The sequence below is a fragment of the Rhodococcus sp. 14-2483-1-1 genome, from assembly GCF_002259335.1.
GTDB lineage: Bacteria > Actinomycetota > Actinomycetes > Mycobacteriales > Mycobacteriaceae > Rhodococcoides.
Map to the genome: position 1 here is coordinate 229685 of NZ_NPFX01000007.1, position 57671 is coordinate 287355.

Annotated in this window: 48 protein-coding genes (2 of these 48 running past the window's edge); 23 read left to right on the top strand and 25 right to left on the bottom strand. The window is 63.3% G+C overall.

All coding sequences use genetic code 11. From position 1 onward, the window contains the following. From CH294_RS07455 to CH294_RS07465, 3 genes are all read right to left on the bottom strand, one after another. On the bottom strand, positions 1–164 hold the start of the coding sequence (locus CH294_RS07455) for a sulfite exporter TauE/SafE family protein (RefSeq protein ID WP_032405248.1). Its footprint begins 583 nt before the window's first position; 164 of the gene's 747 nt are visible here — the first part of the coding sequence; its start codon is at positions 162–164; its stop codon lies beyond the left edge, outside the window. A 31-nt stretch (positions 165–195) separates the two neighbouring features. Continuing rightward, a complete protein-coding gene (locus CH294_RS07460; protein WP_170944631.1) occupies positions 196–1857 on the bottom strand; it encodes an NTF2-like N-terminal transpeptidase domain-containing protein in 1662 nt (553 codons plus the stop codon). A 94-nt stretch (positions 1858–1951) separates the two neighbouring features. After that, positions 1952–3781 (bottom strand): penicillin-binding transpeptidase domain-containing protein, encoded by a 1830-nt coding sequence (locus tag CH294_RS07465; protein ID WP_094737501.1) that lies wholly within the window; start codon positions 3779–3781, stop codon positions 1952–1954. Between the two features lie 89 nt (positions 3782–3870). Between CH294_RS07465 and CH294_RS07470 the strand changes: the two genes are divergently transcribed. The 3 genes from CH294_RS07470 (at position 3871) to CH294_RS07480 (ending at position 7010) form a co-directional block, all read left to right on the top strand. Then, on the top strand, positions 3871–4416 hold the full coding sequence (locus CH294_RS07470) for a hypothetical protein (protein WP_037147341.1): 546 nt from the start codon (positions 3871–3873) through the stop codon (positions 4414–4416). Positions 4417–4549: 133 nt separating this feature from the next. After that, the gene (locus tag CH294_RS07475) at positions 4550–6160 is read left to right on the top strand and encodes an ABC-F family ATP-binding cassette domain-containing protein (RefSeq protein WP_094737502.1); all 1611 of its coding nucleotides are present in this window, start codon (positions 4550–4552) and stop codon (positions 6158–6160) included. Between the two features lie 64 nt (positions 6161–6224). Beyond that, positions 6225–7010 (top strand): alpha/beta hydrolase, encoded by a 786-nt coding sequence (locus tag CH294_RS07480; RefSeq protein ID WP_094737503.1) that lies wholly within the window; start codon positions 6225–6227, stop codon positions 7008–7010. Positions 7011–7078: 68 nt separating this feature from the next. On the opposite strand, the gene CH294_RS07485 is transcribed toward CH294_RS07480, so the two are convergent. Further along, positions 7079–8767, bottom strand: coding sequence for an AMP-binding protein (locus CH294_RS07485; RefSeq protein WP_094737564.1), 1689 nt, complete (start codon positions 8765–8767; stop codon positions 7079–7081). A 104-nt stretch (positions 8768–8871) separates the two neighbouring features. On the opposite strand from CH294_RS07485, the gene CH294_RS07490 reads away from it, so the two are divergent. Further along, on the top strand, positions 8872–9345 hold the full coding sequence (locus CH294_RS07490; protein ID WP_212709773.1) for a DUF3995 domain-containing protein: 474 nt from the start codon (positions 8872–8874) through the stop codon (positions 9343–9345). Here the strand turns inward: CH294_RS07490 and CH294_RS07495 are convergent. Genes CH294_RS07495 through CH294_RS07515 form a run of 5 tightly spaced genes read right to left on the bottom strand, consistent with a single transcriptional unit; the run spans position 9342 to position 14650 of the window. Next, positions 9342–10448: an ATP-binding cassette domain-containing protein gene (locus CH294_RS07495; RefSeq protein ID WP_032374789.1), complete on the bottom strand. Its 1107-nt coding sequence runs from the start codon at positions 10446–10448 to the stop codon at positions 9342–9344. The two genes, CH294_RS07490 and CH294_RS07495, sit on opposite strands and share 4 nt — an antisense overlap. 11 nt (positions 10449–10459) lie before the next feature. Next, complete coding sequence (locus CH294_RS07500; protein ID WP_032405243.1) at positions 10460–11329, bottom strand: carbohydrate ABC transporter permease; 870 nt, start codon at positions 11327–11329, stop codon at positions 10460–10462. Then, positions 11329–12279: a sugar ABC transporter permease gene (locus CH294_RS07505; RefSeq protein WP_032405242.1), complete on the bottom strand. Its 951-nt coding sequence runs from the start codon at positions 12277–12279 to the stop codon at positions 11329–11331. The genes CH294_RS07500 and CH294_RS07505 overlap by 1 nt, the downstream gene beginning before the upstream one ends. Further along, positions 12276–13628, bottom strand: a complete 1353-nt coding sequence (locus tag CH294_RS07510; protein WP_230592636.1) for a sugar ABC transporter substrate-binding protein — start codon at positions 13626–13628, stop codon at positions 12276–12278. Before CH294_RS07510 ends, CH294_RS07505 begins: the two co-directional genes overlap by 4 nt. Further along, positions 13625–14650 (bottom strand): sugar-binding domain-containing protein, encoded by a 1026-nt coding sequence (locus CH294_RS07515; protein ID WP_094737504.1) that lies wholly within the window; start codon positions 14648–14650, stop codon positions 13625–13627. Before CH294_RS07515 ends, CH294_RS07510 begins: the two co-directional genes overlap by 4 nt. Positions 14651–14765: 115 nt before the next feature. Here CH294_RS07515 and CH294_RS07520 point away from each other — a divergent pair, with 115 nt between their 5' ends. Next, positions 14766–15791, top strand: a complete 1026-nt coding sequence (locus CH294_RS07520; RefSeq protein ID WP_094737505.1) for an NAD(P)-dependent alcohol dehydrogenase — start codon at positions 14766–14768, stop codon at positions 15789–15791. Then, the gene (locus CH294_RS07525) at positions 15788–17263 is read left to right on the top strand and encodes a mannitol dehydrogenase family protein (protein WP_094737506.1); all 1476 of its coding nucleotides are present in this window, start codon (positions 15788–15790) and stop codon (positions 17261–17263) included. Before CH294_RS07520 ends, CH294_RS07525 begins: the two co-directional genes overlap by 4 nt. Here CH294_RS07525 and CH294_RS07530 read toward each other — a convergent pair. The 3 genes from CH294_RS07530 to ugpC form a co-directional block, all read right to left on the bottom strand. Next, positions 17247–17912 carry a TrkA family potassium uptake protein gene (locus CH294_RS07530; protein ID WP_032377524.1) on the bottom strand — a complete coding sequence of 222 codons (666 nt, stop codon included), beginning with the start codon at positions 17910–17912 and terminating at the stop codon, positions 17247–17249. The genes CH294_RS07525 and CH294_RS07530 overlap by 17 nt on opposite strands. Further along, positions 17905–19218, bottom strand: a complete 1314-nt coding sequence (locus CH294_RS07535) for a potassium transporter TrkG (RefSeq protein WP_052077901.1) — start codon at positions 19216–19218, stop codon at positions 17905–17907. The genes CH294_RS07530 and CH294_RS07535 overlap by 8 nt, the downstream gene beginning before the upstream one ends. Before the next feature lie 239 nt (positions 19219–19457). Continuing rightward, positions 19458–20537, bottom strand: a complete 1080-nt coding sequence (gene ugpC, locus CH294_RS07540; protein ID WP_032378355.1) for a sn-glycerol-3-phosphate ABC transporter ATP-binding protein UgpC — start codon at positions 20535–20537, stop codon at positions 19458–19460. Positions 20538–20685: 148 nt separating this feature from the next. Here ugpC and CH294_RS07545 point away from each other — a divergent pair, with 148 nt between their 5' ends. Continuing rightward, entirely contained in the window at positions 20686–21510 is an 825-nt protein-coding gene (locus tag CH294_RS07545; protein ID WP_032405236.1) for an NAD(P)-dependent oxidoreductase, read from the top strand. Between the two features lie 83 nt (positions 21511–21593). Here CH294_RS07545 and CH294_RS07550 read toward each other — a convergent pair whose 3' ends face one another. Further along, entirely contained in the window at positions 21594–22763 is a 1170-nt protein-coding gene (locus tag CH294_RS07550) for a hypothetical protein (RefSeq protein ID WP_249305125.1), read from the bottom strand. A gap of 53 nt (positions 22764–22816) precedes the next feature. Between CH294_RS07550 and CH294_RS07555 the strand changes: the two genes are divergently transcribed. The 5 genes from CH294_RS07555 (at position 22817) to CH294_RS07575 (ending at position 28380) form a co-directional block, all read left to right on the top strand. Next, the gene (locus tag CH294_RS07555) at positions 22817–23833 is read left to right on the top strand and encodes a hypothetical protein (RefSeq protein ID WP_094737508.1); all 1017 of its coding nucleotides are present in this window, start codon (positions 22817–22819) and stop codon (positions 23831–23833) included. A gap of 186 nt (positions 23834–24019) precedes the next feature. After that, complete coding sequence (locus CH294_RS07560; RefSeq protein ID WP_094737509.1) at positions 24020–24970, top strand: sugar ABC transporter permease; 951 nt, start codon at positions 24020–24022, stop codon at positions 24968–24970. 32 nt (positions 24971–25002) lie between these two features. Then, complete coding sequence (locus CH294_RS07565; protein ID WP_249305127.1) at positions 25003–25857, top strand: carbohydrate ABC transporter permease; 855 nt, start codon at positions 25003–25005, stop codon at positions 25855–25857. A gap of 26 nt (positions 25858–25883) precedes the next feature. Continuing rightward, positions 25884–27206 carry a sugar ABC transporter substrate-binding protein gene (locus tag CH294_RS07570; protein ID WP_249305129.1) on the top strand — a complete coding sequence of 441 codons (1323 nt, stop codon included), beginning with the start codon at positions 25884–25886 and terminating at the stop codon, positions 27204–27206. Then, a complete protein-coding gene (locus CH294_RS07575; protein ID WP_249305130.1) occupies positions 27187–28380 on the top strand; it encodes an enolase C-terminal domain-like protein in 1194 nt (397 codons plus the stop codon). Before CH294_RS07570 ends, CH294_RS07575 begins: the two co-directional genes overlap by 20 nt. Before the next feature lie 65 nt (positions 28381–28445). Here CH294_RS07575 and CH294_RS07580 read toward each other — a convergent pair whose 3' ends face one another. Then, the gene (locus CH294_RS07580) at positions 28446–30899 is read right to left on the bottom strand and encodes a hypothetical protein (protein WP_141216470.1); all 2454 of its coding nucleotides are present in this window, start codon (positions 30897–30899) and stop codon (positions 28446–28448) included. 386 nt (positions 30900–31285) lie between these two features. Here CH294_RS07580 and CH294_RS07585 point away from each other — a divergent pair, with 386 nt between their 5' ends. Together CH294_RS07585 and CH294_RS07590 are read left to right on the top strand one after the other, a co-directional pair. After that, positions 31286–34123: a toll/interleukin-1 receptor domain-containing protein gene (locus CH294_RS07585; RefSeq protein ID WP_094737514.1), complete on the top strand. Its 2838-nt coding sequence runs from the start codon at positions 31286–31288 to the stop codon at positions 34121–34123. 454 nt (positions 34124–34577) lie between these two features. Further along, positions 34578–35393, top strand: a complete 816-nt coding sequence (locus CH294_RS07590) for an IclR family transcriptional regulator (RefSeq protein WP_230592631.1) — start codon at positions 34578–34580, stop codon at positions 35391–35393. A gap of 76 nt (positions 35394–35469) precedes the next feature. Here CH294_RS07590 and CH294_RS07595 read toward each other — a convergent pair whose 3' ends face one another. The 4 genes from CH294_RS07595 to CH294_RS07610 form a co-directional block, all read right to left on the bottom strand. Then, positions 35470–36669, bottom strand: a complete 1200-nt coding sequence (locus CH294_RS07595; protein ID WP_094737516.1) for a mandelate racemase/muconate lactonizing enzyme family protein — start codon at positions 36667–36669, stop codon at positions 35470–35472. Positions 36670–36741: 72 nt separating this feature from the next. Continuing rightward, positions 36742–37695 carry a 2-hydroxyacid dehydrogenase gene (locus CH294_RS07600; RefSeq protein ID WP_170944633.1) on the bottom strand — a complete coding sequence of 318 codons (954 nt, stop codon included), beginning with the start codon at positions 37693–37695 and terminating at the stop codon, positions 36742–36744. 14 nt (positions 37696–37709) lie between these two features. Continuing rightward, positions 37710–39056 carry an enolase C-terminal domain-like protein gene (locus CH294_RS07605; protein WP_094737517.1) on the bottom strand — a complete coding sequence of 449 codons (1347 nt, stop codon included), beginning with the start codon at positions 39054–39056 and terminating at the stop codon, positions 37710–37712. Positions 39057–39088: 32 nt separating this feature from the next. Then, entirely contained in the window at positions 39089–40432 is a 1344-nt protein-coding gene (locus CH294_RS07610) for an MFS transporter (RefSeq protein WP_094737518.1), read from the bottom strand. A 342-nt stretch (positions 40433–40774) separates the two neighbouring features. Here CH294_RS07610 and CH294_RS07615 point away from each other — a divergent pair, with 342 nt between their 5' ends. From CH294_RS07615 to CH294_RS07630, 4 genes are read left to right on the top strand one after another with little or no spacing between them, the layout of a single operon-like run. Next, positions 40775–42373 (top strand): aldehyde dehydrogenase (NADP(+)), encoded by a 1599-nt coding sequence (locus CH294_RS07615; protein ID WP_094737519.1) that lies wholly within the window; start codon positions 40775–40777, stop codon positions 42371–42373. 31 nt (positions 42374–42404) lie between these two features. Beyond that, positions 42405–43331, top strand: a complete 927-nt coding sequence (locus tag CH294_RS07620) for a 5-dehydro-4-deoxyglucarate dehydratase (protein ID WP_094703150.1) — start codon at positions 42405–42407, stop codon at positions 43329–43331. Then, positions 43328–44599, top strand: coding sequence for a glucarate dehydratase family protein (locus tag CH294_RS07625; RefSeq protein WP_094737520.1), 1272 nt, complete (start codon positions 43328–43330; stop codon positions 44597–44599). The genes CH294_RS07620 and CH294_RS07625 overlap by 4 nt, the downstream gene beginning before the upstream one ends. Before the next feature lie 49 nt (positions 44600–44648). Then, entirely contained in the window at positions 44649–45596 is a 948-nt protein-coding gene (locus CH294_RS07630) for a GGDEF domain-containing protein (RefSeq protein WP_094737521.1), read from the top strand. A 1-nt stretch (position 45597) separates the two neighbouring features. Here the strand turns inward: CH294_RS07630 and CH294_RS07635 are convergent, their stop codons facing one another. After that, on the bottom strand, positions 45598–46146 hold the full coding sequence (locus CH294_RS07635) for a TetR/AcrR family transcriptional regulator (protein WP_094737522.1): 549 nt from the start codon (positions 46144–46146) through the stop codon (positions 45598–45600). 81 nt (positions 46147–46227) lie between these two features. On the opposite strand from CH294_RS07635, the gene CH294_RS07640 reads away from it, so the two are divergent. Further along, positions 46228–47154 (top strand): alpha/beta hydrolase, encoded by a 927-nt coding sequence (locus CH294_RS07640; RefSeq protein WP_094737566.1) that lies wholly within the window; start codon positions 46228–46230, stop codon positions 47152–47154. Here the strand turns inward: CH294_RS07640 and CH294_RS07645 are convergent. From CH294_RS07645 to CH294_RS07655, 3 genes are read right to left on the bottom strand one after another with little or no spacing between them, the layout of a single operon-like run. Beyond that, a complete protein-coding gene (locus CH294_RS07645; RefSeq protein WP_094737523.1) occupies positions 47151–47822 on the bottom strand; it encodes a TetR/AcrR family transcriptional regulator in 672 nt (223 codons plus the stop codon). The genes CH294_RS07640 and CH294_RS07645 overlap by 4 nt on opposite strands. Next, entirely contained in the window at positions 47819–48664 is an 846-nt protein-coding gene (locus CH294_RS07650) for an SDR family NAD(P)-dependent oxidoreductase (protein WP_094737524.1), read from the bottom strand. The genes CH294_RS07645 and CH294_RS07650 overlap by 4 nt, the downstream gene beginning before the upstream one ends. Next, positions 48661–50199, bottom strand: a complete 1539-nt coding sequence (locus CH294_RS07655; RefSeq protein ID WP_249305132.1) for an NAD(P)/FAD-dependent oxidoreductase — start codon at positions 50197–50199, stop codon at positions 48661–48663. Before CH294_RS07655 ends, CH294_RS07650 begins: the two co-directional genes overlap by 4 nt. 73 nt (positions 50200–50272) lie before the next feature. On the opposite strand from CH294_RS07655, the gene CH294_RS07660 reads away from it, so the two are divergent. The 3 genes from CH294_RS07660 to CH294_RS07670 all read left to right on the top strand — a co-directional run bounded on the left by CH294_RS07660 (position 50273) and on the right by CH294_RS07670 (position 54502). Continuing rightward, a complete protein-coding gene (locus tag CH294_RS07660; RefSeq protein WP_094737525.1) occupies positions 50273–51202 on the top strand; it encodes a serine/threonine dehydratase in 930 nt (309 codons plus the stop codon). A 119-nt stretch (positions 51203–51321) separates the two neighbouring features. Then, complete coding sequence (locus CH294_RS07665) at positions 51322–53031, top strand: ribonuclease J (RefSeq protein WP_249305134.1); 1710 nt, start codon at positions 51322–51324, stop codon at positions 53029–53031. 214 nt (positions 53032–53245) lie between these two features. Continuing rightward, complete coding sequence (locus CH294_RS07670) at positions 53246–54502, top strand: lipase family protein (RefSeq protein ID WP_094737527.1); 1257 nt, start codon at positions 53246–53248, stop codon at positions 54500–54502. Positions 54503–54510: 8 nt separating this feature from the next. On the opposite strand, the gene CH294_RS07675 is transcribed toward CH294_RS07670, so the two are convergent. Next, positions 54511–54918 carry a MerR family transcriptional regulator gene (locus CH294_RS07675; RefSeq protein WP_094737528.1) on the bottom strand — a complete coding sequence of 136 codons (408 nt, stop codon included), beginning with the start codon at positions 54916–54918 and terminating at the stop codon, positions 54511–54513. Between the two features lie 34 nt (positions 54919–54952). Then, a complete protein-coding gene (locus tag CH294_RS07680; protein ID WP_037147392.1) occupies positions 54953–56461 on the bottom strand; it encodes a SulP family inorganic anion transporter in 1509 nt (502 codons plus the stop codon). Positions 56462–56631: 170 nt separating this feature from the next. Here CH294_RS07680 and CH294_RS07685 point away from each other — a divergent pair, with 170 nt between their 5' ends. Then, a complete protein-coding gene (locus CH294_RS07685) occupies positions 56632–57525 on the top strand; it encodes a LysR substrate-binding domain-containing protein (protein ID WP_032405210.1) in 894 nt (297 codons plus the stop codon). 3 nt (positions 57526–57528) lie between these two features. Here the strand turns inward: CH294_RS07685 and CH294_RS07690 are convergent, their stop codons facing one another. Next, positions 57529–57671, bottom strand: partial view of a universal stress protein gene (locus CH294_RS07690; RefSeq protein ID WP_032405209.1) — the final stretch only. The gene runs 253 nt beyond the window's last position; only the last 143 of its 396 coding nucleotides appear in the window; the start codon falls outside the window, past its right edge; it ends in the stop codon at positions 57529–57531.

Consider the following 57671-nt stretch of genomic DNA (forward strand, 5'->3'; position numbering starts at 1 on the left):
GCAGCGACAAGAGCCACCGTGTTCGTCACGTTGGCCGACACCGCGGGCAAGCCCACCGCCAGCAGCGCCGGATACGAGACGAGCGAGGCGAGCCCGGTGACGAACCCGATGAGGCCGGCGAAGAACCCGGCCACCACCAGTAGTCCGAAATCGAGCACCGTCACCGAATAAAACTACCGTGACTAACGATCCCGACTACTCGACGGGGTTCGCCATCTCCTGCAGCAACCGACTCGTCATCCGCACTGCCTGATCCCCGCCGTCTGCGTCCTCGATGTACACCGCGAAAGCGACGTCACCACTGGTGGCGAGTACGAAGCGATCGTCGCCGCTTTCCCCGGCGAAGCCCTGGACACCATCGAACGTATCGAGGCCACTGCTGCTCGACGAGTCGGCGAGTATGCCGCGCAACCGGTTTGTCGCGTCCGTTCCGATGGGCTCGGCTTCGCGATCGGCGACGGCAGTCTGTCCGGCGACGATCATCGGGGTCGGTGCGCTGCCCCGGGAGATCGCGGCTGCCATCTGCGCGAGTCCGAACGGCGTCACGGTCGCCTCGTCCCCGGAGGCCGTGGACACGGTGCGGATGCCGTCGATTGCACTACGACTTCCGGCGGGAGTTCCGGTGTAGGCGTCGAGCCCGGGCATGGAGTAGTGAATTCCCAGGCCGAGCCGCGCGGCTGCATCCTCGCCACTGTCGTCACCACGATCGGACTGCACGGCCTTGACCAGGTCCGACGCGGTGCCGGCCGGGTAGGAACCACCGAAGGCTACGTCTCCTTGCTCGTTGGCGTAACTGTTCTGTGCCGCACCGATGATCGCGCCGGTCGAGGTGGACAGTGCCACGATCGACGCGGACGTCCCCGCCATCACCACAGCGTTCTCGGCCGCGAGTTGCACGCGCGGATCGAGCGTCGAGTGCAGATCCGGCCCACCCGGACCCTGGAATCCGACGCGTCGCTCGCCGCTTCCGTCGACGGTGTAGGTGTCGACGGCCCAGCCCGCGGTGGCGTCGCGCCCGGCTTGCCATGCGGTGCGCAGAGAATCGAGCACCGGTGAGGTGATGCGCCGGTCGTCGACGATGAGCTTCGGCTGCGGGGAGACCACCACACCCGGCACGGCGCGCAGATCGTCCTCGAGAACGGCGAAGTCGTCGTCGCGCAGAGTCACCGCGGTGATCGGTGCACCGCCGGCCGAATTCAGCTCTGCCAGCATCGATTCGGAGGTGATGAGCGGTGCGACGACATCGATGATGTCGGCGAGTTGCGTCGTGGACGCAACCGGATCACTCGTCTGCGCCGGGTCGAGGGAGATGGCGTTGATGGTCCGCTCACTCATCAGCACGTTGTTCGCGGCGTCGAAGATCAGCGGCGGCGCGGCGTCGGTACGGGTGTAGCGGACCGAGCCACCGGAGGTGAGGTCGGGTACGAGGGTGGCCGGATCCCACGCGATGCGCCAGCCAACGCTGAGTTTCTTGGTCGAGCCCTGCGCGCTGTACTTCCAATCCTTGCCCTCGCCGAAGTTCCACGCCGACGCCAGAGTGAAGAAGCCGCTCTCGTCGGAGAGGTCCATGTACTGGGTCAGGTCGAAATCGCCGGTGGACGTGCCGTCGGCCGACAAGCCGTCGAACATCTGGTTGAGAGCTGCTGTCGCGGCGTTCGGGTAGGTCGTGAGCGCGGCGGCGGCCGCGACATCGCGGTTGTCCAGCGCATCGACGAACTTCGAGACCAACACTTCGGCTTCGCTCGGTGGCCGATCGACCATCCAGAACGCGGCCGAGACCGTCAATGTCGCCGAGGCTGCCACAGCGACGAGGTAGCGACCGCGAACCTTGGGCGGGCCACGACGGACACGACTCATAGAACTCATGAGTCACAATATTCACTGTAGTCACACGAGTAACAAGCACGGTATTCATACGAGCCGGTCACGATTGAGATACGTCCTGGCCGGTCTACCTCAGAAAGCGACCCGCAGCTTCGATGGCCGGCGTCGAGCTGCCCGCGTTGTTCACGAAGACCGCGAACGCAAGATCGCCGGAAATTCCGACGAACCAACCGTGAGCGCCTTCGTTGTTGGCACCGAACTCGGCGGTGCCGGTCTTACCGAGCAATCCGGGGATGTCATTCAACGCCGTGGCCGTTCCGCCGGTGATGGTCTCGCGCATCATGGTCTTGATCTGCTCGGTGACCTGCGGGTTCACTGCTGCCGGCTGCATGTTGCCCACGCCGGGCTTACCTGCGACAACCGTCGGTGGAAGCAAGCCGTTGTTGGCGATGGAGGACGCGACCAGCGCCATCCCGAACGGTGACGCAGTCACCTGCCCCTGGCCGATGGCGGATTCGACGCGCTGCGCCGGGGTGTCGGCCGACGGCACCGAGCCGGTGACGGTCGTCAGGCCCGGGGTGACGTAGTCGACGCCGAGGCCGTACTGCGCCGCCGCGTCGGTCAGACCGTTCGGCGGCAGTGCGACGCCGAGGCGGCCCATCGTCGTATTGCACGATTTTGCGAAGGCGGTGTGCAGCGGCACGTCACCGAGTTCGAAGTTGTCGTCGTTCGGGATCTGCCTGCCTTCGATGTTCTCGGTCGCCGGGCACGGCAGCACGGTATCGGGGGTGACGGCACCGGACTGCAGGGCAGCCGAGGTGGTGACCGTCTTGAACGTCGACCCCGGCGGGTACAGGCCGGTCAAGGCGATCGGGCCCTCGGCGTCCGCGGCGGCATTCTGGGCAACGGCCAGAACATTTCCCGTCGACGGCCGAAGCGCGACGATCGCAGCCTGCTGTGGCAACGACGCCAGGGCGTTCTCGGCTTTGAGTTGCAGCGCCGAGTCGACGGTGGTCGCGATGTCCTCGCCGGTGCTTGCATCGCGTCCGGCGAGCTGGGTGACGGTGCCATCGGCTGCGACCGCTTGGATCGCCCAGCCACTATTGGCGGCCTGCTCCTGCTCCCACAGCGTCGTCAGATCACTGAGCACCGGCGAGACGAGGTTGCGATCGGTGGCCAACAGTCGCGTCTGCGGCGCGAGCGTGACTCCGGGGATGGTGGCGAGCTGGGCACCGATGGGGTCGATATCCGACTGACGGAGGGAGACGATCGTGGCTGAATTACCCTGTGCAGCAGCAACAGTCGCAGCGACGGACTCGGCCGTGATACCCGGAACGACGGATCCGACGAGGTTCGCGACAGCTACGGGATCGGCCGTTGCATCGACGTTGACGAGGGTGACCACCTGCTGCGACATCAGCTCGACGCCGTTGCCGTCGAAGATACGAGGTGCCACCAGAGCATCAGTCGGAGTGAATCGCACCGACGAGTCGGCCGTCAGGCCCGGAACCAACATCGCCGGATCCCAGGTGATCTTCCACCCCTGCTGGGTCTCGGCTGCAGTGGCCGACGTGGTGTAGTTCCACTCCTTCGGTTCACCGTCCGGTTCGGCGGTGCCGTCGCTGGTCGTCGAGAAACGCCAGCCGGCGTTCAACGTGAACGTGCCGGCATCCTCGTTGGCGTCGACAGCCTCGAAATCCGGAGTGGCCGTCACCGTTCCGCCGCCCGAGAGCCCGTCGTACAATGCGGTGAGCGCTGCCGTCGCTCCGGCCGGATCGGTGGTCAGCGCGGCCGCCTGCTCGATGTTCGAGCTGTTCACCGCGGCCGCGAACTGCTCGGCGACCGTCTGCGGCTGATCGGGACCACTCTGACCGCAGGCGGCGAGCACCAATGCCAGAACGGTCAGGATGGCTGCCGACGTCGTCGATTTTCTCGATGTGCGCACGACGTCGATCATGCCCCAGGCCACCGACCAACCGATGGTGGCGCGATTCCGAAAATCGGAGTAATCATGTAATCAGTATTACTTCACACAGAGGAGACCTCATGAAACCCAACGGACGCTCGTTCGGACGCCCCGGCGGCTGGCAGCACGCAGACATCCCGAATGCCACCGATGCAGCCGAGTGGTTCGGCGGCAGACTCCCTGAAAGCTGGTTCGACGGGGACGCCTCGATCGAGGTCGATCGCGAGGAGATCCTCGTCGTCGGCACTCTGCCCGCCGAACAGGACAGTTCACCCGCCGCCGTCGAGGGCCGCATCGCTCGCTTTCGGGAAACTACCCGTGGTGACCGCATCCAGATCGCAGCCGAGGCCGAGAAGCGATACGGCCGCAAGGTCGCGTGGGGAGTTCGGACCGAATCCGAGGTCGTCCTGTTCACCCATCTCGCCGTTCCGGTCATGACGCGCCTGCGTCAGCCCGAGCGTCGCGTCCTCGATACCCTCGTCGATGCCGGGGTCGCTCGCTCCCGCGCGGACGCCTTGGCCTGGGCCGTGAAGCTGGTCGGCGAACACACGCAGGAATGGCTGGACGAGCTACGCGGGGCCATGGAGACGGTCGACGAGCTGCGCAAGAAGGGGCCGTCGGTCTAATTCGATTGCACGGACGTCAGGCTCGGGGTTACCGTGATCCTTGCCTTGTCGTCCACAGATTCGGAGAGGCCATTGCTCTTCCAAAGGTTCTAGACGCCTGCAGATCGTCCGCATGCACACCTTTGGAGCGCCCATGCCTCATTCATCCTCCCTTTCTGTCTCGAATCTGACGTTCTCCTGGCCCGACGGCGACCCCGTGTTCGACGCCTTGTCGGCCATCTTTCCCAGCGGCACAACAGGTCTCATCGGCTCCAATGGTGCCGGTAAGTCGACACTGCTGAAGTTGCTCGCCGGAGATTTGACGCCGCAACACGGTTCGATCTCGATTCCCGGCGTACTCGGCTATCTGCGCCAGGACGTCGCACTCGATCCCGATCTCCCAGTGGACTCGGTGCTGGCCATCGACCATATCCGAGAAGCATTGCACCGCATCGAATCCGGAATGTCGACCGAGAACGACTTCACCGTCGTCGGATCCGCGTGGGATATCGAGGAGCGGGCACTGGCGTTGCTGGACAAGCTCAAACTCGGCAATATCGTCGGCTCGATCGATGACCTCGATCGACGAGTCGGCACCCTGTCGGGCGGCGAGGCCATGTTGTTGGCTCTCACCGCGCAGTTGTTGATCGAACCCGATGTCCTGCTGTTGGACGAGCCGACGAACAACCTCGATCGGGTTGCGCGAGAACGCTTGTACACAGCTGTCGACGACTACTCGGGTGTGCTGATCGTCTGCACCCACGACCTGGAACTGCTCGAGCGCGTCGACTCCATCGCCGAGGTGCGGGCAGAGCGCAGCGGTATCTCGAGACTGCGCATGTTCGGCGGCAACTATAAGCATTATCGAGCAGTGATCGACGCCGAGCAGGACGCGGCACGGGCGACGGTCCGCGATGCCAAGAACGACGTCCGCAAGCAGGAACGCGAATTGATCGACACCCGAATCAAACTCGACCGGCGTCTGCGCTACGGCAAGAAGATGGAAGAGCAGAAGCGCGTGCCTTCGATCCTTGCCGGACGTCGCAAGCGGGCCGCACAGGAATCGGCCGGAAAGCTTCGCGGTACCCACACCGATCGTGTCGACGATGCCAGGTCATCCCTGTCCGCGGCCGAGGACCTGCTCCGCGACGACCGCGAGATCCGCGTCGACCTCCCGGCAACCAAAGTTCATCCCGGGCAGGTGGTTCTGACGCACGAGGGCGTGCACATCGTGGGCGCTGAGCGTATCGCATTGATCGGGCCGAACGGGAGTGGCAAAACCACCCTGTTGCGCAGTCTGGATGCTGCCGGCGCAGAAGTGCCGTGGAAGTACCTGCCGCAGAGACTCGACGTCTTCGACGAATCGCGCACCGTTGCCGAGAATGTTGCCGACGTGGCACCGCACGCGACGGCCGAACAGATCCGGGGACAACTCGCCCGATTCCTGTTCCGCGGATCCGACGCCGATGCCGTCGTCGCCACCCTCTCCGGCGGCGAACGACTGCGGGCTGCACTGGCGCGAATTCTGCTGGCAGAGCCTGCTCCGAAACTACTCATGCTCGACGAGCCCACCAACAACCTCGACATCGCCAGCCGCCAACACCTCATCGAAGCCTTGGAGACATTCGAGGGTGCACTGATCGTCGCGAGCCACGATCGGCCGTTCCTCGATGCCATCGCCCCCACCCGCACCATCGACCTGACCCCGATCGCTGCGTCCGCCGAATCCGCCGAAGAAGCGCCCACCCTTGGGGACTCAATGTGACATTTGGTGGCCTTTGTGGGGGTCAATGTCACGTCGAGTGGACTCGAAGGAAGACAATCGCAGGGTGGAGTACGCCTCGAATGCAGACGATGGGACACGGATCGCATACACGGTGGTGGGGTCCGGGCCGCCGTTGTTGATGGTGCACGGCAGTTTTCTGACGCACACGATTTGGCGGACGTTCGGCTACGTGAAGGCGCTGCGCGGGAGTCGGCAATTGATTCTGATCGACAGTCGCGGGCATGGGCGCAGCGAGAAGCCGCATACCCCCGACGCCTATGCGATGGGCACCATCGTCGGCGATCTGACTGCGGTACTCGATGCGGTAGGCGCGCCGACAGTCGACTACCTCGGCTATTCGTTCGGGGCACGGGCCGGCTTGGCGTTGACGGCCGCGGAGCCCGAGCGAGTGCGATCACTGGCCGTCGGCGGCGGTAGTCACGGCGCTCAGGCAGGCGCGTTCGACCGCCTCTTCTTCCCTGGGTGCGCTGATGTGTTGGAGCAGCGCGGCATGGACGGGTTCCTCGAGGCGTGGAACAGCCACCGCACGTTCCCGATCGATCCCGGTACGCGAGCGGTGTTCTCCGCCAACGATGCTCAGGCCTTGGCCGCGTACATCCGAGCCAATGACGCCGATCCCGGCCTACCGGACGGGGTGTTGCAGCAGTTCAGCCAGCCGTCGCTGTTCTACGTCGGCAGCCAGGACGGTACGAGACTCGACGACACACGGGCAGCCGCCGCGCTGGTTCCGGACTCCGAATTGCACATCATCCGCGGATTCGACCACGCGACGACGATGGCCGCGTCCGCAAAGGTGCTCCGAGTCCTCGAACGGTTCTGGAGCAACTGACCTCAGCGTCCACAATTCACCTCGAGAAACAGGATCCCGCCTCCCACAGCACATAGTGGGCGCTCACATCACCTCTTCAGTGCAGGAAACTGGTCGTCACGCCACTCGGTCTCCAGTGGCCCGACGGCAGCGTCCTCGCGGGCGCGCAATTCCACTCGGCGGATCTTGCCCGAGATGGTTTTCGGCAGCTCGAAGAACTCGATACGACGGACACGCAGGAACGGGGCCAGGTGCTCCCGGGCATACTTCAAGATCTCGAATGCCGTGGCCTCGTTGGGTTCCCAGCCCGACGCCAATGCCACATACGCCTTGGGGACGGCCAATCGCGTCTCGTCGGGAGCGGGCACCACTGCAGCCTCGGCCACTGCGGGGTGTTCGATGAGAACACTTTCGAGCTCGAACGGGGAGATCTTGTAATCGGAGGCCTTGAAGACGTCATCGGTGCGGCCGACGTAGGTGATGTACCCCTCGGAGTCCCGCGATGCAACGTCGCCGGTGTGGTAGTAACCGTCGGCCATGACAGCGGCGTTGCGTTCGGGGTCACCGAGGTAGCCGGTCATCAGGTTGAACGGATTCTGCGCCAGGTCGAGGCAGATCTCACCCTCGTCGGCGAGTTCACCGGTGGTGGGGTCGACGATCACCACCGGCACTCCGGGCAGTGGCCGGCCCATGGAACCGGACTTGAGCACCGCGCCGGGTGTATTGGCCACCAGGGCAGTGGTTTCCGTCTGCCCGAATCCGTCGCGAATGTTCAGGCCCCACTCCCGCTGCACCGTGGAGATCACCTCGGGATTGAGTGGCTCACCGGCACCGATTGCCTCACGGAGCGAACCCCCACCGCCGGTGAGGTCAGCTTGAATGAGCATGCGCCACACAGTCGGTGGCGCACAGAAGGTCGTCACTTCGACGCGTCGGATCTGCTCGAGCAGAGCCGACGCGTCGAACTTGCCGTAGTTGTAGATGAAGATGGTCGCCTCGGCGATCCACGGCGCGAAGAAGCAACTCCACGCATGTTTGGCCCAACCGGGCGAGCTGATGTTCAGGTGCACATCGCCCGGACGAAGCCCGAGGAAGTACATGGTGCTCAGATGTCCTACGGGATAGGAGATCTGAGTGTGCTCGACGAGCTTGGGCTTGCTGGTGGTTCCGGAGGTGAAGTACATCAACAGGCGGTCGTCGGGTGCAGTGACGGACTCGAACGGCCGCGCCTCCGCGGATCGAGCATCGGCGTAATCGAGCCAGCCTTCGTGTGCGGAGGTCGCGATGCGCAGGTATTCACCGGGAACGTCGTCGAATTTGCCGATGTCCGAGGGGTTCACGATCACGGCGCGGGCATTGCCGCGCACCACCCGATCGGTCAGATCGCTGGAGCCGATGGCCGTGGTGGTCGGCATCAGCACCGCACCCAGCTTCATCACCGCGAGCATCGACTCCCAGAGTTCGACCTGGTTGCCCAGCATCAGGATCACCGAATCGCCGCGACCGATCCCCTGCTGCTCGAGCCACCGGGCAACCTGGTCCGAGCGCCGCGCGATGTCGTCGAAGCTGTACTTGGCCTCGCTGCCGTCCTCCTCGACGATCCACAGCGCGGTGCCGTCGTTGCCGCGGGCAATCGCGTCGAACCAGTCGATCGCCCAGTTGAACGTCTCGCCGAACGTCGGCCACTCGAAAGTTTCGACGGCTCGGTCGTACTCGCCGTATGCGTCGAGCAGTAGATCGCGAGCGTTCCTGAATGCCGTGTACGCCGATTCGGCCATGTTTCCTCCTGCGCCTGTGATGCCCATCACCGCCACGGTAAGGGAGATGAACAATCCCTCGCTACCCCTGAACGGGGGTGGCAACTCGGCTAGCCTCGATCACCGTGACCATCAGATACTTCGCTATCGCATGTGCACTGGGGATTGTCCACGCCGCGTTTTCCGCCTATTGGGCTGCAGGTGGTCGATGGATGCTCGACACCGTCGGAGCCTTCGCGACGGAGTGGGTCGACTCCGAACCGGCAACGGCACGAACGGCACTGCTGGTGCTTGCACTCGTCAAACTCGCAGCGGCAGTTCTTCCGGCCCTCGCGTACATGAACCGGCCCCGCCTGGCCGCACAGAACCGGACCTGGGTGCCGTCATCGATCCTCGGCATATCCTGGCCCGGCTCTGTACTGCTGATTCTCTGGGGCGGAGCATCGTTCGTCGGCGCGGTGATCGGGTTGGTCGTCTCGGACGAGAACCGAGGCGTCAAATACGGTCACCTGTTCTTCGACGGCATCTTCCTGCTCTGGGGTGCCGCGCTTCTGACGGCACTGATCCTGTCCAGAAAAGCCGCGTACCAACCCCGCTAGATCCGCTCCCCCGTCTCCGGGTGGAAGAGGTGGATCGCACCGTCGAGTCGAGTCAATCCGATGCTCTCGCCGATCTTGGCCGGTGCACGCACTGCCGAACGCGCAACCAAGGACACCGGTCCCCCGTCGAGACCCTTGACCTTCGGGTCGTCCAGGTGTGCGTAGAGGTAGGACTCGCTGCCGAGTTCCTCGATCAGATCCACCTTGCCCTCGAAGCCTTCACCGCCGCCGTGCACGATGCCGAGCTGCTCCGGGCGTAGCCCGACGGTGACGTTGTCGAGACCCAGGCTCGCGAGCTTGGTGAGCTCGTCGCGTTCGAGGGGCAGCAGGAAGCTACCGATCTGCACGCCACCCGAGCCGATGGGCACCGTCATCAGATTCATCGCCGGCGAACCGATGAAGCCGGCAACGAATGCGTTGACGGGGTTGTCGTACAAGTCTGTGGGAGAGGCGAACTGCTGCAGTTTGCCGCCGCGCAACACGGCAACACGATCACCCATCGTCATGGCCTCGACCTGGTCGTGGGTGACGTAGACGGTCGTGGTGCCGAGCCGGCGCTGCAACGCCGCGATCTGCGTACGCGTCTGGACTCGCAGTTTCGCGTCGAGATTGGACAGCGGCTCGTCCATGCAGAACACCTGCGGCTCACGAACGATGGCGCGCCCCATGGCAACTCGCTGACGCTGACCACCCGAGAGCTTGCCGGGCTTACGGTCCAGGTACTCGGTGAGGTCGAGGATCTTCGCGGCCTCGGCCACCTTCTTCGTGCGCTCTTCGAGAGAGACACCGCGCATCTTGAGGGCGAAGCCCATGTTCTCCCCGACGGTCTTGTTGGGGTACAGGGCGTAGTTCTGGAACACCATCGCGATGTCGCGGTCCTTCGACGGCACACCCACCATGTTCTTGCCACCGATCTCGATGGCACCACCGTCGATCTCCTCGAGGCCGGCGAGCATGCGCAGCGCAGTGGACTTGCCGGATCCGGAAGGCCCGACCAGAACGACGAATTCGCCATCCTGGATGTCGAGGTCGAGTGAATCGACGGCGAGCTTGTCGGCACCTTCGTAGACGCAGGATGCCTTCTTGTACGTGATTGCAGCCATGAGACTTTCTCCTACTTGATTGCGCCGAAGGACAGACCGCGCACGAGCTTGTTCTGCGCGAACCATCCGGCAAGGACGACGGGAAGTGCTGCGAACGTCGCAGCAGCGGAAAGCTGGGCCCAGTACAGGCCCTGGCCGGTGATGAATCCGACAAGGTACACCGGAATCGTCTGGGCCTGAACGGCAGTGAGGTTGACCGCGAAGAAGAACTCGTTCCACGAGAAGATGACGCAGATGAGCGACGTCGCCGCGATACCGGGCGAGACGAGCGGAAGGATCACCTCGCGCACCGAGGTCCACAGCGATGCCCCGTCCATACTCGCGGCCTCGAGCAGTTCGCTCGGCACCTCGAGGAAGAACGAGCGCATCATCCACACGGCGATGGGAAGATTCATCGCGGTGTACAGCACGACCAAGGTCCAGATGTTGTCCAACATTCCGATGTCGCCGACGATGACGTACAGCGGGACGATCGCCGCGACGACCGGGAGCATCTTGGTGGAGATGAAGAAGAACAGCACGTCCTTCGTCTTCTTGACCGGTCGCAGTGACAGTGCGAAGGCAGCCGGAACACCCAGCAGCAGAACGAAGATCGTCGAGACGACCGTCGCGAACGCCGAGTTCAGCAACGTGGTGCCGATGCCGCTCTCGAGCACACCGCGGTACTGATCCAGGGTCGGCGTGAAGAACAGCTTGGGTGGGTCGGAGTAGGCGTCGGCCTCCTGCTTGAAGCCGGTGAGAACCATCCACAGCACCGGGAAGAAGAACGCTATACCCGCGACCCAGGCCACGAAGGACCAGATCGAACCCGGACCCCACTTGCTCTTGCGCTTGATCGGCGCGGAGTCGGTCGACTTCTTGTCTACAGTTGCGGTGCTCATCACGCAGCCTCCTCGGTTCCGCTGAAGCTCTTGAAGATCAGTCTCAGCGCCAGGGTGCTGACGATGATGGTGGCCACGACGGTGACGACACCCATGGCGGCGGCCTGCCCGATGTCGAAGCCGAGGAACGCACGCTGATAGATGTAGAACGGCAGGTTCGCGCTGGCCACACCCGGTCCGCCCGAGGTCATCATGTACACGGCGTCGAAGGTGTTGACGAGATAGATGGCTCCGAGAACAGCACCGAGCTCGATGAATCGGCGCAGATGCGGGAGGGTGAGCTCACGGAAGAGCTTGACCGGGCCCGCACCGTCGACCCGTGCCGCCTCGGCGATGTCCTTGGGCATCGACTGCAGGCCGGCGAGGATGAGCAACATCATGAACGGGGTCCACTGCCAGATCAGGTTCGCCATGACGGCGGGCAATGGGTAACGCGAGACCCAGTCGATCTGGTCCACTCCGAACGGGCTCAGGACGAAGTTGATCAGGCCGAAGACCGGATCGAACATCGTGGTCTTCCAGATCAACGCGCCGGCCACCGGGGTGATCAGGAACGGAGTGATCAGCAGCGTGCGGATCAGACTGCGGCCGATGAACTTCCGGTCCAGCAGCAGAGCCAGGAACAACCCGAGAACCACCGAGATGATGACGGTTCCGACGATCATGATCACCGTGTTGAGGGCGACCTCACGGAACTGGCTGTCCTGGAAGACCGCAACATAGTTGTTGAGCCAGTTGAACTTCTGCGAACCCGGTCGAACGAGGTTCCACGACTGCGTCGAGTAGTACAGCGTGAACAGGAACGGAACCTGGGTGACCAGAATGGCGAACACCATGGCCGGCAGCAGCGGGCCGCGGCGACGCCACCCTTCCGCCTTCGAGATCGTCCTGGGTCTCGGTACGAATTCCTCGGAATCGGCTTGCGCCGAACGTGTTTCGGTGGTGGTCATCCCTGGCCCTCCTGGTACGTCTTGCCGACCACTTCGGCGTACTGCTGCGCTTGTTCGAGCGCGTCGTGGACGCTGATTCGTCCTGCCACTGCGGCGCTGATCTGTTGGCTGACACGGGTTCCCAGGTCCTGGAACTCGGGGATGGTCAGGAACTGCACACCGGTGTACGGCACCGGATCCACCGTGGGGTTGTTCGGGTCGGCACCGTTGATCGAATCCAGGGTGACCTGGCCGTAAGCCGCGGATGCTTCCTCGTACTCGGGGATCTCGTAGGTGGACAGGCGGCTACCAGGTGGTACCCGTTCCCAACCCAACTCGTTGCCCACCTTGTTCAGGTACTCCTTGCTGGTCATCCACGAGACGAATTTCCAGGCGTCGTCCGGATTCTCGGATGTCTTCGGGATACCGAGTGCCCAGGAGTACAGCCACCCGTTGTCGCCCTTGGCTGCCGACGGCGCCTTGGCATAGCCGATCTTGCCGACGACGTTGCTCGAGGTGGGATCCTCCAACACCGACACTGCGGACGTTGCGTCGTACCACATCGCGGTGTTTCCCTGCGAGAGCTGCGTTCCGCACTCGCTGAAACCACTTGTCGCTGCACCGGCTTGACCGTGCTCACGGACCAGGTCGACGTAGAACTGAACGGCCTGTTCCACCTCTGGGCTGTTGAGCTGGGCGTTCCAGTTCTCGTCGAACCACCGTCCACCGAAGGCGTTGATGACGGTGTCGAGTGGTGCCAGAACCTCACCCCAACCGGGCTTTCCGCGCAGGCAGATGCCCGAGACATCGGGGCTGTCGAGCTTCGCTGCAGCATCGGCAACCTGCTGCCAGGTGGGCTCCTCGGGCATCGTGATGCCGGCGGCCTCCATCAGGTCCTTGCGATACATCAGGAACGACGACTCACCGTAGAACGGCACCGAGTACATGCTGCCCTCGTAGGACAGTGATTCCTTCAGTGTGGGAATGAAGTCGTCCTCGTCGTAACCCGGTGTGGCGTCGGCATACTCGGACAGATTGGTCAGCCACCCGTTCTCCGCCCACTGCGGGGTCTCGAAGTTGCTGATCATCACCACATCGAACTCACCACCGCCGGTGGCCACCGAGGCGGTGATCTTCGCGCGCGCCTCGTTCTCGGACAGCGACACGAACTTCAGATTGATGCCCGGGTTCTCCGCCTCGAACTCCGGAGCAAGGGAAATGGCATCGGACATCTGTGAATTCGAGACGATCGCAACGGTGATCGTCTTGCCATCACCGTCACCACCGAACGAGCCGGCTCCGGCACATCCGGACAGCACCAAGGTTGTCGCGAGCGAGGCCGCGACAGCCACTTTCGGTAAAACCCTCACTGAAATACCCTTCCATTGGAGGTTGCCGTTGCAGGAGCTTGCGCAACGAGCCAACGTGCACTTTCGATGTCGGTCACCAGGATCGAGGCCAGTCCGCCGCGCAGAGCACCGAGCAGCGCCTCGTGTTTACGTTGTCCACCGGTGACGAGCACAGCCCGATCACACGCCCTGATGGCGTCGAGCCCCACCGACACGGTTCGGCCGGGGAGCGATCCTCCGGTGTCCTGTCCGTCGGCGTCGTAGAACCGCCCGCCGATCTCGCCCACCGCGCCGAGGCGGCGCAGTTCGTCGAGAACCTCGAGGTCGATGAAGCTGCCCTCGAACAACGTGGTGGAGGTGGAAACGGGACCGATGCCGTACATCATCACATCGGCATCGGCCCCGGCTTTGAGGGCGCGAGAGATCACGGAATCCTGCTCCAGCGCAACCACTGTCGCCTGGTCGGCGTACAGCGGAGCGTTGAGCCGGATGGGCGTCGCCTGCAGATAGGCAGCGCACCGCCCGAGTGTGTACTCGACACCGGTCTGATAGTCGGCCGAGGTGATGGAACCGTCGAGTTGCACCACCGCGGCACATTTGGTGGACCTGGTCTTGAGCGAACTCGCGACGGCCACCGTTTCGGGTCCCCAGGTGAAACCGAGAACGTCCTGATCCTTGAGTCGACGGGAGAGCAACGTCGCTGCCGCGCGGCCCAGAGACCCGTAGCCGGCGTCCGTTCCGTCGATGACGTCCGAGACGACCAGTACCTCGGTGAGTCCGTACTGCGCCTCGAGCTCACGCTCGACGTCCGCGTGAACGGTGCCCTGCAAATCATCGGGGACGTTGATCTCGATCGTCACGAGCCCTTGGGAACGGGCCCGTGCGACCAACCGTCCTGCGGTCGGGCGCGAGACGCCCAGCTTCACGGCGATCTCGGCCTGCGTCGCACCTTCGAGGTGGTACATGGTGGCGGCGCGCAAAGCCAGACGGAGATCCTCTCCGGACCGCGTGGACTTTGCCCCACTGGGCTCCGATCCGTCCATGACGCCTCCCCGGTTGTGAGCAGATGCTCAGCTCGTGTTCATCTGCTCATTAAGCTAACATTAAGGTGTGATCTACACAACACCCCCTCGCGACCAGCGATCCGTGCCACAGTCCATGCAGGCCAGCGTTCTCACCGGCGTGCACGAGATCCGACTCGAAGAACGGCCCGTCCCCACACCCGCACCCGATGAGGTTCTCGTGCAGGTCACGGCCGTGGGGGTGTGTGGATCCGATGCGCACTACTACCGGGAGGGACGCATCGGCGACTACGTGGTCGACGGCCCCCTCGTGCTCGGACACGAGGCTGCGGGCGTGATCGTGGCCGTGGGCTCCGACGTCCCCGACACCCGAGTCGGGCAGCGCGTGTCCATCGAGCCGCAACGACCGGACCCCACCAGCGCCCAATCTCGCGCCGGCCGATACAACCTGTGCCCGGCCATGGAATTCTTCGCGACCCCGCCCATCGACGGCGCACTGGCGGAATACGTGCTGATCCAGTCGACGTTCGCGCACGCCGTTCCGGACACCATCTCCGACGAGGCCGCAGCTCTCTTCGAGCCGCTGTCGGTCGGCATCGCATCGGTACAGAAGGCGAAGATCTCGGCCGGTTCGAGCGTGCTCATCGCGGGCGCAGGCCCCGTCGGGATCGTCACCGCACAGGTGGCCCGGGCCTTCGGAGCCACCGAGGTGATCGTCACCGACCTCGACGCCTCTCGCCGCGCCAACGCCGCAACTTTCGGCGCAACACGAGTCCTCGACCCCACCACCGAGGACGTGCGTGCGTTGTCGGTCGATGCCTTCATCGACGCATCCGGTGCGGCGCGGGCGGTGTTCGACGGCATTCATGCGGTCCGGCCGGCCGGCACCGTCGTCCTCGTCGGCATGGGCGGATCCGACTACCCCCTACCGATCTCGGTCATTCAGAACCGAGAGTTGGTGCTCACCGGAGTCTTCAGATACGCCAACACGTGGCCCATCGCACGCGACCTGGTGGGGTCGGGCATGGTGGATCTCGACGCGATGGTGACGGCGCGGTTCGGACTGGACGGCGTCGAAGATGCCTTGAACGCGGACAAGCTGGCCGGAAGCATCAAAGCTGTTGTGATACCTGGTTTTCGAGGAGAAGGAAAGAACGCATGAAGCTTCGGGCGAGCACTCTGGCAGAAATCCACACCGACGTCGAGGTACCGACCTACGACCGAGCCGCAGTCACCACGGGGATCGTGCACTTCGGCGTCGGCGGCTTTCACCGCGCCCACCAGGCGATGTATGTCGACCGCTTACTCGAGCGCGGCGAGGCGTCGGACTGGGGGATCTGCGGTGTGGGTGTACTGCCGCACGACAAGAAGATGAAAGAGGTCATGGATCAGCAGGACTGCCTCTACACCCTCGCCCTCAAGCACGCCGACGGCACCTGGGAAACTCGCGTCATCGGGTCGATCGTCGAGTATCTGTTCGCCCCCGAGGATCCCGAGGCCGTCATCGAGAAGATGGCGTCCGAGGCGGTGAAGATCGTCTCGCTCACCATCACCGAGGGTGGGTACAACTTCTCCGCGACCACCGGGGAGTTCGACGAGAAGAACCCGGCGATCGTGGCCGATCTCGTCGACGGTGCCGTGCCGGCAACAACTTTCGGACTCGTCGTCGAAGCTTTGGCTCGTCGGAAGGATCGTGGCCTGAAGCCGTTCACGATCATGTCCTGCGACAACATCGAGGGCAACGGCCACATGGCGCAATCGACGTTCACGACGTTCGCGCGCCTGAAGGACCCGACGTTGGCCGAATGGATCACGGCGGAAGGCGCGTTCCCCAATTCCATGGTGGATCGCATCACGCCGGTGACGACACCTGAAGTGATCGAACAACTTTCGTCGCGATACGCCATCGAAGACCAGTGGCCCGTCGCCGGTGAGCCGTTCACGCAGTGGGTGCTCGAAGACAACTTCACCCTCGGCCGTCCGCCCCTGGAGGATGTGGGCGTGCAGGTTGTCGAGGACGTCACTCCCTACGAGCTGATGAAGCTGAGGCTGCTCAATGCCAGCCATCAGGCCCTCGCATATTTCGGCTATCTCAGTGGCTACCGCCTGGTGCACGAGGTCTGTCAAGATCCGCAGTTCGCTGCGTTCTTGCTCGCCTACATGGACGAGGAGGCAACGCCCACACTGCAGCCCGTGCCCGGTATCGGGCTGACCGAGTACAAGCACACGCTCATCGAGCGGTTCTCCAACCCGGAGATACGCGACACCGTAGCGCGACTGTGCGCCGAGTCCTCGGATCGAATTCCCAAGTGGCTCTTGCCCGTCATCCGCAAGAACCTCGAGACCGGCGGTGAGATCGTCCTGTCCACCGCCGTCGTGGCGAGTTGGGCTCGCTACGCCGAGGCCGTCGACGAGTCCGGCGAGCCGATCGAGATCGTCGACCAGCTGAAGGACTCACTGGTGCCGATCGCGCAAAGCCAGCGTGAGAACCCCACGGCGTTCATCGCGAACCGCGCAGTGTTCGGCGATCTGATCGACAACGAACGCTTTGTCGCCGAATACACGAAACAGCTGACATCACTGCAGGAGAACGGTGCGCGCGCAACCCTGGAGGCGCTCAGGTCGACTCACTGAATTTCTCGGTGTCTCGGACCTGACCGGAGACGATGACGGTATCGCCCGCACCGATCACCGTGTCCGCTGTTGCGTAGGTGAACCCTTCACCCAGACGCTTGACTGCGACGACGGTTACTCCGTGCTTGGTACGGATTCCGCTCTCGCCCAGCGTCTTTCCTATCAGGGAGGCCGGCGGCGAGGTCTTCGCCATGGCGTACCCGTCGTCGAACTCGATGTAGTCCATCATCCGGCCACGTACCAGGTGAGCTACTCGCTTACCCATGTCGTGCTCGGGCCTGACGACGTGGTGGACGCCGATCTGGCTGAGAATCTTGGCGTGTGCGTTGCTCAGAGCCTTGGCCCAGATGGTCGACATCGACAGATTCACCAGAGCCGATGCGGTGAGCAGGCTCGCTTCGAGATTGGAACCGATACCCACGACGGCACGGTCGTACTCGTGCACCGACAATTGCCGAAGAGACTCCTCGTCGGTGGTATCGGCCACCACAGCATGCGTCAAACGGTCTGCCACGCGCTGCACTACGGCCTCGTCGCTGTCGACGCCGAGCACCTCGACCCCCTGGTCCATCAGTTCCAGTGCGAGAGACTTACCGAAGCGGCCGAGACCGAGAACGACGACGACATCGGAGGATGGTTTCCTAGCCAATGAACGGCCTTTCCGTGGGAAGCGTGTAGCGCCGTCCGCGGTCGCGGGCGGCGAGGGCACTGACCAGAGTGATGGAACCGATGCGGCCCAGATACATCAGGATTATCAGGACCACCTGACCCCAGCCGGGTAGTTGTGCGGTGATTCCGGTGGAGAGGCCTACCGTCGCGAACGCCGAGACGACCTCGAAGAGCAGCACGTCGAGATCGAAATTCGTGCCGGCCAACAGCGCCACGACCGGCAGCATGACCAACGCGACGCCGATCAACGCGACGGTCAGCGCCTGACGTTGCACGCGCGCGTCGATTCGACGACCGAACACGGATACCTCACGGTCACCGCGGATCTCGGCCAGAATGACGAACAGCAGTAGGGCGAACGTGGTGACCTTGATGCCACCCGCCGTTCCGCCGCTGCCACCACCGATGAACATCAGGACGTCGGTGACGAGCAGGGTCGCATTGTCCACATCCGCATAGTCGACGCTGTTGAATCCTGCGGTGCGAGGCATGACGCCCTGGAACGTCGCGACGAGCATCTTGTCCCAGAAGCCGAATCCATCCAAGGTCCTCGACCACTCGAAGAGCAACACCACCGTCGGTCCGAGAATCAACAGAACACCGGTGACCGACAGCGTCATTCGAGTGTGCAATGACCATCGCTTGCGTGCCCGAACACCGCCGGCACGTGCGCGGAGGTGACGGGCGATCTCGAAGAGAACCGGAAATCCGATGCCTCCCAACACGACCGCGATCAACAGCGGCACACAGATCCACGGGTCGGTGGCGAACCCGATCATGTTGTCGCTGAAGAGCGCGAATCCAGCGTTGTTGAACGCCGAGACGGCATGGAAGATCCCCAGCCACAGTGCGCGACCCGGTGGCTCGTCGTAGCCGATGACGAAGCGCGCCGCCAGGACGATCGCGACGACACTCTCGATGATCAGGCTGGTGCGGAACACACCGACGACGACACTTCTGACGTCGCCCAGCCCGGATGTGCGGACCTCGGCGGCCGCGTTGAGCCTGCTTCGCAACCCGATTCGATCGGCCAGCACCAATCCGACCAACGACGCGATCGTCATGATCCCGAATCCGCCGATCTGGATCAGGCCGAGGATCACGCCCTGCCCGAAACCCGACCAGTACACCGGCGTGTCCACCACGATCAGGCCGGTCAAACTGACCGCCGACGTCGATGTGAACAACGCCTGCAGAAACCCGGACGCGATCCCGGACCGGGTGGCCATCGGAAGCATCAGCACTGCCGCACCGACCAGGATGGCCAGTGCGAATCCCGACGCCATGAGCCGGACCGGTGTCGGCCGGAAGACCGTGGACCATCGCGATGCCGGGCGAGAGTCTGTCACTCGGCAGACAGTACCGGTGGGACGAGCCGCTTCGCGGCACGTGCACGAAACTTCGTAGCAGGGGTCGAGTTTCCGCTCACCTGGGTCATTCCGCAGGCTCCACTCCCGCTCACCTGGGTCATTCCGCAGGCTCCACTCCCGCGCACCTGCGCTTCAGCGCTCCACCGCCCAGGGCATCAGTCGACCAAGCGCTCCCCGGTCACCGTGGAGAACAGGTGGGTGCGCTCGGCGGCGTAGGAGAGCGTGATCTTCGATCCGCGTTCCGGTGGGATGCGGCCGTCGGCGCGGACGACGATGGGCTGACGTGTGCCGTTGATATCGGCCTGGCCGTAGACGTAGGCGTCGGCTCCGAGTTCTTCGACGACGTCGATGGTCACTTCGAGGCCTGCCCCGGTGGTGATCTGCAGGTCCTCGGGCCGCACGCCGAGTGTCACGGAACTCTCCCCGATTCCGGCGATGGCGGAGCGGGGAACCGGAACCACTTCGCCGCCGAAGCGGACGCCGCCGTCGACGAGGGGAAGCTCGAGCAGATTCATTGCAGGCGATCCGATGAAGCCGGCGACGAACACGTTGTTCGGGTGTTCGTACATGCGCCTCGGGGAGTCGCACTGCTGCAGCACACCGTCTTTGAGGACGGCCACGCGATCACCCATCGTCATGGCCTCGACCTGATCGTGAGTGACGTAGACGGTTGTCGTGGCGAGCCTGCGTTGCAGTGCAGAGATCTGCGCGCGGGTCTGTACTCGAAGCTTGGCGTCGAGATTGGACAGCGGCTCGTCCATGAGGAACACCTGTGGCTTGCGAACGATGGCGCGGCCCATGGCCACTCGCTGACGCTGGCCGCCGGAGAGCGCTTTGGGTTTGCGGTCGAGAAACTTGGTGAGGTCGAGGATCTTGGCAGCGTCCTCGACGCGGCGCTTGATCTCGGCCTTGTCCTCGCCGGCGATGCGAAGTCCGAATCCCATGTTCTCGCCGACCGTCATGTGTGGGTACAGGGCGTAGTTCTGGAAGACCATCGCGATGTCGCGATCCTTGGGCTGATGGTCGGTGACGTCCTTGCCGCCGATGGTAATGGCTCCCCTGTCGACTTCTTCGAGACCGGCGAGCATGCGCAGCGACGTCGATTTTCCGCAGCCGGACGGGCCGACGAGGACGAGGAATTCACCGTCCTGGATGTCGAGATCGAGCTGGTCGACGGCGGCCTTGTCGCCGCCGGGAAAGAGTTTGGTGACGCCCTGAAATGCAACGGTGGCCATGATGGTGGTCCCTTCACCGGCAGGAACGTGCCGGACGATCCGAGTGGGGTTCATATATGTGAATGGATGCCAGAATGCTGACTTCGTTTAGAAGTATGTATTACTGTGATGCCCATTACAAGGTTTCCATCGAAGGAGTTCGAGAAGAATGACCGACACCGTTTCACGAGTGCTCATCACCGGGGCCGCAGGCAACATGGGTGCGATGCTCAGGCCTCTGCTGGCGGCACCCGGCCGCACGCTGCGCCTGTTCGATATCGCCGAGATCACCGACATCGATTCGGCCACCGAGGAATTCGTACAGGGTTCGGTCACCGATCGCGCTGCCGTGGCCGCCGCGGTGGACGGTGTCGATGCAATCCTGCACCTCGGGGGGTTGAGCACCGAGGACTCGTGGGCCAACATTCTGTCGGTGAACGTCGACGGCACCCAGGCAGTCTTCGAAGCCGCAGTGGCGCAGGGGGTTTCTCGGATAGTGGTGGCGTCGAGCAATCACGCAGTCGGATTCTGGACGCACGACGAGGCAGGCGACTCGCCACTTCCGGGCGACGCCGCTCCGCGACCCGACGGCTTCTACGGGTGGAGCAAGGCCGCGGTCGAAGCCCTGGGCAGGATGTACCACGACCGCTTCGGCATCGACGTCATCAACCTGCGTATCGGTTCGAGCTTCGCCGCGCCGCCCAACTACCGAGGCCTGGCCACCTGGATGTCGCCCGCCGACACTGCGCGACTGATCGAGGCGTCACTGTCGGACAGCGCCAAAGGTTTTCACACCGTGTGGGGCATCTCGAAGAACTCGCGCGCGTGGTGGTCCGGCAACGAGGGCGCGGAGATCGGGTACCTACCTCGCGACGACGCGGAACAGTTCGCCGAGCAGTTCCTGGCCGAACACGAGTGGACGTTCAGCGATCCGATCCTGCAACGAGTCGGCGGCGCATTCTGCGATCACCCGCTCGGCCAGCGGATGCGCTGACGCACCCCCTGCTCCACTCGACGTCCTCGGGCGGGGGACTCCGCGCCGCGGACGGACGAGTGGAGCGCCTGTTGCAGTCCGCCTTACGAATACGTTGTGACGATCGACCCCAGCGCATCGAGCTGGAGGCGGTTGACGAGACCGAGGTGGTAGAGGTGCAGCTCGTTCGCCCCGGCGTCGACGGTCGCGGCCACATGCGCGGCCACCTCGTCGAGCTTCTTCGGCGGCAGTACCGAAACATACGCACCCACATCCACCCCGTCGCCGACGGCCGCGCGGGTTGCCTTCACCACCGACACCGTCTCGGCCGTTCCCGGCCAGGCCGACACGAGCACCGCATCGACATCGGCTGGCGCGGAGGCGGTCAACGCAGGCGAGGGTCCGGTCTTCCACGGATCCGGGTGACCGTGCAGCGTCACGCGTGCCGACGGAGCCTGTTCACGCACTGCGGCAAGCACTTCCGCACGAAGGTGATCGGCGTCGGCGTGTCGGACCGCCACCACCGCGTCGATCTCGTCGGCGTCCAACACGTCCGTGATCGCAGCATCCGTAGGCAAAGTTCCGGCCGACAGGGCATCGATGCCGTTGCGCAGCTTCTGCGTCACCTTGGCCGAATCGACGCCTCGCGAGGCCCACGCGTCGAGCTCGCGCTGCGTGCAGCTGATCGACATCAGCGTGTCGCCGATGCCCGGGAACGCGCCGTCCGTCTTCTCGTGTGGTCCGACATGAGCGAAGCCCAGCTGTCCGCATGCCTCGACGGACACCCCGTGTACCTCGACGCCGCGGATCGCTTCGGCCGCGAGCGTGGCGCTGTACCGCACGATATCGGGATGCCCTGGTGCGAGGGCATACCGATAGGCATCTCCGAAACAATTGACGACGGTCGCGTCGGGATGGGCGTGGCCGAGAATTGTGCTGTGCGTCAGCACGATCCACGCGTTCACCAGGAATCCGGCCTCCCGCAGCACACTCGCTGCCTCGCCGAACGCGTCCTCGGCACCGCCCCAGGCGGCCGTCCGCGCAGTGATCGTGCGCCCGGCCCAAGCGTCGGGACGAACCGGTCGATACAGCGCTGCGTGGTGGGCGTCGACCACTTTGTGCTGCGGATGCAGCGGGGTTGCCGCCCTGATGGAGTGGTACGTCGCGGCGAGCGAGATCTCATGCACCCCGAGTCTGTTGGCGCGTTCGACGAAATGCGGGTCGCCCAGGACGTCCCAAGGGTAGGCGTGCGCGACGATGCGGTCGACGGTCATGAAGATCATCCTTCGATGGCTGATTTGTTCGATAGAGAGAACTGAGTTCACACATGGGAACACAATTCGAGCCCAACTGTCCACGATTCACGCGACGAGCAGAGATCCGGCGAGCCCTGGGGGCATTCGACGACCCTCCGCGTCCGCACGTGACCCGTGGTCGGACCTGGACACGCGATGGCATCTCCGGCGTGGAGCTGAACTGGGACAACACGTCCGCATGGCTGCTGACGCCCCCCGACGCAGAGACTCCACTGCCCGCGATCCTGCTCATGCACGGTCACGACGGGATGAAGTTCTACGGCAAGGAGAAGGTGGCCGACGGCCCCGACGGCATGGCACCCGACCTCGAGGAGTTACGCAGGCGTGGATACGGCGGCAGCGCGCCCGCCGCCCGTCTGGTTGCAGCGGGTTTCGCAGTCCTGGTCCACGACGTGTTCCCGTGGGGCAGTCGCCGGGTGCCGTGGGAGGACCTCCCCGAGCGGGCTCGACGTGCAGGTGCCCAGCTGGAAGGGCTGCCGAGATACGAGGCGGCCGCCCGCGAGCACGAGCACGGACTCGCAAAAGTGGCAGCGCTGCAGGGCAGTTCATTGGCCGGGCAGGTGCTGAGCGAGGACCTGATCGCGCTGCAGGCACTGGCGGAGTGCCCCGAGGTGGACGCACACCGCATCGCCACTGCCGGCTTCTCCGGTGGCGGAGTGCGCGTCGCACATCTACTGGCGTGCAGCGATCGCCTACGAGCAGGGGTGATCACGGCATCGATGAGCACGTTCGCCGATATCGCGAACGGTCACGCGGACGACACCACCTGGTTGATGATCACCCCGGGCCTGCCTACGGTGTGCGACTGGCCGGAGATCGCCGGGGCAGCAGCCCCGACCCCAGTGTTGGTCCAATTCGCTGAGCTGGATTCCCATTTCGGCCTCCCCGGCATGCGCGACGCCGAGGCGGCGCTCCGCCGCGACTACGGAGAATCGGAAACACTGTTCACACAATGGTTTTCGGAACCGCATCGATTCACGACGACCATGCAGGACGCGGCGGCCGGCTGGTTGAGCCTGCACGTGTGACCGGGAATGCTTGACAGCGCTTGTGACTGCCGTCATAGTTGGTCCAGAAATTCACATAGAAGACATCCGTTCAGATATGTGAACAGCCCAAGACTTGCACGGCCCGGCTCGCTCAGGGTCGGAAGACATCCCGCCAGATCCGCTCGCCGGCTTTCCATCCGGCCCCGAACGCTTCGGAGCGTCCCCATGGTCACCACCACACCACCCCGGTCGGGAGGTACCCGCGCGCCCAGCGCTGCCGTCCCTCCCTTTCGACCGAAACGCAAGCGCCGCATCTCGGCCCCGTACATCCTGATCGCGCCCGTCGTCATCCTGCTGGCAGTGTTCATCTTCTACCCGGTCGGCAGCGTCTTCTACTACAGCCTGCAGTTCTACAACCCGACGACGCCGTGGGACAACGGCTTTGCGGGCCTGGAGAACTTCAAGCTGATGTTCGCCGACGACCTGTTCTGGAACAGCCTCGTCGTCACCGCCAAGTGGGTGGGCGTGCAGGTCGTGTTCCAGCTGATCCTCGGCCTCGGACTGGCCCTGCTGGTCAACGAGGTATTCCGCGGACGCGGCCTGGCCCGTGCCCTGGTGTTCTCTCCCTGGGCCGTCTCCGGCGTGCTCACCACCGGCATCTGGCTGCTCATCTACAACCCGTCGACCGGATTGTTCAAACTGCTGGGCAACATGGGCATCGGCGACGGTACCGCCGCGCCGATCGCCGATCCGGACACCGCGTTCTGGGCCACCAGCGTTGCCGAGCTCTGGCGCGGGGTTCCGTTCTTCGCCATTCTCATTCTCGCCGAACTGCAGAGTGCGCCCAAGGATCTGTACGAGGCTGCGAACGTCGACGGCGCGAACCGCTGGCAACGCTTCCGGTTCGTGACGCTGCCACACCTCAAAGCCGTGATCATTCTGTCCACCCTGCTGCGCGGGGTCTGGGAGTTCAACAACGTCGATCTCCTCTACACCCTCACCGCAGGCGGACCGGCCGACGTCACGACCACCTTGCCGCTCTACGTCTCTCAGCTCGCAACCACCGCGCAGGACTTCGGATACGGCTCGGCTCTGACCACCGTCGCGTTCGTCATCCTGCTCTTCTGCTCGATCCTCTACTTGCGCCTCAGCAAATTCAACAGCGATAAGGCCTGACGCACATGACAACTACCGCAGACCGTCCCGTCGTGACCAGTCCGCCGGCGGACCATTCCGAGAAGGTGCGCGTGCACCGCACCAAGCCCCGCGTGTTCAGCGTGGGCCTCCCGCTCGCCGTCTACCTCCTGTTCACGCTCGTCCCGTTCTACTGGATGATCGTCTTCGCGTTCCGGCCTGCCGGGTCCAATTCGATGCTCCCCTGGCCCATCACGCTCGACCATTTCGATACCGTCTGGAACACCCTCGGCTTCAGCTTCTTCTTCAAGAACAGCCTCATCGTCGCCGGTCTGTCGCTGGTACACACCACCTTCGTCGCACTGGCGACCGGCTATGCGTTGGCACGCTTCAAGTTCCGCGCCAAGATCCCCCTGGTGATGGCCCTGCTGTGCAGCCAGTTCGTCCCCGGTGCGATGTTGCTCATCCCACTGTTCCAGGTGTTCCGCGAGATGGGACTGGTGAACAACCTGTTCGGACTCATCGTCGCCGATACCGTCTTCCAACTACCGTTGGCGGCAATGCTGATGGCAGGGTTCATCTCTCAGATCCCGGTGGAACTGGAGGAGGCAGCCATGGTCGACGGCTGCTCACGTCTGAAGGCCTTCCGCATCATCATGTTGCCGCTGCTGCGGCCCGGTCTGATCGCCGTCGGTTCCTTCGCGTTCATCGGCAGCTGGAACAACTTCCTGTTCGGCCTGATGTTCATCAGTAGCCAGGACAAGTTCACCCTCCCAGTCGGATTGAGCTACACGATCGGCTCGTACAACGTCGACTTCGGTGTGCTCGCAGCGGGCGGTCTGATCGCCGCCGTACCGGTGGTCGCTGTGTTCGCCGTCATCCAGAAGTATCTCGTCCAGGGCCTCAGCGCCGGCGCGGTCAAGGGCTGATCATGACGTACGGAAAGAGAATCGACATGAATCGACGCACCCTGCTGCGCACCACCCTCGTCGGTGCGGTAGCCACGCTCGTGCTGGCATCCTGCAGTTCCGAAACCTCCCTGCCCGACGGTGCCCTCGGAGATCCGAACAGCGGCACCCTCACCTTCTGGGACAACAATGCCGGGCCGGATCGAACCCCGTTGTACGAGGAGCTGATTCGACGTTTCGAGGAGATCAATCCCGGCATCGACATTCAGTACGTCGGTCTACCATCCGACAGTGCGCAGCAGAAATATCAGACGGCTCTCGCGGGTGGGTCCGCACCCGACCTGGGCATCGTCTCCACCGCGTATCTCGCGCCCCTCGTCGCGCAGAATGCCGTGATCCCGCTCGACGACTTCATGGCATCCTCTCCGCAGAAGGACCAATACGATCCCAAGATCATCGAATCGGCAATGGAGTCCGGCGGCGGCGAGAACCTGTACGGTCTGCCGTTCACCAGTAACAACGCCACCCTGTGGTATCGAGCGGACTGGTTCGACGAGGCCGGTATGGAGCCACCCGATACCTGGGACGAGTTCTACGACGCGGCAGACGAACTGACCGACAAGTCCGCCGGAAGATACGGGTTCACCATCCGAGGCGGTGCCGGCTCGATCTATCCACTGCTGCAACACATGTTCGCCGTCACCGGCGTCGACAACTTCTTCGACGGCAGCGAATCCACCGTCAACCGGCCCGAGATGGTTCGAGCCATCGAACGTTTCGCGGCCCTCTACGACGTCGACACACCTACCGCCGATGTCAACAACGGTTTTCCACAGATGGTCGCCAGCTTCGGTGGTGGTTCGGTGGCGATGATGCAGCACAACCTCGGATCACTGAGCAATCACCGTAAGGCGCTCGGCGACAAAGTCGGGGCCGTTGCCCTGCCTCTCGCGGACAACGGCGTCCGCACCGTGATGACCGACCCGTTCCCGTCGTACACGGTGTTCAAGAGCAGCCAGCACCAGGCAGCGGCCTGGAAGTTCCTCGAGTTCATGACCTCGCCGGAGTCGCAGGCCTACTGGAACGAGAACGTGGGGCAGATCCCGGTCAACGCCGACGCCCGCTCCGCGCCCGCCTTCGAGGCGATGCCGTCCGTGCAAGCCGCCCAGGCCGCCCTCGACGATCCGGAGACCGTGTTGGTCACCCCGCCCGACTATCTGCCCGATTTCGGCAAGATCGTGCAGGTCCAGATGCTGGGTCAGTGGCAGAAGGTCCTCATCGGGCAGCTCAGCGCACAGGATTTCGCCGACGACTTCGCCGAGAAGCTCAACCGCTCCAAGGCCAAATACGATGCCCGACAGGGTAAATAGGGGACTCATCACCATGTCCAGCGTCATCACCGAGGTTGCCGTCCAGGTCTTCAAGACCGAGGCTCGCACCGCCGTCGATTCCTACGGGCATCGACACCCCGGTCCGTCGATACCCACCACTCAGGCACTGCTGCGCATCACAGATTCCGACGGCGTCAGCGGTTACGTCCTGGGCAAGACCAGCTATCTGCGTGAAGATCAAGTGGAGCAACACTTTCGACCGGTCCTCATCGGCACCGATCCGCTGCACCGCGAGGAAATGGACCGCAAATTCGCAATTCGGCAACGGACGCGAGCCGTCGAACTTCCCGAACACACCTGCAGCTACCTCGATCAGGCACTGTGGGACCTGGCGGGCAACCGATTCGATACCCCCGTGTGGAAGCTGCTGGGCGGAGCGCGCAGCGAGGTCAAGGCCTACGCGAGCACCATGTGCGGCGATACCATCGAGGGTGGCCTGTCCAGTCCACAGGAGTATGCGAATTTCGCAGTGGCGCTGAAGAATCAGGGCTACCAGGGAATCAAACTGCACACCTGGATGCCGCCGCTCGAAGGGGCACCGAGCCTCACGCGGGACATCGAGGCCTGCGCGGCGGTGAGAGATGCCGTCGGACCAGGGTTCTCGTTGATGCTCGACGGCTATCACTGGTACTCACGTACCGACGCCCTCAAGCTCGGCCGGGAACTCGATGCACTGAAGTTCGACTGGTTCGAGGAGCCCATGGACGAATTCTCGATGCGCTCGTACAAGTGGTTGGCGGATCAGATCGATACCCCCGTCATCGGCCCCGAGACCACTCCCGGTCGGCATCGTTCGCGAGCGGACTGGATTGCCGACGATGCCTGCGACATCCTGCGCGTCGGTGCGATGAACGGCGGCGGCATCACCCCGGCACTGAAGACCGTGCACATGGCCGACGGCTTCGGGCTCGAGTGCGAGATCCACGGCAACGGTGCCCCCAATCTCGCACTGGTAGGCGGCGCTCCGAACATCCAGTGGTACGAACGTGGCCTGCTGCATCCACTGGTCGACTACGACTGGGTGCCGCCGCATCTGAAGTCCATCGTCGATCCGATAGATGCGAACGGGATGGTGCACATGCCATCGCGACCAGGCCTGGGTGAGGACATCGACCTGGAGTACATCTCGAACAATCTGATTGCGGAGTACTGAGCTCGATCTTTCTTACGGGTGAAAGATGGAAATTAGGGAAAGATCGACCAACCCGTCAAGCAGTATCAGTCGTCAGTCGGATGTGCGAGTTCGTATGTCGCCGCGAATCGCGCATTCGGCACCGCCCACTGTTCCCCGGCGACACCCTCCAGAATCCAATCGCCGCTTACTGCCTCCAGATCGCCCTCGAGAGTCGCAATGCGTTCACCAGAGACCGCTCTTCGCGCTCTTAGAGTGCCGGTCCGGCGGTAGCGCGAGTTCGCAACTTTCTCGTGGGTGGCAGCGAAGATGTCGGGCTTGACCGACCGCTCGTTGCCATCGCCATCGGTAACCAGCCAGTCGCCCGCGGCGGCAGTCAAGGTATCGCCCCCACTAGTACGCCATGTACGAGGCTGCTCAAGAACGTGTGCCGTTACCTCGCCGAGTCGCCGATACGTACGCCAGGGTTTAGGTATCGACCGATATCCCAGGCTCCGCAGAATAAGCAATGTGCTGTAAAGACTGCGTTGAGCTCGAGTTTTATTTTCACGGCTCTCTTCATCCCCGCCGTCCGTGCGCGTGAGTTCGGCCCAGCCGAGGAGGCGGTTGTGCTTTTGGTCGGCATCGTTGCGTATCGTCGAGTATTTCCAGCCCGCATCGCGGTAGAAGCGGCACCAATCATCATGTTCGAGCTGAATCATCCGATCAACGGTTCTTGCATCGAACCCCAGGGCTCCAAATTTCCCTGCCAGATCTAAACCATCCAGTGAAATTGGAGCTTCAGAATCTGTACGCTCAATGGTATTCCATGTGTGCTGACCTACTTTCTCTACAAGCCAGAGTGTATTGACGACCTGCCGTCTGTTTGATTGCTGAAGAAACGGGTCGAGGTGCGCCCATTCTTCAGTGCTCCATGTGTCGCGGTCGGTCTCGGCGCTGTAGTGCTCATGAATCAGTTCGGCTGCTCTCTCCCAGACGTCCTGCGGAGCACTGCTGGCGAGATCCATGTTGATGGGGAACGGGTACAACCGACCGACAATAGTGGATTCTGGGAGAGCCGCCGTCGATGAAGATGCCTGATAGATTCGTAGTGTTGGGAAGTTGGCCGCTAACCGCGTTCCCGCCGTGGCGAAAGCACTGTCGGCCAGTACTACTGCGTAGTCCGAGGGATCATTCTCGGCCAGAATCGCGATGATGGTCTCTGCTGAACCATCGGCATCAAGTGCAGAGACAGACAGCGTGGTCTGGCCTGGCGCAATTCGATTCTGACGAACTTGGTGATCTCGGACGAAGCCGTGTGCACCGCGAGCGACGATCGTCAGGGCTGAAGGAAGGTCGACGTGGGGCTTCGCATAGACGCTGTTTTCTCTGGCTAGCTGTGCGAACTCCGATGTCAATGCGTATGTCAGCGGGGAGAGCCCGCACAAAAGGACAGTTTTCGCCGGACGTTCGGCCTGAGCACGTATGCGTTTCGTGGTCAAATGGCGGGCTATCTTTGCTGCAGTGATTTCGTATCGACCCACTGCGTCTGCCACCCACCGCTTGTTCTCGCCCTCCGTCGACTCAACTGCTTCGCGAGCCTCGAAGAAGCTTCGACGCCACACCTCGGCCTGCCAGGGGTCGTCGACTCGCACAGTCAAAGGAATTCTGAATCGATTGTCGCCGAGAGCATCCAGCGCGACGTCGATAGCGCCCAATCTCATTTCGTTCTGCACGGGATCCTCCGAGAGCAGATAGAGACGGCGCAACCGCCTCCACATGTGCAGACTAGTGAGCGCTGACGGGCTGTTGATAGCCGCCACCCGAATTCGGGCACCGAGGTCACGCGCAGAGGTGACTGCTAGCTGGTCTGGGTTGGCCGTGATGATGACCAGAGTCTCCTTCGAGGCTTTGCGCCGAGCAATAGCGCTGACCATCGAGACCGTTTCGTCATCGATTCCGACAACGACCGTGAGAGACTTTGCCCGCCAGATCGCTATTCGGTCCAACTGTGAGCGGAACAGCGTCAGCGTGGCCGCAAGAGCTGTCGTGAGCGTCGTCCCGATCGCCAGAAGGCGACCGAGTTCGAGCGCGACGGGCACGCTGTTGCCTAGATGCGCGTCGTCGTTACCTACGAACAAACCGAGTGTCCACGCCAATGGAGCGAAGAATGGTGTTTGGTCACCGTTATGAAACATGTATGAGCAAAGGCCGAGTACCAGTGCGGACGTCGCCATTGCGGCCAACACCACCACAGGCGCACCTGTAAACGGACGTCGTCCTGCCAGCGGGGCAAGTACGAACATCAGTGCGGGTGGGGTGAGCACACTGAGTATTGACAGCGCCGACCCTGGCTCACCAAACCACGTCAACCACGGTGGTACGCCGTCACGAACAGACGGGTACAGCGCGAGCACGCAAAGATAGACCACAGTCGAGAGGTATGTAGCGCCGAGTACGTAAATGACAGTGAGTGCCAGAGACTCGGCGCGTTGCGAACGACCCATTTTCGCATTGCGAGGCTCTGTTCCGACATTGATCACCGCAACAATGTAAGCCATGGATATCAAATTCTGGCCGCGAAGGGCCTCAGAGCATTCTCCATCGCATACCAATTCCGGGTGGTCGGCAGATCGGGCCCCAGATCTTCCGTCTAGGTTTGAAGAACATTCGAACGAAGGACAACCCAGCGAGAGGCGATGTGAGATCAAGCCCCAAGCCAATGGTTTGACCACGCTGTCAAGCGGACTTCGAAGCCTGAGTCTTTTCGGCTCTTTCGGTGTGCGCATCCTAGGTCCGCTGCTCGCCAGCGATCCACCTCTCTGTATCTGACCACCCGCGGCAACAATCGCGCCGGCTCTGCAGTCGTTCGAACGACGTATTTCGCTGAGCCTGGCCGGCATGGGAGAATCTGAGATCGATCTTTGCGGGTACATGTAGGAGTGCAATGAGTCTGGTGGACGAGCGCCCAGAAACTGGCGTCGAGAAATATAAAGCGTTCATCTCTTACTCTCGGTCAGCCTCCAAAGACCTAGCTACCTCCCTGCAAACTGGGTTGGAGCGTTTCGCGAAGCCCTGGTACCGCCTACGAGCCATGCGTGTGTTCAGAGACGACGCGAGTATGTCCGCGAACACGCAACTTTGGTCCACCATCGAGGATGCGCTACGTCAGGCCGACTGGTTCGTAATCTTGGCATCGCCAGAGGCTGCAGAGTCCGTCTGGGTCAACAAAGAAATCAACTGGTGGCGATCGAATCGCGACGCCGATCGCATTCTGATTGTTCAAGCGAAGGGAGAGGTTGTTTGGGATTACCAGGTCAACGACTTTTCTTCGCGACTATCGACCGCTGTTCCCGGGGCACTGTATGGGGCGTACGCCGAGGAACCGCGTTGGATCGATATGCGCTGGTTCTCGGAGACACCCGACATCGCTCCATCCGATCCGCGATTCGACGAACGACTTGCGGATATTGCGGCTACGGTCCGTGGTGTCGATCGCGACAGGCTGGTGGGCGAGAACGTCAGACTTCACCGACGAGCGCTCCTGCTAGCGAGAGTATCAATCGCCGTCCTGATTTCGTTGTTGTTGGTAGCGGTCGTTGCGGGTGTTGTCGCGATCGCTCAAGCGCGGAACGCAGAATCGCAGTTGCGAGTTGCCACCTCTCGACTGTTGTCGTCGACGGCGCAGGCCGAGGCCGCAACCGATATCGAAAGTGCCAGGTTGTATGCGGTTGAGGCCTACCGACTCCATGCGGACGATCAATCTCGCGCTGCCCTTCTCGGCACTGCGTCGTCATCGCCCCTCTTGGTGGGCAACTTCCATGCGGACGACCGGATTACCGTCACCGGGGGATCCAGTGACGGCCTGAAGTTAACTGCGGGCACGGCCTCCGGGCAGGTCTTGGTATGGGACACCACGACACGTTCACGTTCTTCGCTGGCCGATATCGGTACGACAGTCTCTGCGATCGCCATGAGCGAAAACGGCAAGGTAGTCGCGGCATCGTCGCCCGAAACAACCCAGATTTGGAAAGACGGAGTCGAGCTGAAGTTCGAGCGACCTGAAATGGATACGAGCATCTACCAGGTTGCGCTTGCGGTTTCGCCGACTGGCAATTTTACGGCGATGTCTATCACAGAAGACGACCCGACTGGCTCCTCGTTTTACGGACGAGCGCAGGTCTACATTATTGACAACGCCAATGGTTACATTGTACACAGCGGAAACTTTCCTCAACCAACGGTCGCCATAACGATGGCAGACGACTACACAGTTTCAGCCTGGCTCGGGATAGAGGAGACAGGGAACTTGGAGACTCGGACGACCGAGGACTTCCATCTTGTTTCATCATCATACGGAGCAAGCGGAAGACCGCGCTACCTTCAGGGTGATCTCAGTCGAGATGGGTCAACCCTCGTGCTTCCCGATGCCAGTTCCGGTCGGTTCCCCATATTCAGGGCCAGTGATGCATCTGTGGGTGAATTCGGCCTGCTCTCCGGGGGAGAAGCAACTCTGCGATCGGAAGCAATTGCGTTGAGCCCGAACGGTAGCCTGCTCGCGGTCTCGAACGCTGGCCAAATATCGGTATCCACAGTAGCGGACGATTCCGGGGCTTCCACAGAAGAAGCAGTGCTGATCGGCAATCCTCCAGTGATCTGGGGTACGCTTCGTTTCTTGAGCGATCGGCGTCTTATTTCTGCGAGCGGGCAGTCTGTATCGTTATGGGATCTCGACCGCGATGGAGGAATAGTACGAAGTCACAATGCCATCGCGACATCGGCATGTACGGCATGCGGTCCGGTAAAACTCGGCGTGAGCCCAAACGGGGAATTCTCGGTAACAGACGATGACCTGAGTGGATTGGTGAGTACAAAAACAGCCACGGGCGATGCATTTATCGTTCCGCGGGATGACTACTCGACCGTATACCGATTCCTGGGATGGAAGAATGATGATGAATACTTCGTGTTGAACGTTAGGGATCGCCGAATTGGAATTGTCCCGGCAGCGTCGTCAGTTCCGAAAGTGGAGTGGAATGCAGACTACGTCGATATAGACGAGTCTAGCTCGGTACCAATATCTTTCCACTACAATGCGCAGAATGATCAGTTGTCCTTTTACTACCGAGGGACGGTCTACCGATTGAACGGCGGGAACGGCGAGTATGTCTCCAAGCAGGATTTGTCGCTCGAAAACGTAACCTTCTCGGCGGATGGCAGCAAGGTAGTCGGTAATATTGATTCGAGCGACTGGAAGTTACACGACTTGGCGAGCGGCGAATCACAAGAACTCGCATTGGGCGATGGTGTCGTGACTAGCTACGAAGGACTAGAATTCGACCATGGCCTACTGCGTGCATTGCACACGAACGGCGACGTGGAGATTTGGAATGAAGACGCCAGTCAAGTTCTGTCCGCTATTCCCAGTAATGCCGGGATTGGGAATTGGGTTGCTGTCGCTCCAGGAGCGGAATATATAGCTCATTACGAAGCTAACGGCTCGGTTTCTGTGCAGTCACTCGATGGAACGATCATCAAGAATCTGGAGCTTCCAAAGAATTCTGATTCCAAGCCGCAGATCAGCTTTTCTGGGGATGGGAGAATGCTTCTAGTCTTGGCTTCCACTTTCGATAACCCTGAATATCCGGACGGTGCCCTTGTGTCACTCAACCTGGACCCGGAAAATTGGATACGCGCAGCCTGTGAGCCCTCCGGGAGAAGCTTGACCGATCGAGAGTGGACCGAGGTTACTGGGACGGATCGGCCTGACGCATTTGTTTGCTGATTAATCGTCACCGCCCGATTTTGCCGCCACGACTAGCCGTGAGTGTAGGACGTGAGCGCGTGAAGCCAATCCAGCGGACCTCATATTCGCGAAGCGCCGTTCACTGGTCTCGTCGGCGCTTTTGGCTTTGGGTATGCGTCGCGCTAGCCCCGTTCATTCTTCCTGTTGAAGTGTTGGCCTGATCAGTTTGAGATCTCGGTTTCCGACCGCGTTCACGTCGATCACGCGCGGCGGCAGGTGTCGATCGGTGGGGCTCGATTCCACTGTCCGAGAGGGTGGCTTTCGAGTCGTATGGGTTCCGGTCCTAAGGAACGTTATCGCTCCGGCATGCGACATGACGCGAGCCCCGGTGGCATGGACGGACAGGGTGCGCGGCACCAACCGATCGGTGTGAAGGCCCGAGGCTTGCATCGGTCGGTCAGAATCCGTGTCCGCGCATGAAGCATCGTTCATCATGAGGGACACTGTCTCCATGGTGAACGATGTCGCGGCTGCTGCAGTATCCGAGAGCCAGCCGGTCAAATCCGCGGAACGCACGATCCACATCCTCGAGACGCTGGCCGCATCCCCCACGCGCATGAGCCTCGGCGAACTGCAGGAGGCGTGCGGGTATCCCCGATCGAGTCTGCACGCCTTGCTGAGGACGCTCAAGGACCTGCGCTGGATCGAGGCCGACGAGTCCGGCTCGCGGTACGGCATCGGCACACATGCATTGCTCACCGGCACGTCCTACCTCGACAAGGATTCCGTCGTCGGTCGAGCGGCGGCAGTACTGGAAACGCTGCGCTCGGACGTCCGGCACACCGTCCACTTCGCCCGACGCGACGAGGACTGCGTCATCTACCTCGCCAGCCGCGGTTCCAAGCTCGAGGTGCGGCGCATGCACCGCGTCGGACGCAAGCTGCCATGCCACGTCACTGCCCTCGGCCAGGCATTGCTCGCCGAACTCACGACCGACGAGGTGACACAGCTGCTGCCGAAGAAACTCGAGCGGTACACCGAGAACACCATCGTCGATCGTGATGCCCTCATCGCCGAACTCGGCCAGGTTCGCCGTCGCGGTTGGTCGTTGGAACAGGAGCAGGGCACCGCCGGCGTGGTCTGCATAGCGACCGTCGTGCCCTATCGGATCCCGGCCACCGATGCGCTCAGCGTCTCGATGCCCGCGGAAGTCGCCTCGTACCCGGGCGAACTCGAACGAATCGCCGGGGTGCTCACCGACCACGCCGCCGCCTGGGCCCGAGAGCTTCGGGCCGAGGGAGTGCGGTAGAGCCGCTTCGCGGCATGTGAGCGAAACTTCGTAGCAGGGGTCGAGTTTCCGCTCACCTGCGCGTCAGCGCTCCAGGTCAGCGCACCACAGCCTTCGCGACGGTCCAGGCACGACCCTGCTCGCTCAACGTGAAGCCCAATCCCGGGCGAGCGGACAGATGCATGCGTCCGTCTCGGGTCTCGAGGTGCTCGTTGAACAGCGGGTCCAGCCAGTCGAAGTGCTCCACCCACGTCTGCAGGGGATACACCGCCGCGAGGTGCAGGTGGATCTCCATGGCGAAATGCGGGGCGAGCTGCAGATTGTGGTGCTCGGCCAACGTCGCCAATTTCAGGAACTGCGTGATTCCGCCGATGCGGGGAGCGTCGGGCTGCAGGATGTCCACCGAACCGGCCTCGATGAGGCGGACGTGCTCGCCGACGCTGGCCAACATCTCGCCCGTCGCGATGGAGGTGTCGAGGCTGCGAGCGAGCTGCGCATGACCCTCTGCATCATAGGCGTCGAGGGGCTCCTCGATCCACACGAGATCGAACTGTTCGAGAATGCGGCCCATACGCTGCGCCGTGGGCCGATCCCATTGCTGATTGGCGTCGACCATCAGCGGAACGTCGTCGCCGAGAAACTCGCGCACCGCGGTGACGCGGGCGATGTCGGTGCGCCAATCCGGCTGACCCACCTTCAGTTTGATGCCACCGATTCCGTTTGCGAGGGAGATGGCGGCATTCTCCATGACCTCTTCGATCGGAGTGTGCAGAAATCCGCCGGAGGTGTTGTACGTCTGCACCGAGTCACGCGCCGAGCCGATCAGCTTGGCCAGTGGCAACCCGGCACGCTTGGCCTTGAGATCCCACAGCGCGATGTCGATCGCCGCAATCGCCTGCGTCGCAACACCACTGCGGCCCACCGAGGCTCCGGCCCACACCAGCTTGGTCCAGATCTTGCCGATGTCGTTCGGGTCCTCGCCGATGAGTACCGGAGCGATTTCCTGGGCATGCGCAAATTGGGCCGGCCCGCCCGCACGCTTGGAGTACCCGAATCCGATTCCCTCATGGCCCTGTTCGGTGCGAATTTCGGCGAACAGGAACACCACCTCGGTCATCGCCTTCTGCCGACCGGTGAGCACCTTGGCGTCGCTGATCGGATTCTTCAGCGGCAACACGATCGAGGACAGTGTCACCTCGACGATGCGGTCGATGGTCGCCGCACCGGGAGCAAGCGCCGTGATCGCAGCATCCGGGGCAGAGAGTCCGCTGGTCGGTGTGTCAGTGCCGATGGTCATCTGTGACTCCTCAAATCGTCGATTATGTTGCTTAACAGCCTATTTCGACGAACAATGCACGTCCAACACCATTTATCGGCCGATCGATGCCGCCAGTGCATCGATGTTGGATGCAATATCGGCAACCCTGCCCACGAACGTGTGATGCGTGACGCCGGACGAGTGTGGGGTCATCAGCACGTTGTCGAGATCGCGAAACGGCAACACACTCGGCTCTCCCACGCCGTCCGGCCCGGGGTAGCGGTACCAGACGTCGATCGCGGCTGCGGCAATCTCGTTGCGAGACAGGGCGTCGAACAGTGGCTGCTCCTGTACCAATGGCCCACGACCGACGTTGACGAGTACCCCGTCGCTGCCGAGCCTGCTGAGTTCCTCGGCACCGATCATGCCGCGCGTTCGCTCGTTCAGGGGTGCGGAGACCACCAGGACGTCGGCGAAATCGACCAGTGATCCCAGATCATCTGTCCCCGAGACCCATTCGAGCCCCTCGTCCGGAGCCCGCCCGCTTCCGGTGACCGCAGCGCCCACTGCGCCGTATGCCCGGAACAGCTGCCACGTTCGCCTGCCGATGTGCCCGAAGCCGACGAATCCGATGCGGGCACCACTCAGCGACAACGGTTGCGCGATGGTCGGGTCGTAGACGGCGGTGGCGAACACTCCGGAGCGAAGTGCGCGGTCCTGCTCCAGAAACTTACGGCGCAGCATCACGGTCGCAGCCACGACGTATTCCGCGATCGACTGCTCGTGATGAAAGGTGTTGCACACCTGCACATCGGGGCCCAGTCCGGAGCGATCGACGTTGTCCGTTCCGGCACCCGCGACGTGGACCATACGCAATTTCGGCGCTGCGGCACCCATGGCCGCACTGAACTTGCCACCGACGTAGACGTCTGCGTCGGCGAGTTCGGCGATGACCCGAGTCTCGTCGAACGGCACGCACCAGATCACCTCGACGTCGGCGGGCAGGCCCGCCTCGAACTGCTCCCGATGGGGCAGCACGTTTCGGTCGCCGACGACGATCTTCACCAGCGGACCAGAACTCATCGAACCAGGGCCGGCCGCTTGCTGTCGAACGTCCAACCCTCGATGAGATACTGCATGCCGATGGCGTCGTCGCGCGAACCGAGACCTTCCTTCTGGTACAACTCGTGCGCCGCATCGATCTGCTCGAAGTCGAGTTCGACACCCAGGCCTGGCTTGTCGGGCACGGTGAGGTAGCCATCCTCGATCGTGAACGGCTCCTTGGTCACTCGCTGTCCGTCCTGCCAGATCCAGTGCGTATCGATGGCAGTGATCGTCCCTGGAGCGGCCGCGGCGACGTGGGTGAACATGGCCAGTGAAACGTCGAAGTGGTTGTTGGAGTGCGAACCCCACGTCAGACCCCACGCATCGCACAGCTGCGCTACGCGGACGGAACCAGCCATCGTCCAGAAGTGCGGGTCGGCGAGTGGGATGTCCACCGCACCGGATCGGATGGTGTGGCCCATCTCGCGCCAGTCGGTGGCGATCATGTTCGTGGCGGTCTGCAATCCGGTGGCGCGCTTGAATTCGGTCATCACTTCGCGGCCCGAGAATCCACCCTCCGGTCCGACGGGGTCCTCGGCATAGGCCAGCACGTCACGCAGGCCACGGCAGGTGTCGATCGCGTCCTTCAGAAGCCATCCACCGTTGGGATCCAACGTGATTCGAGCCTCGGGGAATCGCTCGGCCAGCGCGCGCACCGCAGCAGCCTCCTCGGCCGCGGGCAGCGCACCACCTTTGAGCTTGAAGTCCTGGAACCCGTACCGCGCCTGGGCTGCCTCGGCGAGGCGCACGATCGACTCGGGATCCATCGCTTCCTCGTGCCTGATGCGCATCCAGTCGTCGGCTCCGGCTGCCTCGTCGGCTGCGCTGCGGTACGCGAGATCGGTCTTGTTCCGATCGGCCACGAAGAACAGATAGCCCAGAGCTTGGACCTTGTCACGCTGCTGACCTTCTCCCAACAGCGCTGCGACGCTGACCCCGAGGTGTTGACCCAACAGATCGAGCAACGCCGATTCCACCGCGGTCACCGCATGGATCGCGACCCGCAGATCGAAGGTCTGCGCTCCGCGTCCCCCGGCATCACGATCGGCGAACGCGCGACGCATCTCGGCCAGCACAGCGTTGTAGCGGCCGATACTCTGACCCTCGACGAGCGAACGAGCATCCTCGAGAGTCTGCCGAATCGCCTCTCCGCCCGGCACTTCGCCGACGCCGGTGCGCCCGTCCGAGTCGGTGAGCACCACCAGATTGCGGGTGAAATACGGGGCGTGGGCTCCACTGAGGTTGAGCAGCATGTCGTCGTGGCCCGCAATCGGAATCACGCGCATCTCGGTGACGACGGGGGTGCTGTTCTGGGAGTTCATGATCGGACCCTCTCGGCCGGTGGTATCGGATGCTATTTGGTCAGGGTGACGGGTTCGACGCTGCCCTCGGTATCGGCCACCACCCCGCGCGGCTTCTTGATGAGTAGGACCGACAGCGCAGCCAGTGCGGATGCACCGGCCAGCGCATACAGTCCCCAGGTCACCGAACCGGTGGCCTCCTGGATCAATCCGAATCCGAACGGTGCGACGAAGCCGCCGAGGTTGCCCACCGAGTTGATGACGGCGATGGCGGCGGCAAGCACCATCGGATGCAGAGTGGACTGCGGGAAGGACCAGAACAGCGGGCTCGCGCTCTTGAATCCCATGGCAGCGATGCACAGGAAGATCAGCGCGATCCACGGCGTCGCGACGGCGGCCAACAGTGTGCCGACTGCAGCGGTGAGCAGAGCGATGATTAACAGTGGTCGACGGTTTCCGGTGCGGTCGCCGATCTTGGACATGTAGTACATGGCGAACACGGCGCAGATCCATGGCAGCGACGAGAGCAAGCCGACGGTGATGTCGTTGGTTCCGTCGATCCGTCGGACGATGGACGGGAGCCAGAATGTGTTGGCGTAGATCGAGAGCTGGATTGCGAAGTAGATCCAGATGAACAGCAGCAGCTTGGGATCGAGCAACATCTTCCAGCGCGACCTGCCGTCGCCAATGCCGGAGGTACGTGCCTTCTCTGCTTCCTCGACGGCAATGGCAGCGTTCAGATCGTGCTTCTCCTCGTCGGTCAGCCACTTCGCATCCTTGACGTGCGAGTCGATGAGGAAGTAGGCGATGGTGCCGACGACAACGGACAGCAGGCCCTCGATGCCGAACAGGTACTGCCAGCCTCGGGCCCCGAAGAGTCCGTCGAGAGAAAGCAGCGGACCCGACAGTGGGCCGGAGATCGCCGCGGCCACCGACGACCCTGCGACGAACAACGCGGTGGCACGGCCGCGGTGGCTGTTGGGCAACCACTTGGCGAAGTAGAAGATGATGGCCGGGAAGAATCCGGCCTCGGCCGCTCCGAGCAGGAACCGCAGGATGTAGAACATCTCGGGACCGTTGACGAAGGCCATGGCGAACGAGATGGTGCCCCAACTGACCATGATGCGGGTCAGCCAGATCTTGGCACCGAACTTCTCCATCATCACGTTGCTCGGAAGCTCGAAGAGCGCGTACGCGATGAAGAACACGCCGGCACCGAATCCGTATGCCGCAGCTCCGATACCGACGTCGGCTTCGAGGTATTCGCGGGCGTAGCCGATGTTCGATCGGTTCAGCTGATTGCAGATCAGCATGATGATGAACAAGGGCACGACTCGCCGGAATATCTTCGCGACGGCAGAATCGACTGCCGGCGTCGGCGGGAGAGTGATCGACATCGATCGCTCCGTTCTGTGGCTCGAGCGGTTTCCCGCTACCGATGCGCGAGTGTGACCGGCACAGGCATGGATCGACCCAGTGATTGGGCTCACATGAAACAGTAGGACTCCGGATCGATGCATGTCCAAGACCATCTACGCATCGACCGATGCAGTAGAGGTATCGGCAACTGCAGTCGGTGCTCATCGCGCCTGGCAGCAAGATCGATACCGAGACTGAATCAAATACGACTTTTTTAGACTTGGACATGTATCGATCAGCCTTCTAGCGTGGTGACCTATGAGCCAGGTCACGCCCTGGCGTCAGCGCACGCACCGCACCACAGCCCTAGGAGTCACCCCATGACAGCGTCGACGACACAGTCCACCCACCTCACCGGCCGGATGATCATCGCCGGCGTCCCGGTCTTCGGTGGCGGCACGCAGATTCACGGAATCGACCCCAGCACCGGCGCGAACCTCGAACCCGCCTACGGTCACGGCGACAATACCGACGTCGAGAAGGCTTGTGCCGCAGCGGCCGAAGCATTCGCCGATTACCGTGCCACCTCCTCGGAGACCCGTGCACAGTTTCTCGAAACCATCGCCGACAACATCGCAGCTCTCGGCGACACGCTGATCGAGCGCACCGTCGCCGAGTCCGGACTTCCGTTGGCCCGCATCACCGGCGAGGTCGGTCGCACCACCGGGCAGCTCCGCTTGTTCGCTTCGGTTCTGCGCGAGGGTAGTTGGAACGGTGCCCGCATCGATCCGTCCCAGCCCGATCGCACGCCACTCCCCCGCGCCGACATCCGCCAGCGGCAGATTCCGCTGGGCCCGGTTGCAGTGTTCGGGGCCAGCAACTTCCCACTCGCTTTTTCCGTCGCAGGCGGCGACACCGCTTCCGCTCTCGCGGCCGGATGCCCCGTTGTGGTTAAGGCCCACGATGCTCATCCGGGAACGTCCGAACTGGTCGGTCGCGCGATCGCCGACGCCGTCGCTTCCACCGGAATGCCCTCGGGCACATTCTCTCTGCTCTTCGGCTCCGGCCGTGGACTCGGCACCGCTCTGGTGACCGACCCTCGCATCAAGGCCGTCGGCTTCACCGGATCACGTTCGGGTGGAACTGCTCTCGTCGCCGCCGCAGCCGGTCGGCGTGAGCCGATCCCGGTGTACGCCGAGATGAGTTCCATCAACCCGGTGTTCGTCATGGACGGCGCTCTCGCCACCCGCGGAGCCGAGCTCGGCCGCGCCTTCGTCGCATCGCTGACGATGGGCTCGGGCCAGTTCTGCACCAACCCCGGTCTCGTCATCGCCGTCGACGGGCCCGGACTGCAGTCCTTCACCGAGGCAGCGACGACAGCGGTATCGGAATCCGCCCCCACCACGATGCTCACCCCGAACATCGCCGCGAGCTACGGCGAGGGCGTCGACGCACTGAGTGGCGTCGTGACCGAACTTGCCCGCGGTACCGACACCCAGGCCCCGAACGCCTGCCGCGCAGCATTGTTCGAGACCGATGCCGATACGTTCCTCACGTCCGAGGCGGCGCAGACCGAGGTGTTCGGCGCGTCGAGTCTCATCGTTCGGTGCACCGACGCGCAGCAGGTTCGCGACGTCGCCGCGCTGCTCGAAGGTCAGCTCACCGCCACGATTCACGCCGACGAGTCGGATCACACCGAGGCAGGCAAGCTCCTCTCGGTTCTCGAGCTCAAGGCCGGCCGCATCCTGTTCGACGGATGGCCGACGGGCGTCGAGGTGGGCCACGCAATGGTCCACGGCGGCCCTTTCCCCGCCACCTCCAACTCCCGCACCACCTCGGTCGGATCTCTCGCCATCGAGCGCTTCCTACGTCCCGTTTCTTACCAGGACGTTCCGACATCACTGCTGCCCACTGCAATTGCCGATGGCAACCCGGACGGCATCTTCCGCCGCATCGACGGCCAGCTCACCCAAGACTGACTCACCCCACCTAGTTCTCGAGGAGACCACCATGCTCGACGGAGTCCTGTTCTTCCCTGTCACCCCGTTCACCGCCTCCGGTGAGGTCGATTACGACCTGCTGGCTGCTCACATCGCGAAGGGTGTCGACGCCGGACCCGGTGGAGTATTCATCGCTTGCGGCACAGGTGAATTCCATGCCCTCGAAGGCGAGGAGTTCGGCAAGATCGTGCGCACGGCAGTCGACGTCGTCGCAGGCCGTGTGCCGGTGTACGCCGGCGCAGGCGGATCCGTCGCCCAGGCAAAGGCGTTCGCGGCGAGCGCGAAGAGCAACGGAGCCGATGGCATCCTGCTGTTGCCGCCGTACCTGGTGACGATGCCGCAGGCCGGTCTCGTCAACTACACCAGGGCCGTTGCCGCCGCGTCGGATCTGCCGTTGATCGTCTACAACCGCGGCAATGCCCGCTTCACCGAGGACTCGGCCGTCGAGGTTGCACAGCTGCCCACCGTCGTCGGATTCAAGGACGGCACAGGCGATCTCGATCAGGTCGGCCGCATCGTCCGCGCGGTGCTGGATGCACTCGAGCCGTCGGGCAAGCCCTTCCAGTTCTTCAACGGCCTGCCCACCGCCGAGGTTTCCCAGCAGGCGTACCGAGCGATCGGTGTCACGCTGTACTCCTCTGCGACATTCGCCTTCGCACCCGAACTGGCGCTGGCGTTCTACCGGTCACTCGACAGTGGTAACGAGAAGCTCACTGCCGCACTGCTTCGCGAGTTCTTCCACCCGTTGGTGCGCTTGCGCGACAAGGTGCCCGGTTACGCCGTCTCCCTCATCAAGGCCGGCGTGACGATGGAGGGCATCGAGGCAGGGCCCGTTCGCCCGCCTCTGGTGGACATCAGCGCACCGCATCTCGAGGAACTCACCGCAATCGTTGCCGCCGGCCGGGCCGTGCTGGCAGACGAGCTCGCGGTGCACTGATGCAGGATCCGGTCCTGATCACCGGCGCTCGAATCACTCCGATCGCCTTTGTCGACCCTCCTTTGCTCAACACCGTCGGCGTGCATCAGCCCTACGCACTGCGCGCGATCATTCAGCTGGACACCGAGGCCGGCATCGTCGGCCTCGGTGAGACCTACGCCGACACCGCTCATCTCGCTCGACTCGATGCGGCAGCTCAGGCCATCACCGGCTTGGACGTGTTCGCACTCAACGAGATTCGAGATGCCATCGACTCCGCGCTGGGAATGCTGTCGATCACCGGTGGCGACGGTGTCGCCGGAATGATCACCACGGCCAGTACCACCGACCGCGTATTCTCGCCGTTCGAGATCGCCTGCCTGGACGTGCAGGGCAAAGTGCTCGGTCGGCCGGTGTCCGATCTACTCGGCGGCAAAGTTCGGGACTCGGTTCCGTTCAGTGCATACCTGTTCTACAAGTGGGCAGCGCATCCCGGCGCACAGCCGGACGAGTGGGGCGAGGCAATCGACCCGGCCGGTCTGGTACGACAGGCCCGAAAGATGATCGACGAGTACGGCTTCGAGGCCATCAAGGTCAAGGGCGGAGTCTTTCCGCCCGATGAAGAGATCGCCGGAATCAAGGCGCTCCGTGAGGCGTTCCCGGACCTGCCGTTGCGGCTCGACCCCAACGCCGCGTGGACTGTCGACACGTCCATCCGAGTCGCCGCCGAGCTCGACGGCATCGTCGAGTATCTCGAGGACCCGACACCCGGACTCGACGGGATGGCCGAGGTCGCGCGCGAGGCGAAGATGCCTCTGGCGACCAACATGTGCGTCGTCGCGTTCGATCATCTGAAGCCTGCCGTGGTGAAGGACTCGGTGCAGGTGGTGTTGTCGGATCACCACTACTGGGGTGGCCTGCAGCGCTCGAGGTTGCTCGCAGGAATCTGTGAGACGTTCGAGCTGGGACTGTCGATGCACTCGAACAGCCACCTCGGCATCAGCCTGGCCGCAATGGTTCACCTCGCCGCCGCAACACCGAACCTGACCTACGCCTGCGATACGCACTGGCCGTGGAAGCACGAGGACGTCGTCGTTCCAGGAGTGTTGAACTTCGTCGACGGCGCGGTGGCAGTTCCCACCGGGCCCGGCCTCGGCGTCGAGATCGACGAGGACGCGCTCGCGGCGCTGCATCAGCAGTACCTCGACTGCGGCATTCGCGACCGCGACGACACCGGATACATGCAGAGCATCGATTCGAGCTTCGAGAACACCTCCCCGCGCTGGTAGGGGCTAAGCTCGCTGCGGGTCGTGGGGATCCGTGCGAGAGGTTTGTCCTGTGAACAGCGGTTGGCAGTATTCCCCTGCGCCGGTCGCGCGGACGTCCGGGGTCAACTGTCTCGTCAGCGGGCTGGTCGGTGTCGTCACCGTCGTCGGCGCTTCGCCTCGGGCGGCGACTGTGTTGCTCGTCCTGGCGGTGGCATGGTGCGCACTGGGTATCTACATGATCGCGGCGGCACCGGTGCTGTCTCGACGCCTCTACCTGGCGATGCACCTGTCCGGTCTGACGAGCATCGCCCTGTTCTGCACCGCGGCGGGCGGGGAGATCGCGGCCATGTCCGGCGTCTTCCTCCAGTTGCTTCTGGTGACGCCGGCGTTCATCGTTCTGCCCAACCGCATCGCCTGGCGGACGACCGTTCTCAATGCCCTGTACGTCGCGTACCTGGGTGCCGTCGTCGGCGGTATCCATCCCGTCCTGGTGATCAACGCCCAACTCGTGCTCGTCGCCATCGCGATCTCGGCGGCATGGGTCCAGAGCGTGGCCTCGACTTCCGAGATCGACCATCTCACCCAGCTCGCGAATCGACGGCGCCTCACCCGCGAGTTGGACGCTCGGCCGGGAACGGTGGCGAGCGGAAAGATCGACGCCATCGCGGTGGTGGACATCGATCGCTTCAAGGTGATCAACGACGACCACGGTCATGCAGCAGGTGATCGCGCACTCGAGATCGTCTCGTCCGCGCTACGCAACTGCCTGCCCCCGCAGTATCTACTGAGCCGCTCGGGCGGCGATGAATTCACGGTGCTGTGCATCACGGGCACAGCCGCCGAACTACGCGACGCCGTCGATCGCGTTCGGACGGAGCTACCGAGGGACGTGACGATTTCGGTGGGTGTGGCGAGCCGGCAGGACGGCGAAGCCGCCCGCGCCACCCTCGCGCGCGCCGACAGAGCGCTGTACGAGTCCAAGAATCTGGGACGCAACCGAACCACCGTCCACGAGTAGGTCAACTCGAGACGCCGACCTTGCGAAACAGCAGGTCGATGATCGCCCGTTTCGACGCCTCGTCCTGCGGGTGCGTCAGCATCGCTTCGACAACGAAGACGATCGTGCGGGTGGTCGGTTCGATCTCGGCGTCGGCCACCTCCTCGCTGCGTAGCTCGGCGGCGATCCAGTGTTCCCACAAGGTATGAAAGTCGTTGTGCCATTTGTCGATACAGGCGGCTGTCGACGTACGGGCGTGAACGGTGTCGACCAGTCGGTGGTACTTCTCGAGCTCGTTCACCACCCAGAGGACCCGATCGTTCACTGTGAGCCCCGCGAGCGCGGCGAAACGGTTCAGTGCGTCGGCATGAATGTCGTTGAGCACGCCGACAAGCAGTTCGTCCTTGTCTCCGAAGTACCAGTAGATCGTATTCGTCGTCACTCCGGCAGCGGCGGCGATCCGGCCCATCGGGGTGTGCTCGTAGCCGTCGTTCACGAACAGCGTCCGAGCAGCGTTCACGATCTCGGAGCGCTTCTCGGCGCGATCGACCGGTCGACGGTTACGAGGCATCGACCCATCGTATCTTGATCGGTAATCAAGACAGTGCTAGCTTCTTGAATGCCGATCAAGGACCCGGAAGAGGACGACCGTATGAGCGCCGAGCAGCAACCCGAATACCGCCGTAGCGACGAATGGTTCGATTCGGAGGGAGTCCGTTGCGCCGTCGCGGTGTATCGACCGACCGGCACGTCGGTCGACGCTCCGGCCGTGGTCATGGCCCACGGATTCGGCACCCCGCGCGCAGTACGCCTGTATGCCTACGCCGAGGTGTTCGCCCGTGCCGGCTACGCGGTTCTCGTCTTCGACTACCGCCATTTCGGCGACAGTGACGGACAGCCGCGTCAGCTCCTCGACATCGGCAAACAGCTCGTCGATTGGACCAACGCCGTCGCGTACGCCCGGACCCTGGACGGCATCGACTCCACCCGCATCGTCGGTTGGGGTACCTCCTTCGCCGGCGGGCACGTGCTCACCAGGGCAGGTGCGGGTGAGAATTTCGCCGCCGTGATCGCACAGGTTCCGCACGTCGACGGATTCGCAGCCGTACGCGCGACCGGACTTCGGCGCACCGTTCGAGTTGCTCCGTCTGCCGTGGTCGACCAGGTTCGAGCACTGCTCGGACGCTCCCCTCGATACGTCGAATCAGTGGGTTCCCCAGGGGATGTCGCAGTCATGTCCACCCCCGACGCCGCGCCCGGTCGTGACCTGCTCCTCGCCGAGTCCGGACTGAAGGCCGGGGACTACCCGGAAACCGTTGCCGCACGGGTCCTTCTGCGTATCGGGCTGTACTCGCCGGGCAAGACCGCGTCGAACATCACCTGCCCGGTGCTGATGCAGATCATGTCCGAGGATGCCGTCACTCCGGCGGCAGTGGCAGAAAAAGTTGCACGCAAGATTTCCGACGTGACCGTGCACATCCACAAGGGTGGTCACTTCGACCCGTACGTGCAGCCGTTGTTTCCGATCATCGTCGAAGAGCAGCTCGAGTTCCTGAAGAAGACTGTGCCGGTGCGCTAAGTCTCTCGATTCTCGGACTCCGTGTCCATCAGCGGCGCAACGATATTGGCGAGCATGGTGGCGATGGTGGCGACGACCACGCGGCGCTCGGCCGCGTAGCCGCTCTGGTACCACGTCATTGCGGTGTGGCTGATGCCGCCGATGGCGGCGGTCGCGAGCAGGTCGACATCCATATCGGGGCCCGACGGTACGTCGCCGGCGAAGGTGCGGAGGTAACCGAGCAGCAGCGTCCCGAATTGCTGCATCACCGTCAGGTACATCTGCTCCACGCGAGGGCTCACCCCGAGCACCTCCATCCACACCACCCGCGCGAGGTGCGGGTCCTCGACCACCCGAAAGAACGGTTCGAGCAACTGCTGCGCGACAGCACTGAGCTCACCCTCCGGATCCACCTCCGCGATGGCCTCGGACACCGAGTCGGTCAGGTGTGCAATACATTCCGCGTACACCGCGAGCAAGAGATCCTCGGTCTTGTCGAAGTACTGGTAGAAGTGCCGATCGGCGATCTTGGCCTCGCGGCACAGTCCGCGCACGGTCGCGGCTCGATACCCGATACTGCCGAACACCCGCAGTCCCGCATCCAGCAGCTGCCGCCGCCTGCGGTCGTCGCGGTCGGCCGCGCTCTCACCGCCGTAGGCGCGGCCGGCTGCTTCGGACACTGTGCTCATGACCGTCGGGCATCCAGTTCGGCAGTGAGCCGGATCAATTCGGCGTCCCGCTCCATCGTGGCGTCCATGATCGGGTTGACGATGCCGCGCAATATCGAGATCGGAATCCAGCGACCGGGCACGGCGATTCGCGGAGCTCGCCGTCCGATACCTCGCACAGCCACGCGGGCGAGCTTGTCGGGGGTGATCGGGCGGAGCAGCGGTGTGGGGAAGGCGCGGGCGGTCATGGCCGTCGCTACGTCGTCGCCGCCGAACGCGACCTCGGCGATCGGCGTCGCGACCCATCCCGGATACAGCACTCCCGCCGTCGCTTTCGTGCCGGCCAGTTCCGTACGCAGAGCACGGCCGAGCTGTTCGACCGCCGCCTTCGATGCCGCATAGGGCGCATTCGCCAGGCCGTTGAGGTACGCGTAGGTAGAGGAGGTGAGTAGCACGTAGCCTCCGGACTCGACGATGTGCGGAAGGGCGGCACGCACCGTGTTCCACACGCCGATCAGGTTGACGCCGATGACCCGCTCGAACACGCCGTCCTCGATCGATCGAACGGTCGATGCCTGTGCACCGCTGGAGATTCCGGCGTTGGCCATCACGACATCGAGCTTGCCGAACGTGTCGATCGCGACGGCGACGGCCGCGTCGAGCTGCTCCCGCGCGGTGACGTCGGCATAGGCGATCGCCACGCGTTGGTTGCCCAGCTTCGCCGCCACGGCCTCGAGGTCGGTCGACGCCATGTCGACGAGAACGATCGAGGCGCCGCGTCGATGCAGTGCGGTCGCCACGGCGGAACCGATTCCGCCTGCCGCGCCGGTGATCAGCGCTACCTGCCCGGTGTGCTTGCTCATGCCGAGACCTCGTCCTTCGTCGTCACCTCGGTGGATGACCGGTGGATGTGATGGGCTTCCGGCCGAAAACGCTTGGCCCAGCGGCGGAACGTGAAGCTGAATCCCGGGAACATGGCAACGACGTGCCCGGATTTCGATTGGTACCAGCTGTGGCAGCCGCCGTCCTTCCAGACGGTGCCTTCCATCTCGCGGTGGATGGTGTCGGTGTACTCCTGCTCGGCGGCAGCGGTGACCTCGATGGCGGTCGCACCCACCTGTCGGACGGCGTCGATGGCCCGCACGATGTATTCCATCTGCGCCTCGATGAGGAAGATCGCGGAGGTGTGACCGATTCCGGTGTTCGGTCCGGTGACGACGAACAGGTTGGGAAAGCCGGGAATCGTGGTGCCGAGGTAGGCGCGCGGGTACGGATCCCAGACCTCGGACAGCGCTCGGCCGTCCCGGCCGATCACCGGGTACGAGATGACGCCGTCGGTCGCGTCGTATCCGGTGGACCACACCAGCAGATCGACGTCGACGTGTTCGCCGGTGGTGGTGACGATGCCGGTTTCGGTGATCTCCGCGATGCCGTCGTTCTTGTCGTGCAGGGTGACGTTCGCCTGCCCCAGCGCGGGATAGAGCGTGTTGGACAGCAGAACCCGCTTGCACCCGATGACGTAGTCCGGGGTGACCTTCGCTCGAAGCTCGGGATCCGGAACCTGAGACTCGATGTGCTTCACCGCAGTTCGCTGCGCCACCGCCTTCAACATCGTCCGTGAGTACTTGAAGCCGAGGATACGAGTTTCGAGACTCCAGTAGATCCCGGCACGGACCAGCCTGCGGATCGGTTCCAACTTCAGCAGCCTGCGCTGCAGCGGCGTGAATTCGCGATCGTGACGTGGCATCACCCAGTGCGGGGTGCGCTGGAAGACGTGCAGCTGCGCCACGTCGGGTTGGATCGCGGGAATCACCTGCGCGGCACTGGCACCGCTGCCGACGATCGCCACTCGCTTGCCTGCGTGGTCGTAGTCGGTGTGCCAGTCGTTGGTGTGGAACTGGGTGCCCTGGAACTTCTCTCGGCCGGGAAACGGCGGTATGACGGGCGTACTGAGTGGTCCCGACGCGTTGACGACGAACTTCGCCGCGTAGTCGCCCCGCGAGGTGGTGATGGTCCAGTGGTCTCCGGCCCATTCGATCTTCTGGACGTCGGTGTCGACATGCGTCCGCGCCGGCAGACCGTTGGATTCGAGCACATGGTCGGTGTACCGCTCGAGCTCCTCGCGTTCGGCGAACATGCGCGTCCACTCGAACGGTTCGGACGCGATCGAGTACACCGGACTCTGCACGTCGACGGCTGCGCCCGGGTAGCGATTCTGCTTCCACGTGCCACCCATGAAGGATCGTCTCTCCAGAACGACGAGGTCGTCGATGCCTCGATCGAGCAATGCCTTCGCTGCGCACTGGCCACCGAAGCCGCTGCCGATGATCACCACGGTGTGAATATGCATGCTGACGAACCCCTCCCGCACGAGACGCAATCCGATGATGCGTGTCATCACTTTAAAGTGATGACGCGTGATTCCGCAATGGCTTCGGCGGACGTTCACGTGAGAGGGCCACAATGGGTGAGTGCCTCTTGCGATCACGTACGACGACGTCGTCGACGCCCAATCACGTATTGCCGGCACCGTCAGACCGGTCACGATGATCGCGGCCGAGCCCCCGGACCTGCTGTACGCGGCCGAGTTCATGCAGCACACGGGAACGTTCAAGGCACGCGGAGCCGTCAACTTCGTCACCGCGCACCGGGAGGCGGGAACGATGCCCGACGCGGGGATCGTGATCGCCTCGGGAGGAAACGCAGGGTTGGCCTGTGCGTGGGCGGCGACGAAGTACCGCGTGCCCGCGACCGTGTTCGTGCCCGCCACGGTGCCCGAGTTCAAGAAAGCGAAACTGATCGCCCTCGGCGCAGACGTTCGAGCCGTCGGGACCGAATACGCGGAGGCGTTCGAGGCCTCGATGGACTACGCCGCGCACACCGGAGCTCTCGCCTCCCATGCCTACGACAACCCGCTGATCGCTGCGGGTGCCGGAACTCTCCTGCTCGACATGCTGACCGCCGACGCGTTCGATACCGTCGTGGTCTCGGTCGGTGGAGGCGGACTGTTCGCCGGCATCGCGACTGTCGCGGCGCAACGAGATGTTCGGGTGGTGGCCGTCGAACCCGAGAAGTGTCGAGCCTTCGCAGCGGGGCTGGAGGCGGGCTTCCCTGTCGACGTACCGGTGGATTCGATTGCCGCAGATTCCCTGGGCGCGCGCCGGGTCACGCCGCTCGCTCTGACTGCGGCCGCGGCGTCGGACACCATCTCCGTTCTCGTCGACGACGCCGCCATCGTCGAAGCGCGACAACATCTGTGGGATTCGCGGCGGCTCGTCGTCGAGCATGCGGCTGCGGCAGCGGTCGCTGCGATCAGAGCCAAAAGATTCGAACCGAAACCCGGCGAGAAAGTCGCAATCATCCTCTGCGGAGCGAACTCCGATCCCTCCGACCTGGGTTGACACGAGCCGACAAGCCGAAGCCGGTAGGCACCGGGCAGCACACCCTCGACGGGGAACAATATGCACATCATCGGACCGGGGTCGAGACCAGGTGAACAACCCCCCGTAGCGTAAGAGGCATGTCGCGATCACCACGTAACCGCAGATCCCCCGCCGCTCCGAGAAAGCGATCCTCCTCCGCGCTCCAGGCAGGGCACCTTCGCGTGATCGCAACCGGCGGTCTCGGCGAGATCGGCCGGAACATGACCGTGTTCGAATACGACGGAAAGCTGCTCATCGTCGACTGCGGCGTCCTGTTCCCCGAAGAGCACCAGCCCGGCGTCGACGTCATCCTCCCCGACTGGAGTTGCATCCGCGACCGTCTCGACGACGTCGTTGCGATCGTCCTCACCCACGGACACGAGGACCACATCGGCGGCGTCCCCTATCTGCTGCGCGAGCGCGGCGACATCCCAGTCATCTCGTCACGTCTGACACTGCACTTCCTGGCTGCCAAGTTCGAAGAGTTCAAGGTCTCGACAAAGCTGATCGAGGTCGAAGCGGGGCAAACCCGTCAGGAAGGCCCGTTCGAGCTCGAGTTCATCGCCGTCAACCACTCGATCCCCGACGGTCTGGCCATCGCCATTCGCACCGACGCCGGGCTGGTGCTGCACACCGGCGACTTCAAGATGGACCAGTTCCCGCTGGACGGCCGGATCACCGATCTCCGGAGCTTCGCACGCCTCGGCGAGGAAGGGCTCGATCTCCTCCTCGTCGACTCGACCAACGCCGAAGTGCCTGGGTTCATGGTCTCGGAACGCGATCTGGTCCCGGCCATCGAGAAGGTGTTCCGTGAAACGACGGGGCGCGTGATCGTCTCGAGCTTCGCCAGTCACGTGCACCGCATTCAACAGGTGCTCGACGCCGCGCATGCGCAGGGCCGCAAGGTTGCGTTCGTGGGCCGATCGATGGTGCGCAACATGAAGATTGCGACCGATCTGAATTACCTCGATGTGCCCGACGGGCTCGTCGTGGACCTACCGAAGCTCAACAGGCTTCCGGCCAACAAGATCACGCTGATCTGCACCGGATCTCAGGGCGAGCCCCTGGCTGCGCTGTCGCGGATGGCCTCGGGTGAGCATCAGATCAAGGTGGGCGACGGCGACACCGTGCTGATGGCCAGCAGCCTGATCCCCGGAAACGAGAACGCGATCTACCGCGTCATCAACGGTCTCGTCGACAAGGGTGCACGCGTGGTGCACAAGGGAAATGCGAAGGTGCACGTCTCCGGTCACGCCAGTGCGGGCGAGTTGGTCTACTGCTACAACATCCTCGAACCTGCCAATGTGCTTCCCGTACACGGTGAGTCGCGACATCTGCGCGCCAACGCCGATCTCGCAATCAGGACCGGCGTTCCCCGCGATCGAGTGTTGATCGCCGAGAACGGAAGCGTCATCGACCTGTTCGACGGCGTCGCGCAGATCACCGGCTCCGTCCCCATCGAACTGATCTATGTCGATGGCAGTGCCGTCGGTGGGGTTACCGAGGATTCGCTGGCCGAGCGTCGCTTGCTCGCGAACGAGGGCGTGCTGACCGTCATCGCGATCGTGGATCCAGACACCGGCCTGCTGGTCGACGACGTCGACTTCATCGGACGCGGGTTCGCGCACGAGGCCAACGCTTTCGACTCGTTGGCCAAGGCGATCGGTAAGACTCTGACCCGCGAGAGCGACGTCAACGTTGCCTCGCGAGAGCACATCGAGAAGCGCATCGTCCAGGAATCTGCCCGGTGGGCCAAGCAGACCCTGGGCCGTCAGCCCCTCATCGTCCCGGTGGTCGTCGACGGCTAGAGCATGTCTTGTCGGTGGCGAGGTGACGTGACCACAGGAAAGCCGCGCGTAGAACGGATCCTGCCCGGTACCCCAAGGCCAGCTTGTCGTACCGGGTCGCCGGTCCCCGCCGTATCCGAGAAAATTTTGCGTTCGGCCCCTGTAGATGGTTCCGGCCCCTAGAGTCGTTTGGAAAGCTCCGGTAACGATCCGGAACTTCGACCGGGGGGTCTCGATGGGGAAGTACGCGAAGTTCGGCTGTCGGTATGCGGCGGTGGTCGCTGCGGTTTCACTGGTGGTGTCGGGCGGGCAATGGTCGGCGGGGGCCGATCCACTCGGCGATGTACAGAATCCGCCGCGCACCGCCGAATCGATCGCCGCGACACCGCTCGACGATCCGTGGGTCGTTCCGCCGCCCGGATACGAAACGGCCGCTCCCGGAACAGTTCTGCGAACCCGCAGCGTCACCGTCGGACCACTGGTCACCCCGGTCACCACCACCCAACTGCTGGTCGCCTCGACCGACGCGAAGGACCGCCCCGCTGCCATCGTCACCAGCGTCATCGTCCCGACTGCGCCCTGGACCTCGCCCGGTCCGCGCCCTGTTGTTGCCTACAACATGGCCATCGATTCGCTCGGTGCCACGTGTGAGCCATCGTGGACCATGCAACGCGGCATCGCTCCGGAATTGGCACCCGTGCAGCTGCTTCTGGCGCGGGGCTACGCCGTCGTCGTCACCGACCATCAGGGGCCACGCCATGCGTACGCCGTCGGACCGATGGCGGCGCACGCCGTACTCGACGGTCTGCGCGGCGCGGTCACGACCGCCGCGGTCGGCCTCGATCCGACTGCGCCCCTGGGTATTACGGGCTACTCGGGTGGGGCGATCGCATCGGGCTGGGCCGTGCAGGAGGCTCCGGCCTACGCCCCCGAACTGAACATTGTCGGCGCAGCGTTCGGCGGAACGCCCACCGACTTCGCGCTGCTACGTCAGTCCATGAACGGCAACGCAGCGTCGGCGGTGTTCCTCGCGGCAGCGATGGGCGTTGCGCGCGAGTACCCGGAGATGCTGTCGCTCTACAACGACGACGGGTGGCGGCTCGCACAGGCGTCGAAGGACCTGTGCATCGTCGGGATTGCACCGCTCGGAATCGTTGCTCCGATCCGTATCGAGTCACTGTCCATCACTCCCGATGCGTTCAATTCGCCGCTGGCGCTCGCGGTTGCCGATCAGAATCGATTGGGAGACGGCGGAACTCCGACGGCACCGGTGTTCCTGTATCACGGACAGCAGGAGTTCTGGATTCCGAAGGAAGGTCCCGAGGCCGTGTTCGACAAGTGGTGTTCACGCGGAGCCGACGTCCGCCTCGAGGAATACCTGGGTGAGCACAGCATCGTTGCCGGCAGCGGAGCTCCCGCTGCGTTCGCGTGGTTGGACGACCGCCTCGCGGGAATTCCGGTTCGACCCGGATGCAGTAGCTTCGGCCGCTAGAGCCGAACCTACTCGCTCCGGGCTGCGGCTCCGCGAGTCGACAACACCTCGGTGAGCTCTTCTGCGTAGGCGAGCTGCCGCCGCAACGTGCGGCAGCTGTCCTCGGCCTTGGTATGACAGTCACGAACGAAAGCCGCGGCCGACGACCTCGCGTCGTCGGTCGCGTTCTCGGCGCCCAGAATGTCGAGGGATTCCAGTAGCTGCTTCATCTCGGCCAACGTGAAGTCGAGCGGCTTCATTCGGCGAATGACGAGCAAGCGTTCGACGTCGGTCTCGGTGTACAACCGAAATCCGCCTGCGGAGCGGGCAGAGGGCGTGACCAGGCCTACATCGTCGTAGTGACGGACGGTGCGGATGGACAGCTCGGTTTTCTGAGCTACCTGCCCGATCTGCATGTGTATGCCGTCGTCTGCCATGTGCCGCCTCTCTTCGCCCGACCAACCACCCTAGTCAGTGCTCGCCGCCCAGGTTTCCACTGAGACGATCGTGCCGCTCGGTCGACGGCGCGTTCAAACCGACGATCTCCACCGTCTTTCCCTTGGCCGCGTACTTGGTGGTGATGGCATCAAGGGTCGCCACGGTGGATGCGTCCCAGATGTGCGACTCGGACATGTCGATGACGATGTTCTTCGGATCTCCGACGTAGTCGAATTGATAGATCAGATCGTTGCTCGACGCGAAGAACAACTCGCCCTTCACTGCGTAGACGCGGGTGTCCTCGTCGGGATGAGCCACGTCGACCACCTCGGTCAGATGGGCGACCCTGCGAGCGAACAGCACCATCGCGGTGATCACTCCGACGAGCACGCCGTACGCGAGGTTGTGGGTGACGACGGTGACCGCGACGGTGGCCACCATGACGAGGGTCTCGCTCTTGGGCATGCGCCGCAACGTTTTCGGGTTGATGCTGTGCCAGTCGAAGGTTCCGACGGAGACCATGATCATCACCGCGACGAGCGCGGCCATCGGAATGAGCGCGACGATGTCGCCGAGACCGACCACCAGGATCAGTAGGAAGACACCGGCGAGAAACGTCGAGATTCGAGTGCGGGCACCGGAGACCTTGACGTTGATCATGGTCTGGCCGATCATCGCGCAGCCGCCCATGCCGCCGGTGAATCCGGTGACCAGATTCGCCACGCCCTGGCCCCAGCCCTCGCGGGTCTTGTTGGAATGCGAATCGGTGATGTCGTCGACGAGCTTGGCCGTCATCAGCGATTCGAGCAGCCCGACGAGGGCGATGGCCAGCGCGAACGGTGCGATGATGCTCAGCGTTTCGACGGTGAACGGCACATTCGGGATCAGGAAGGACGGCAGCGAGGACGGCAGTTCGCCTTCGTCACCCACATCCGGCACCGCCAGCGCGAAGACGAGGGTGACGGCCGTCAGTATCACGATGGCGATCAGCGGTGCCGGCACGACGGTGGTGAGCTTGGGCAGGAAGAACATGATGAGCAGCCCCACGGCAACCATCGGGTAGACCAACCACGGCACCCCGATCAGATACGGAACCTGCGAGGTGAAGATCAGAATTGCCAGCGCATTGACGAATCCCACCATGACGCTGCGCGGAATGAACCGCATCAGTTTGGCGACGCCGAGCACGCTGAGCACAACCTGCAGTACTCCGCCGAGAATCACCGCCGCGATGAGGTAGTCGAGGCCGTATTCACGCGCCAACGGGGCGACGACCAGGGCAATCGCTCCGGTGGCCGCCGAGATCATCGCCGGTCGTCCACCGACGATGGAAATGGTGACGGCCATGGTGAACGACGCGAACAGCCCGACACGCGGGTCGACCCCGGCGATGATCGAGAACGAAATGGCTTCCGGAATCAACGCCAAAGCCACCACCAGGCCCGCCAGAACCTCGGTCTTGAGTCGCCTCGGCGAGCGCAACGCACCCAGCACCGAGACGTCTTCGACGGCGGTGACAGGCACCTGGGCAGCTCGAGACACGACAACTCCGTTCGATGGGCGCGAGGGACTGCGACAGGTACGGCGTCCACTCCGCGGGCAACTCTACTCTTACCGGAGAGAAGGTTGTCAATCGTCTTGCTGAAGCTCGTGCGCTAGATTTATACGTAAAGGGCCCACGAAACTCGCCGTGCGATGCAAGGAATGAATCGATGTTCTCGCTCAACAGGCTGTCCTGCTTCATCGCCGTCGCCGAGGAACTGCACTTCGGCCGCGCAGCCGAGCGGCTGCACATGACGCAGCCGCCCCTGAGCAGGCAGATTCAACAGCTCGAGAGCGAAGTCGGTGTGCAGCTGATCGACCGCACGAGCCGGTCGGTGACCCTGACGGCCGCGGGGTTGGCCTTCCTACCCGAGGCCCGACGCATCCTCGACCTCGCCGAGGGCGCACTGCTCACTGTGCGACGGGTCCCTACCGGCGACCTGGGGACGGTCGTCGTCGGATTCACCGGCGCGTCGGCGCATGCAGTTCTCCCGCAGCTGCTCGACGCCGCGCGCGAGAAGCTGCCGGACGTGAAACTCGTGCTGCGCGAGATGGTCTCGGCGGTACAGATGGAATCGTTGGCCGTCGGCGATCTGGATCTCGGATTGGCCAGGCCACCACTCAAGCGACCGGGCATCGCGTCTCGGCCGGTGCTGCACGAGTCGTTGATCGCAGCGATGCCCGAGCATCACCCGCTGGCCGAGAAGGACGAACTGTCGGTGGAGGACTTCGACGAGCAGCCGATCATCATGTACTCACCCGTAGATGCGCGGTACTTCCACGAACTGCTGATCAGCACCTTCACCATCGTCGGGGTGTCCCCGCGCTACGTGCAGTACGTAACCCAGGTGCACACGATGCTGGTGCTCGTTCGTTCCGGCATCGGATTGGCATTGGTGCCGGAGTCGGCGTCGACCATGCGGCCGGAAGGTGTTGTGTTCCGGCCGGTTCGGACTGTCAAGGAACGCCCCGTCGAGCTCGACGCGGCCTGGCGAGTGGACAACGACAACCCGGCACTGCACCGCTTCATGACCGATGTGCTACCGGCGCGGGAGTGGTCGTGAGGGCTACCGCGGCGTCCCCACCGGCGGCTTGACGGCCGTCACCGGGCAGTGTGCCTCGAGGAGAACGCGCTGAGAGATGCTGCCCATGAACAACTTTCCCACGGGCGATCGGCGGCGGATGCCGATGACGACCAGTTGTGTCTGTT

Bases quoted from the DNA above. Each gene is read 5' to 3' on its own strand.
- CH294_RS07495 (WP_032374789.1), bottom strand. From the start codon at position 10,448: ATGGCTGCAATCACGTACAAGAAGGCATCCTGCGTCTACGAAGGTGCC.
- CH294_RS07645 (WP_094737523.1), bottom strand. From the start codon at position 47,822: ATGAGCACAGTGTCCGAAGCAGCCGGCCGCGCCTACGGCGGTGAGAGC.
- CH294_RS07465 (WP_094737501.1), bottom strand. From the start codon at position 3,781: ATGATCGACGTCGTGCGCACATCGAGAAAATCGACGACGTCGGCAGCC.
- CH294_RS07560 (WP_094737509.1), top strand. From the start codon at position 24,020: ATGGTCACCACCACACCACCCCGGTCGGGAGGTACCCGCGCGCCCAGC.
- CH294_RS07505 (WP_032405242.1), bottom strand. From the start codon at position 12,279: ATGACCACCACCGAAACACGTTCGGCGCAAGCCGATTCCGAGGAATTC.
- CH294_RS07500 (WP_032405243.1), bottom strand. From the start codon at position 11,329: ATGAGCACCGCAACTGTAGACAAGAAGTCGACCGACTCCGCGCCGATC.
- CH294_RS07585 (WP_094737514.1), top strand. From the start codon at position 31,286: ATGAGTCTGGTGGACGAGCGCCCAGAAACTGGCGTCGAGAAATATAAA.
- CH294_RS07550 (WP_249305125.1), bottom strand. From the start codon at position 22,763: ATGACCGTCGACCGCATCGTCGCGCACGCCTACCCTTGGGACGTCCTG.
- CH294_RS07545 (WP_032405236.1), top strand. From the start codon at position 20,686: ATGACCGACACCGTTTCACGAGTGCTCATCACCGGGGCCGCAGGCAAC.
- CH294_RS07485 (WP_094737564.1), bottom strand. From the start codon at position 8,767: ATGGCCGAATCGGCGTACACGGCATTCAGGAACGCTCGCGATCTACTG.
- CH294_RS07620 (WP_094703150.1), top strand. From the start codon at position 42,405: ATGCTCGACGGAGTCCTGTTCTTCCCTGTCACCCCGTTCACCGCCTCC.
- CH294_RS07605 (WP_094737517.1), bottom strand. From the start codon at position 39,056: ATGAACTCCCAGAACAGCACCCCCGTCGTCACCGAGATGCGCGTGATT.
- CH294_RS07610 (WP_094737518.1), bottom strand. From the start codon at position 40,432: ATGTCGATCACTCTCCCGCCGACGCCGGCAGTCGATTCTGCCGTCGCG.
- CH294_RS07515 (WP_094737504.1), bottom strand. From the start codon at position 14,650: ATGGACGGATCGGAGCCCAGTGGGGCAAAGTCCACGCGGTCCGGAGAG.
- CH294_RS07670 (WP_094737527.1), top strand. From the start codon at position 53,246: ATGGGGAAGTACGCGAAGTTCGGCTGTCGGTATGCGGCGGTGGTCGCT.
- CH294_RS07655 (WP_249305132.1), bottom strand. From the start codon at position 50,199: ATGACACGCATCATCGGATTGCGTCTCGTGCGGGAGGGGTTCGTCAGC.
- CH294_RS07555 (WP_094737508.1), top strand. From the start codon at position 22,817: ATGGGAACACAATTCGAGCCCAACTGTCCACGATTCACGCGACGAGCA.
- CH294_RS07575 (WP_249305130.1), top strand. From the start codon at position 27,187: ATGCCCGACAGGGTAAATAGGGGACTCATCACCATGTCCAGCGTCATC.
- CH294_RS07650 (WP_094737524.1), bottom strand. From the start codon at position 48,664: ATGAGCAAGCACACCGGGCAGGTAGCGCTGATCACCGGCGCGGCAGGC.
- CH294_RS07520 (WP_094737505.1), top strand. From the start codon at position 14,766: ATGCAGGCCAGCGTTCTCACCGGCGTGCACGAGATCCGACTCGAAGAA.
- CH294_RS07590 (WP_230592631.1), top strand. From the start codon at position 34,578: ATGAGGGACACTGTCTCCATGGTGAACGATGTCGCGGCTGCTGCAGTA.
- CH294_RS07595 (WP_094737516.1), bottom strand. From the start codon at position 36,669: ATGACCATCGGCACTGACACACCGACCAGCGGACTCTCTGCCCCGGAT.
- CH294_RS07475 (WP_094737502.1), top strand. From the start codon at position 4,550: ATGCCTCATTCATCCTCCCTTTCTGTCTCGAATCTGACGTTCTCCTGG.
- CH294_RS07635 (WP_094737522.1), bottom strand. From the start codon at position 46,146: ATGCCTCGTAACCGTCGACCGGTCGATCGCGCCGAGAAGCGCTCCGAG.
- CH294_RS07640 (WP_094737566.1), top strand. From the start codon at position 46,228: ATGAGCGCCGAGCAGCAACCCGAATACCGCCGTAGCGACGAATGGTTC.
- CH294_RS07665 (WP_249305134.1), top strand. From the start codon at position 51,322: ATGTCGCGATCACCACGTAACCGCAGATCCCCCGCCGCTCCGAGAAAG.
- CH294_RS07525 (WP_094737506.1), top strand. From the start codon at position 15,788: ATGAAGCTTCGGGCGAGCACTCTGGCAGAAATCCACACCGACGTCGAG.
- CH294_RS07570 (WP_249305129.1), top strand. From the start codon at position 25,884: ATGAATCGACGCACCCTGCTGCGCACCACCCTCGTCGGTGCGGTAGCC.
- CH294_RS07460 (WP_170944631.1), bottom strand. From the start codon at position 1,857: ATGAGTCGTGTCCGTCGTGGCCCGCCCAAGGTTCGCGGTCGCTACCTC.
- CH294_RS07535 (WP_052077901.1), bottom strand. From the start codon at position 19,218: ATGGCGTCGGGATTCGCACTGGCCATCCTGGTCGGTGCGGCAGTGCTG.
- CH294_RS07675 (WP_094737528.1), bottom strand. From the start codon at position 54,918: ATGGCAGACGACGGCATACACATGCAGATCGGGCAGGTAGCTCAGAAA.
- CH294_RS07470 (WP_037147341.1), top strand. From the start codon at position 3,871: ATGAAACCCAACGGACGCTCGTTCGGACGCCCCGGCGGCTGGCAGCAC.
- ugpC (WP_032378355.1), bottom strand. From the start codon at position 20,537: ATGGCCACCGTTGCATTTCAGGGCGTCACCAAACTCTTTCCCGGCGGC.
- CH294_RS07615 (WP_094737519.1), top strand. From the start codon at position 40,775: ATGACAGCGTCGACGACACAGTCCACCCACCTCACCGGCCGGATGATC.
- CH294_RS07685 (WP_032405210.1), top strand. From the start codon at position 56,632: ATGTTCTCGCTCAACAGGCTGTCCTGCTTCATCGCCGTCGCCGAGGAA.
- CH294_RS07580 (WP_141216470.1), bottom strand. From the start codon at position 30,899: ATGGCTTACATTGTTGCGGTGATCAATGTCGGAACAGAGCCTCGCAAT.